This is a genomic window from Paenarthrobacter nicotinovorans, assembly GCF_007670255.1.
Taxonomy (GTDB): Bacteria; Actinomycetota; Actinomycetes; order Actinomycetales; family Micrococcaceae; genus Arthrobacter; species Arthrobacter nicotinovorans_B.
In genome coordinates, this window is record NZ_SZVS01000014.1 from 56,462 (window position 1) to 113,299 (window position 56,838).

At 63.4% G+C, this 56,838-nt stretch carries 55 protein-coding genes (2 of these 55 only partly in view); 41 read left to right on the forward strand and 14 right to left on the reverse strand.

Annotated features, from left to right (window positions below; genetic code table 11):
• Both dapB and FDP28_RS18345 read left to right on the forward strand, forming a co-directional pair.
• Positions 1-102, forward strand: partial view of a 4-hydroxy-tetrahydrodipicolinate reductase gene (gene dapB, locus FDP28_RS18340; RefSeq protein WP_144663035.1) — the 3' portion only. 657 nt of this gene lie to the left of the window's left edge; the window shows 102 of its 759 coding nt (coding positions 658-759); its start codon lies off the left edge, out of view; its stop codon occupies positions 100-102.
• A gap of 3 nt (positions 103-105) precedes the next feature.
• Entirely contained in the window at positions 106-594 is a 489-nt protein-coding gene (locus FDP28_RS18345) for a hypothetical protein (RefSeq protein WP_144663036.1), read from the forward strand.
• Here FDP28_RS18345 and FDP28_RS18350 read toward each other — a convergent pair.
• Entirely contained in the window at positions 570-1,805 is a 1,236-nt protein-coding gene (locus FDP28_RS18350; protein ID WP_144663037.1) for a heparan-alpha-glucosaminide N-acetyltransferase domain-containing protein, read from the reverse strand. The genes FDP28_RS18345 and FDP28_RS18350 overlap by 25 nt on opposite strands.
• A gap of 105 nt (positions 1,806-1,910) precedes the next feature.
• Between FDP28_RS18350 and FDP28_RS18355 the strand changes: the two genes are divergently transcribed.
• The 7 genes from FDP28_RS18355 (at position 1,911) to FDP28_RS18385 (ending at position 9,626) form a co-directional block, all read left to right on the forward strand.
• Positions 1,911-2,246, forward strand: coding sequence for a hypothetical protein (locus tag FDP28_RS18355; RefSeq protein WP_144663038.1), 336 nt, complete (start codon positions 1,911-1,913; stop codon positions 2,244-2,246).
• Positions 2,247-2,344: 98 nt separating this feature from the next.
• A complete protein-coding gene (dapA, locus tag FDP28_RS18360; RefSeq protein ID WP_144663039.1) occupies positions 2,345-3,277 on the forward strand; it encodes a 4-hydroxy-tetrahydrodipicolinate synthase in 933 nt (310 codons plus the stop codon).
• 6 nt (positions 3,278-3,283) lie between these two features.
• Entirely contained in the window at positions 3,284-4,975 is a 1,692-nt protein-coding gene (locus tag FDP28_RS18365; protein WP_144663040.1) for a ribonuclease J, read from the forward strand.
• 75 nt (positions 4,976-5,050) lie between these two features.
• On the forward strand, positions 5,051-7,912 hold the full coding sequence (locus tag FDP28_RS18370) for an FtsK/SpoIIIE family DNA translocase (protein ID WP_144663041.1): 2,862 nt from the start codon (positions 5,051-5,053) through the stop codon (positions 7,910-7,912).
• A 39-nt stretch (positions 7,913-7,951) separates the two neighbouring features.
• A complete protein-coding gene (gene pgsA / locus FDP28_RS18375; RefSeq protein WP_144663042.1) occupies positions 7,952-8,554 on the forward strand; it encodes a CDP-diacylglycerol--glycerol-3-phosphate 3-phosphatidyltransferase in 603 nt (200 codons plus the stop codon).
• Positions 8,551-9,054: a CinA family protein gene (locus FDP28_RS18380; protein WP_144663043.1), complete on the forward strand. Its 504-nt coding sequence runs from the start codon at positions 8,551-8,553 to the stop codon at positions 9,052-9,054. Before pgsA ends, FDP28_RS18380 begins: the two co-directional genes overlap by 4 nt.
• 137 nt (positions 9,055-9,191) lie before the next feature.
• On the forward strand, positions 9,192-9,626 hold the full coding sequence (locus tag FDP28_RS18385; protein WP_024820363.1) for a helix-turn-helix domain-containing protein: 435 nt from the start codon (positions 9,192-9,194) through the stop codon (positions 9,624-9,626).
• 119 nt (positions 9,627-9,745) lie between these two features.
• Here the strand turns inward: FDP28_RS18385 and FDP28_RS18390 are convergent, their stop codons facing one another.
• Positions 9,746-10,294, reverse strand: a complete 549-nt coding sequence (locus tag FDP28_RS18390; protein ID WP_186313711.1) for a MarR family winged helix-turn-helix transcriptional regulator — start codon at positions 10,292-10,294, stop codon at positions 9,746-9,748.
• A gap of 41 nt (positions 10,295-10,335) precedes the next feature.
• Here FDP28_RS18390 and FDP28_RS18395 point away from each other — a divergent pair, with 41 nt between their 5' ends.
• From FDP28_RS18395 to dapF, 6 genes are all read left to right on the forward strand, one after another.
• Positions 10,336-10,560, forward strand: coding sequence for a DUF3046 domain-containing protein (locus tag FDP28_RS18395; RefSeq protein ID WP_144663044.1), 225 nt, complete (start codon positions 10,336-10,338; stop codon positions 10,558-10,560).
• 255 nt (positions 10,561-10,815) lie between these two features.
• Entirely contained in the window at positions 10,816-11,856 is a 1,041-nt protein-coding gene (gene recA, locus FDP28_RS18400; protein ID WP_018779075.1) for a recombinase RecA, read from the forward strand.
• Complete coding sequence (locus FDP28_RS18405) at positions 11,846-12,388, forward strand: regulatory protein RecX (protein ID WP_144663045.1); 543 nt, start codon at positions 11,846-11,848, stop codon at positions 12,386-12,388. Before recA ends, FDP28_RS18405 begins: the two co-directional genes overlap by 11 nt.
• Positions 12,388-13,917, forward strand: a complete 1,530-nt coding sequence (miaB, locus tag FDP28_RS18410) for a tRNA (N6-isopentenyl adenosine(37)-C2)-methylthiotransferase MiaB (protein WP_144663046.1) — start codon at positions 12,388-12,390, stop codon at positions 13,915-13,917. Before FDP28_RS18405 ends, miaB begins: the two co-directional genes overlap by 1 nt.
• Positions 13,918-13,932: 15 nt before the next feature.
• Positions 13,933-14,868, forward strand: coding sequence for a tRNA (adenosine(37)-N6)-dimethylallyltransferase MiaA (gene miaA, locus FDP28_RS18415; RefSeq protein ID WP_144663047.1), 936 nt, complete (start codon positions 13,933-13,935; stop codon positions 14,866-14,868).
• 46 nt (positions 14,869-14,914) lie between these two features.
• A complete protein-coding gene (dapF, locus tag FDP28_RS18420; RefSeq protein ID WP_144663048.1) occupies positions 14,915-15,883 on the forward strand; it encodes a diaminopimelate epimerase in 969 nt (322 codons plus the stop codon).
• On the opposite strand, the gene FDP28_RS18425 is transcribed toward dapF, so the two are convergent.
• On the reverse strand, positions 15,864-16,478 hold the full coding sequence (locus FDP28_RS18425) for a class I SAM-dependent methyltransferase (protein WP_144663049.1): 615 nt from the start codon (positions 16,476-16,478) through the stop codon (positions 15,864-15,866). The genes dapF and FDP28_RS18425 overlap by 20 nt on opposite strands.
• 512 nt (positions 16,479-16,990) lie before the next feature.
• Between FDP28_RS18425 and hflX the strand changes: the two genes are divergently transcribed.
• Together hflX and FDP28_RS18435 are read left to right on the forward strand one after the other, a co-directional pair.
• Entirely contained in the window at positions 16,991-18,553 is a 1,563-nt protein-coding gene (gene hflX, locus FDP28_RS18430; protein WP_144663050.1) for a GTPase HflX, read from the forward strand.
• Positions 18,546-20,606 (forward strand): ATP-dependent DNA helicase, encoded by a 2,061-nt coding sequence (locus FDP28_RS18435; protein ID WP_144663051.1) that lies wholly within the window; start codon positions 18,546-18,548, stop codon positions 20,604-20,606. The genes hflX and FDP28_RS18435 overlap by 8 nt, the downstream gene beginning before the upstream one ends.
• A 4-nt stretch (positions 20,607-20,610) precedes the next feature.
• Here the strand turns inward: FDP28_RS18435 and lexA are convergent, their stop codons facing one another.
• Positions 20,611-21,354, reverse strand: a complete 744-nt coding sequence (lexA, locus tag FDP28_RS18440) for a transcriptional repressor LexA (RefSeq protein ID WP_144663052.1) — start codon at positions 21,352-21,354, stop codon at positions 20,611-20,613.
• Between the two features lie 342 nt (positions 21,355-21,696).
• Between lexA and FDP28_RS18445 the strand changes: the two genes are divergently transcribed.
• From FDP28_RS18445 to FDP28_RS18475, 8 genes are all read left to right on the forward strand, one after another.
• Positions 21,697-22,056 carry a LysM peptidoglycan-binding domain-containing protein gene (locus FDP28_RS18445; RefSeq protein WP_144663053.1) on the forward strand — a complete coding sequence of 120 codons (360 nt, stop codon included), beginning with the start codon at positions 21,697-21,699 and terminating at the stop codon, positions 22,054-22,056.
• A 79-nt stretch (positions 22,057-22,135) separates the two neighbouring features.
• Positions 22,136-23,254: a histidinol-phosphate transaminase gene (locus tag FDP28_RS18450; protein WP_144663054.1), complete on the forward strand. Its 1,119-nt coding sequence runs from the start codon at positions 22,136-22,138 to the stop codon at positions 23,252-23,254.
• A gap of 46 nt (positions 23,255-23,300) precedes the next feature.
• On the forward strand, positions 23,301-23,927 hold the full coding sequence (hisB, locus tag FDP28_RS18455; RefSeq protein ID WP_144663055.1) for an imidazoleglycerol-phosphate dehydratase HisB: 627 nt from the start codon (positions 23,301-23,303) through the stop codon (positions 23,925-23,927).
• The gene (gene hisH / locus FDP28_RS18460) at positions 23,924-24,667 is read left to right on the forward strand and encodes an imidazole glycerol phosphate synthase subunit HisH (protein ID WP_144663056.1); all 744 of its coding nucleotides are present in this window, start codon (positions 23,924-23,926) and stop codon (positions 24,665-24,667) included. The genes hisB and hisH overlap by 4 nt, the downstream gene beginning before the upstream one ends.
• Complete coding sequence (locus FDP28_RS20630) at positions 24,668-24,826, forward strand: hypothetical protein (protein ID WP_186313712.1); 159 nt, start codon at positions 24,668-24,670, stop codon at positions 24,824-24,826.
• A 46-nt stretch (positions 24,827-24,872) separates the two neighbouring features.
• The gene (gene priA / locus FDP28_RS18465; protein ID WP_144663057.1) at positions 24,873-25,616 is read left to right on the forward strand and encodes a bifunctional 1-(5-phosphoribosyl)-5-((5-phosphoribosylamino)methylideneamino)imidazole-4-carboxamide isomerase/phosphoribosylanthranilate isomerase PriA; all 744 of its coding nucleotides are present in this window, start codon (positions 24,873-24,875) and stop codon (positions 25,614-25,616) included.
• Positions 25,616-26,539 carry an SseB family protein gene (locus FDP28_RS18470; RefSeq protein ID WP_144663058.1) on the forward strand — a complete coding sequence of 308 codons (924 nt, stop codon included), beginning with the start codon at positions 25,616-25,618 and terminating at the stop codon, positions 26,537-26,539. Before priA ends, FDP28_RS18470 begins: the two co-directional genes overlap by 1 nt.
• 45 nt (positions 26,540-26,584) lie before the next feature.
• The gene (locus FDP28_RS18475) at positions 26,585-27,889 is read left to right on the forward strand and encodes an MFS transporter (RefSeq protein ID WP_144663059.1); all 1,305 of its coding nucleotides are present in this window, start codon (positions 26,585-26,587) and stop codon (positions 27,887-27,889) included.
• 83 nt (positions 27,890-27,972) lie between these two features.
• Here the strand turns inward: FDP28_RS18475 and FDP28_RS18480 are convergent, their stop codons facing one another.
• A complete protein-coding gene (locus tag FDP28_RS18480; protein ID WP_144663060.1) occupies positions 27,973-28,368 on the reverse strand; it encodes a DUF1844 domain-containing protein in 396 nt (131 codons plus the stop codon).
• A gap of 407 nt (positions 28,369-28,775) precedes the next feature.
• Between FDP28_RS18480 and infC the strand changes: the two genes are divergently transcribed.
• From infC to FDP28_RS18505, 5 genes are all read left to right on the forward strand, one after another.
• Positions 28,776-29,744, forward strand: a complete 969-nt coding sequence (gene infC / locus FDP28_RS18485; RefSeq protein ID WP_397321068.1) for a translation initiation factor IF-3 — start codon at positions 28,776-28,778, stop codon at positions 29,742-29,744.
• Between the two features lie 117 nt (positions 29,745-29,861).
• Positions 29,862-30,056 carry a 50S ribosomal protein L35 gene (rpmI, locus tag FDP28_RS18490; RefSeq protein WP_144663062.1) on the forward strand — a complete coding sequence of 65 codons (195 nt, stop codon included), beginning with the start codon at positions 29,862-29,864 and terminating at the stop codon, positions 30,054-30,056.
• Between the two features lie 119 nt (positions 30,057-30,175).
• Entirely contained in the window at positions 30,176-30,841 is a 666-nt protein-coding gene (gene rplT, locus FDP28_RS18495) for a 50S ribosomal protein L20, sunset domain variant (RefSeq protein ID WP_144663063.1), read from the forward strand.
• Between the two features lie 26 nt (positions 30,842-30,867).
• Positions 30,868-31,779 carry a TrmH family RNA methyltransferase gene (locus FDP28_RS18500; protein ID WP_144663064.1) on the forward strand — a complete coding sequence of 304 codons (912 nt, stop codon included), beginning with the start codon at positions 30,868-30,870 and terminating at the stop codon, positions 31,777-31,779.
• Positions 31,780-31,879: 100 nt separating this feature from the next.
• On the forward strand, positions 31,880-32,803 hold the full coding sequence (locus FDP28_RS18505; protein ID WP_144663065.1) for a cation diffusion facilitator family transporter: 924 nt from the start codon (positions 31,880-31,882) through the stop codon (positions 32,801-32,803).
• 70 nt (positions 32,804-32,873) lie between these two features.
• On the opposite strand, the gene FDP28_RS18510 is transcribed toward FDP28_RS18505, so the two are convergent.
• Entirely contained in the window at positions 32,874-34,082 is a 1,209-nt protein-coding gene (locus FDP28_RS18510; RefSeq protein WP_144663066.1) for an MFS transporter, read from the reverse strand.
• A 130-nt stretch (positions 34,083-34,212) separates the two neighbouring features.
• On the opposite strand from FDP28_RS18510, the gene FDP28_RS18515 reads away from it, so the two are divergent.
• Positions 34,213-34,647: a (deoxy)nucleoside triphosphate pyrophosphohydrolase gene (locus FDP28_RS18515; RefSeq protein ID WP_144663067.1), complete on the forward strand. Its 435-nt coding sequence runs from the start codon at positions 34,213-34,215 to the stop codon at positions 34,645-34,647.
• Positions 34,648-34,663: 16 nt separating this feature from the next.
• On the opposite strand, the gene FDP28_RS18520 is transcribed toward FDP28_RS18515, so the two are convergent.
• On the reverse strand, positions 34,664-35,758 hold the full coding sequence (locus FDP28_RS18520; RefSeq protein ID WP_144663068.1) for an Rv2578c family radical SAM protein: 1,095 nt from the start codon (positions 35,756-35,758) through the stop codon (positions 34,664-34,666).
• A gap of 87 nt (positions 35,759-35,845) precedes the next feature.
• On the opposite strand from FDP28_RS18520, the gene pcp reads away from it, so the two are divergent.
• Positions 35,846-36,487, forward strand: a complete 642-nt coding sequence (gene pcp, locus FDP28_RS18525; RefSeq protein WP_144663069.1) for a pyroglutamyl-peptidase I — start codon at positions 35,846-35,848, stop codon at positions 36,485-36,487.
• Here the strand turns inward: pcp and FDP28_RS18530 are convergent.
• Positions 36,484-37,113, reverse strand: coding sequence for an SIMPL domain-containing protein (locus FDP28_RS18530; RefSeq protein WP_144663070.1), 630 nt, complete (start codon positions 37,111-37,113; stop codon positions 36,484-36,486). The two genes, pcp and FDP28_RS18530, sit on opposite strands and share 4 nt — an antisense overlap.
• A gap of 2 nt (positions 37,114-37,115) precedes the next feature.
• Entirely contained in the window at positions 37,116-37,562 is a 447-nt protein-coding gene (locus FDP28_RS18535; protein ID WP_144663071.1) for a hypothetical protein, read from the reverse strand.
• Positions 37,563-37,661: 99 nt separating this feature from the next.
• Between FDP28_RS18535 and FDP28_RS18540 the strand changes: the two genes are divergently transcribed.
• The 4 genes from FDP28_RS18540 (at position 37,662) to FDP28_RS18555 (ending at position 43,426) form a co-directional block, all read left to right on the forward strand.
• Positions 37,662-38,606 carry an LppM family (lipo)protein gene (locus tag FDP28_RS18540; RefSeq protein WP_144663072.1) on the forward strand — a complete coding sequence of 315 codons (945 nt, stop codon included), beginning with the start codon at positions 37,662-37,664 and terminating at the stop codon, positions 38,604-38,606.
• A 169-nt stretch (positions 38,607-38,775) separates the two neighbouring features.
• The gene (gene pheS, locus FDP28_RS18545; protein WP_144663073.1) at positions 38,776-39,837 is read left to right on the forward strand and encodes a phenylalanine--tRNA ligase subunit alpha; all 1,062 of its coding nucleotides are present in this window, start codon (positions 38,776-38,778) and stop codon (positions 39,835-39,837) included.
• 2 nt (positions 39,838-39,839) lie between these two features.
• A complete protein-coding gene (pheT, locus tag FDP28_RS18550; protein WP_144663074.1) occupies positions 39,840-42,383 on the forward strand; it encodes a phenylalanine--tRNA ligase subunit beta in 2,544 nt (847 codons plus the stop codon).
• Between the two features lie 176 nt (positions 42,384-42,559).
• The gene (locus FDP28_RS18555; protein WP_144663075.1) at positions 42,560-43,426 is read left to right on the forward strand and encodes a trypsin-like serine peptidase; all 867 of its coding nucleotides are present in this window, start codon (positions 42,560-42,562) and stop codon (positions 43,424-43,426) included.
• A 66-nt stretch (positions 43,427-43,492) separates the two neighbouring features.
• Here the strand turns inward: FDP28_RS18555 and FDP28_RS20890 are convergent, their stop codons facing one another.
• Positions 43,493-44,425 carry a hypothetical protein gene (locus FDP28_RS20890; protein ID WP_260842534.1) on the reverse strand — a complete coding sequence of 311 codons (933 nt, stop codon included), beginning with the start codon at positions 44,423-44,425 and terminating at the stop codon, positions 43,493-43,495.
• 182 nt (positions 44,426-44,607) lie between these two features.
• On the opposite strand from FDP28_RS20890, the gene FDP28_RS18565 reads away from it, so the two are divergent.
• Positions 44,608-45,603, forward strand: a complete 996-nt coding sequence (locus tag FDP28_RS18565) for an Lrp/AsnC family transcriptional regulator (RefSeq protein ID WP_186313713.1) — start codon at positions 44,608-44,610, stop codon at positions 45,601-45,603.
• 52 nt (positions 45,604-45,655) lie between these two features.
• A complete protein-coding gene (locus FDP28_RS18570; RefSeq protein WP_144663077.1) occupies positions 45,656-46,306 on the forward strand; it encodes a 4'-phosphopantetheinyl transferase family protein in 651 nt (216 codons plus the stop codon).
• Here the strand turns inward: FDP28_RS18570 and FDP28_RS18575 are convergent.
• From FDP28_RS18575 to FDP28_RS18590, 4 genes are all read right to left on the reverse strand, one after another.
• Entirely contained in the window at positions 46,303-47,640 is a 1,338-nt protein-coding gene (locus FDP28_RS18575; RefSeq protein WP_144663078.1) for a M1 family metallopeptidase, read from the reverse strand. The genes FDP28_RS18570 and FDP28_RS18575 overlap by 4 nt on opposite strands.
• An 11-nt stretch (positions 47,641-47,651) precedes the next feature.
• A complete protein-coding gene (locus tag FDP28_RS18580) occupies positions 47,652-51,608 on the reverse strand; it encodes a Pls/PosA family non-ribosomal peptide synthetase (RefSeq protein WP_186313714.1) in 3,957 nt (1,318 codons plus the stop codon).
• A 119-nt stretch (positions 51,609-51,727) separates the two neighbouring features.
• Positions 51,728-52,693 carry a quinone oxidoreductase family protein gene (locus FDP28_RS18585; protein ID WP_144663079.1) on the reverse strand — a complete coding sequence of 322 codons (966 nt, stop codon included), beginning with the start codon at positions 52,691-52,693 and terminating at the stop codon, positions 51,728-51,730.
• Positions 52,694-52,778: 85 nt separating this feature from the next.
• A complete protein-coding gene (locus FDP28_RS18590; protein ID WP_144663080.1) occupies positions 52,779-53,867 on the reverse strand; it encodes a fatty acid desaturase family protein in 1,089 nt (362 codons plus the stop codon).
• A gap of 168 nt (positions 53,868-54,035) precedes the next feature.
• On the opposite strand from FDP28_RS18590, the gene argC reads away from it, so the two are divergent.
• The 3 genes in view from argC to argB are tightly spaced (at most 9 nt apart) and all read left to right on the forward strand, a layout consistent with a single transcriptional unit that may run on beyond the window.
• Positions 54,036-55,067 (forward strand): N-acetyl-gamma-glutamyl-phosphate reductase, encoded by a 1,032-nt coding sequence (gene argC / locus FDP28_RS18595; protein WP_144663081.1) that lies wholly within the window; start codon positions 54,036-54,038, stop codon positions 55,065-55,067.
• Entirely contained in the window at positions 55,064-56,230 is a 1,167-nt protein-coding gene (gene argJ, locus FDP28_RS18600; protein WP_144663082.1) for a bifunctional glutamate N-acetyltransferase/amino-acid acetyltransferase ArgJ, read from the forward strand. The genes argC and argJ overlap by 4 nt, the downstream gene beginning before the upstream one ends.
• A gap of 9 nt (positions 56,231-56,239) precedes the next feature.
• Positions 56,240-56,838: the 5' portion of an acetylglutamate kinase gene (gene argB / locus FDP28_RS18605; RefSeq protein WP_144663083.1), read on the forward strand. 343 nt of this gene lie beyond the right edge of the window; the window shows 599 of its 942 coding nt (coding positions 1-599); the start codon lies at positions 56,240-56,242; its stop codon lies off the right edge, out of view.

A 56,838-nucleotide genomic window follows, 5' to 3' on the forward strand; every position in this document is an offset into this window, starting at 1 on the left:
CGTGCCTCGTTCATGCCCGGTGTCCTGTTGGGACTGCGCAAGGTCGCAGCAAACCCTGGACTGACGGTCGGCCTGGACGGCTACCTGGACCTGGGGCTTTAGACCGTGGCGAATTTCCTGTCAGCCCTGAAGAAAAACCGCACCAAGATCTGGGTAGGAGCCATCACCCTGCTGCTGGTGTTGTACCTGGTGGTCTCAGTGCAGCGCTCGTTCCTCCTGCTCGGTGACCCCAATCTGGTAGCGAAGGGGATCGGAGCGGCCTATCTGGTGCTTCCGGTCATTGGTGCATGGGCATTGATCCGCGAACTTCTCTTCGGCGCCCGCACGGAGCAGATGGCCAAGGTCTTGGAGGCCGAAGGTGGACTGCCCGAAGACAACCTGCCCCGGACACCAGGTGGTCGGATCGTGCGTGCAGCAGCAGATGCCGAGTTTGAGAAGTACCGCGCTGAGGCTGAGGCGGCGCCCGACGATTGGCGTTCCTGGTTCCGGCTGAGCTGCGCCTATGACGCCTCTGGCGACCGCAAACGTGCCCGGGCGTCCATGCGGGACGCCGTGAAGCTCTTCCGCTCTCAGCCCACGGCAGCGGGGCGGTAACTGCCTAGCCTTGAGGCCAGGTGGGCCACCCATTCCAGTGGCCCGCGCCGCCCGAGAACGGCAAAGCAAACCCCGATGCTGATGGCGCACAGCGCTTGCGCCCAGTACATTCCCTCGTCGGTCCACCCAGCTGGCAGGGGTTGGTTGGTAAAGCTGGAAACCACCCATACATGTGCCGAATACAGGCTTAGGGTCATGGCGCCCGGACCACTGAGCAGTATCAGGACATTGACTCCGACGCGTTCGGACACCCTGCCCAGGAGCAGGAAGAAGCCCACACCAGCGGCAGCCACACCGCTGGTGTGCACCAGGTCCAGGGTGGTGCCCGCGTGGGGTGACGCCGTGGCCAGCCACCACCACGAATCCACTTGCTGCAGCCCTGTGAGATTGACCTGGAGCATGCTTTCCAGCGGGTACCCCCTGGTTCCGGGCAACACGGACAGGGCAGCGCGGCCACCCCACGCTTCCATGGCCAGGGTCCCCAGCACTTTTGCGACACTCGCCGCGACAATTCCGCACGTCAGCAGCATCAGCTGCACCTTCGCCGTCGTCAGGGCCAGCCGCCCGATCACCAGGCCGACCAGAAGGTAGGAGATCCACTGGCACACGGGGTAATAGCCAGTGAAGAACAGGTCTGCGAGGAGGCGACCGGGCGATTCCAGGTCCTCCCAACCAGGATTGTGCCCCAACTGCAGTGGCGGCTCCGCGTCCAACAGCATGGGGCGGATCAGGTACGCAAGGACCGGTGAGCCGACGATCCATCCCGCGGCCCAGAAACACAAGGCCTTCAGCTGCAAGCCGAGGAACGGCAGGATGCACAGGAACAACACCGCGTAGTGCACAAGGATCACCGCGACGTTGACGTCCAGGCCGCCGAGCGTCAGTCCGACGACGGCGATCACCAGGGCGCGCATGGCCACGCCGCCCCGAGCGGACCATAGCTCCGCACCGCTGCGTGGCTGCTGCTTACCGGTGGTCAGGGCCAAGCCGATTCCGGCCAGTACAGCAAACAGGGCAGCTGAACGGCCTGAGAACACCAAGCCAACCATCGTTGGCTCCCACTGGGGCGCGGGGCCGAACGTCGGCATCAAGTGGGTCGCCATCATGCCAAGCAGAGCCGCTCCCCGGGCAGCGTCGACGCCGATGAGCCGGGGAGTTGCCGTACCCTGACCTGGTGCTTTCCGCGGAGGCGCCGTCTCTTGCGAAGTCATGCAGCGATCGTCTCACAGCCAGCCTCCCTGCCTCGCGGATGGGACGGGATCACCGCAATGCCACCTGCCCTTGTGTTCGAATATATGTTCGAATACCATGGCGGCATGAATGAAGTTCCACTGCAGCCGGGCAGTCCGGGCGGTCCCATGAAAGCGATGAGCCCGGGAGTTGTCGACTTCCTTTTCAGGCAACTTGTGACCGGTGAACCTCCCGAGGACACGCAATGGCGCAGGGAGGGCACGGTGCTGGCTGAGCAGGCTCCCGGTGCCGAGTTGGCCCGTCGGTTGTCGGAGACCGATGTGGAGTCGCTGACCCCGCTGGAATTGTTCGAATATGTTCGGGCCTCCCAGCGGTTGGTCGCCTGGGCGGAGCAGCTTAAAGAGCGTGCCGTGGGCCAGTACTGCACGGGCCAACCGGCCAAGGCGCCGGGAGCCGCCTAGCCTTCGTGGCGTGCAGCCTGAGTGTTGGGGGAGTCAATGAGGACCGTCACGCGGTCTTCATTCTTCCAACATGGCCGTGACAAGGTAACGTTTTTCCTATGTCTGACGTTCGTACGCCCATTCCTGCCCTTGGTACCCTGCTGACCGCCATGGTCACCCCGTTCACCGAGGACGGCAAGGTTGACTACGACCAAGCCGCAGCACTGGCGGAAAAGCTTGTCCAGGACGGCTGCGACGGACTCGTGGTAACCGGCACCACGGGGGAGACCTCCACGCTTACGGACGATGAAAACCTGGGCATGTTCCGTGCGGTCAAGGAAGCGGTGGGTGGCAAGGCTGCCATCATCGCCGGTACCGGCACCAACGACACCGCCCACTCGGTACACCTGTCCCAGCGCGCAGCGGAGTTGGGCGTCGATGGTCTCCTGATCGTCACCCCGTACTACAACAAGCCGAGCCAGGCCGGCGTGCGCGCGCACTTCGAAACCATCGCATCGTCCACCGATTTGCCCGTCATGCTCTATGACATCCCGGGGCGTTCCTCCATCGCCATTGCGCCGGAGACCATGATCGAGCTGGCAAAGCACCAGAACATCGTGGCCGTCAAGGACGCCAAGGCTGATTTCGCCGCCGCGACGCGCGTCATGGCCGAGACCGATCTCCTCTTCTACTCGGGCGACGACGGCCTGACCCTGCAGTGGATGGCGCTCGGCGCCGTCGGCCTTGTGGGCGTCACCACCCACGTGGCCACGCGTCGCTTCCGCGAGCTGATCGACGCCGTCAACAACAACGACCTCGCCACGGCGCGGTCCATCAACTTTGAATTGGAACCCGTGGTCCGTGGAACCATGACGCGGGTCCAGGGCGCAGTAGCCGCCAAGCAGATTCTCAAGTGGCAGGGAGTCCTGCCCAACTCGGTTGTCCGTTTGCCCCTCGTGGAGCCGGACGCGGCCGAGATCGCAATCATCCGCGGGGACTTGGCGGAAGCTGGAATGGACTTCAGCGTCCAGGATGGTTCTGCCGGAAAGTAGCACAATATGACCCAAACCGCCCTTCCCGGACTGGTTACGCCGCCGAAACTGCCCAAAGGCACGCTGCGGATCGTTCCGCTCGGTGGACTGGGAGAGATCGGCCGCAACATGGCGGTCTTCGAAATCAACGGCAAGTTGCTCATTGTGGACTGCGGGGTGCTGTTCCCCGAGGAAACGCAGCCTGGCGTTGATCTGATCCTGCCCGATTTCTCGTACATCGAGAACCGGCTGGATGACGTCGTGGGCGTGGTCCTGACCCACGGACACGAAGACCACATCGGCGCGGTTCCCTACCTGCTGCGCCTCAAGGCCGACATTCCGCTGATCGGTTCACAGCTCACGCTTGCCCTGGTGGAAGCGAAGCTCCAGGAGCACCGGATCAAGCCCTACACGCTCACTGTCACCGAGGGGCAGGTGGAGCAGTTCGGTCCCTTCGAGTGCGAGTTCGTTGCAGTCAACCACTCCATCCCGGATGCCTTGGCGGTCTTCATCCGCACTGAGGGTGGCACTGTGCTGCACACCGGCGACTTCAAGATGGACCAGTTGCCGCTGGACGGCCGTATTACGGACCTCCGGCACTTCGCCCGCCTGGGTGAAGAAGGCGTGGACCTCTTCATGGCGGACTCCACCAACGCCGATGTCCCCGGGTTCACCACGGCCGAAAAGGAGATCGGGCCCACCCTGGACCGATTGTTCGGACAGGCGAAGAAGCGCATCATCGTTGCTTCCTTCTCTTCCCACGTCCACCGTGTCCAGCAGGTCCTCGATGCCGCGGCCAGGCATGGCCGCCAGGTGGCCTTCGTAGGCCGTTCCATGGTCCGGAACATGGCCATCGCGGCCAAGTTGGGGTACCTGGAGGTGCCGGACAACATCCTGGTTGACATCAAGAACATCGACAACCTGCCGGACGACCGTGTGGTCCTCATGTCCACCGGGTCCCAGGGTGAGCCCATGGCGGCGCTGTCGCGGATGGCCAACGGCGACCACCGGGTCATTGTCGGCAAGGGCGACACCGTCATCCTGGCGTCCAGCCTTATCCCGGGCAACGAGAATGCCGTGTTCCGCATCATCAACGGCCTTCTCAAGCTCGGCGCCGACGTCATTCACAAGGGCACGGCCAAAGTGCACGTCTCCGGGCACGCGGCAGCCGGGGAATTGCTCTACTGCTACAACATCCTTGAACCGCTCAACGCCATGCCTGTCCACGGTGAAACACGGCATCTGATCGCCAACGGCAACATCGCCCTGGAGTCGGGGGTGCCCTCTGACGGCATCATCCTCAGCGACAACGGCACTGTGATCGACCTCAAGGACCACGTGGCCAACATAGTGGGCCAGGTGGAAGTCGGATTCGTGTACGTCGATGGTTCCAGCGTTGGCGAGATTACCGACGCCGACCTGAAGGACCGCCGCGTTCTGGGAGACGAAGGCTTTATTTCCGTCATCACGGTCATCAACCGGGCCACCGGAAAGATCGTGTCCGGTCCTGAGATCCATGCCCGTGGCGTGGCCGAGGACGACTCCGTTTTCGACGAGATCATCCCCAAGATCAATACTGCCCTCGAAGAGGCTGTGCTCAATCACACAGACCACACCAACCACCAGCTTCAGCAAGTGGTGCGCAGGGTCATTGGTACCTGGGTGAACCGAAAGCTCCGCCGTCGTCCGATGATCATTCCGGTGGTCCTCGAGGCGTAGCCTGCCGGCAACATGAATACCCAAGGGGGTCTGAAATCCGCGGATTTCAGACCCCCTTGGGGTAGCGTGGCACCTATGGCGACCCGTACTACCTCCACGCCACGAGGCAGCTCAAGCAGTAAATCCGGCGGCAACGGCCGGAGCGGAGCCGCATCCAAATCCAGCGCCGCGGCCGGCAAAAGCGGCCGGGGCAGCACTGCCCGCACCAAGCAAGCGGCCTCCGTCGAGCCTCAAGCTCCGCTGCCGCTTCGCATGCTCTCCGGTGCCTGGCAGGGGATAGGGCACGTGGTGGGTGCCGGCGTCCGGCGCATCGGCCACGACGTCAGCGACCTCGACCCCGCGGACCGCAGGGACGGCGCGGCGCTGTTCAATCTGGTGCTGGGCGTCGCCATTGCCACCTTTGCCTGGTGGGGCCTTACAGGTTGGCTTCCCGACATCGTCTACAGCGTGGTCAACGGGACCTTTGGCTGGATGTCGTTGATCCTGCCTTTCATGCTTTTTGTGTGCGCCTTCCGCTTGTTCCGGAAGCCGCAGGACGGCCGTGGCAACAACCGTGTGGGCATCGGCTTCCTGATCATGACCCTGGCCGGTTCCGGACTGGCCCAGGTCATCGGCGGGCAACCCACCGTTGCCGACGGTTTTGACGGACTGCGCCGGGCGGGCGGCATGCTGGGCTTCCTCGCAGCGGCCCCGCTTGCAGCCATCCATGTGGCTGTTCCTGTCATCATCTACAGCCTCCTGGCCTTTGTTTCCCTGCTGATTGTCACTGCGACCCCGTTCGGCGCGATTCCGGCGCGGATCCGGGGCGCCTATGAACACCTCATGGGCGTCGATCTCATGGACGAGTTCGGCAAGGACGAGCACGACCGCAGTTATCTTTATGGCAACGACGCCTCAGCGCCCAAAAAGAAGAAGCGCATGCGCCTCTTCGGCAAGGACGAAGAACCCGACGCCGGTTTGGAAGGTTACGTCGGTGACGAGGCGTTCGAGCACGCAATTGTCGACGACGACGAACCTCCGGCTGCGTCCGCGCCCCGCGTCCCGCCCGGCGTGCGACGCCCGACGCAGGCTGAAATCGCGGTGGAGAAGATCAAGGCCGCCCAAGGCCTCGCTGGAGCGAACCCCGGCATCGACAACCCCACCGAAGCCATCCCCGTCCTGACGCCGGAAATGACCGCGCCCGTGGCGCCGCAGGTCCCGGCGCGCCCTGCGACCCCGCCGCCGCCCCCCACGCCGATTCCGCAGCGGACGGAGCAGTTGTCACTCGCCGGCGATGTCACGTACACGCTGCCGGCCTCGGACTACCTGACGCCGGGCTCTATTCCGAAGGAGCGCACGGAAGCCAATGACGCCGTCGTCGCCGCCCTGACGGACACCCTCACGCAGTTCAACGTCGACGCGCAGGTGACCGGCTTCAGCCGTGGTCCCACGGTGACCCGTTACGAGATCGAGCTTTCGCCAGGCACCAAGGTCGAACGCGTCACGGCGTTGTCGAAGAACATTTCCTACGCCGTGGCGTCCAGCGATGTCCGCATCCTCAGTCCCATCCCGGGCAAGTCCGCCATCGGTATCGAAATCCCCAACACCGACCGTGAGACCGTGTCCCTTGGCGATGTCCTCCGGAGCCAGAACGCGCGCCGCACGGACCACCCCATGGTCATGGGCGTGGGCAAGGACGTCGAGGGTGGCTACGTCGTGGCCAACCTTGCCAAGATGCCCCACCTCCTGGTTGCCGGTGCTACCGGTGCAGGTAAGTCGAGCTTTGTGAACTCGATGATCACCTCCATCCTCATGCGGGCCACCCCTGACGAAGTGCGCATGGTCATGGTGGACCCCAAACGTGTGGAACTGACGGCCTATGAGGGCGTTCCACACCTCATCACGCCCATCATCACCAACCCGAAGAAGGCCGCCGAGGCGCTGCAGTGGGTCGTCCGGGAGATGGACGCCCGCTACGACGACCTCGCCAACTACGGCTACAAACACATCGATGACTTCAACAAGGCCGTCCGGGCAGGGAAAGTAACGCCTCCGGTCGATTCGAAGCGCGTCATCAAGCCTTACCCGTACCTGCTGGTGATCGTGGACGAACTTGCCGACCTCATGATGGTGGCACCGCGCGACGTCGAAGACTCGATTGTCCGCATCACCCAGTTGGCCCGTGCCGCTGGTATCCACCTGGTCCTGGCTACCCAGCGACCGTCCGTGGACGTCGTCACCGGCCTCATCAAGGCGAACGTGCCCTCCCGCATGGCTTTTGCCACCTCGTCGGTTACGGACTCGCGGGTTGTGCTGGACCAGCCGGGCGCCGAGAAGCTCATCGGCCAGGGTGACGCATTGTTCCTGCCGATGGGTGCCTCCAAGGCCATGCGTGTCCAGGGCGCCTGGGTTTCGGAATCGGAAATCCACAAGGTCGTGGAGCACGTCAAGGGCCAGTTGCAGGCTGTGTACCGTGACGATGTCGCGGCCGAAGCGCCCAAGAAGCAGATTGACGACGACATTGGAGACGATCTCGAAGTCCTCCTGCAGGCCACCGAGCTCGTGGTCACCACGCAGTTCGGCTCGACCTCCATGCTGCAACGCAAGCTGCGCGTTGGCTTTGCCAAGGCTGGCCGCCTCATGGACCTGTTGGAATCCCGTGGTGTGGTGGGTCCGTCAGAGGGCTCCAAAGCACGTGACGTCCTGGTCAAGCCCGATGACCTTGCCGCCGTTCTCGCTGCGATGAAGGGCCAGGAGTCACCCGCTGCTCCTGACGCGCACACCGCGGCCTTGAGCGATAACGCGAACTCGAACATCGCCGTCGGCGGTTACGCAGAGGACCTGGTGCAGGCGGACCTGGACAACCGGACACAGGCCATTGACTACTACGACGGCGCAGACACGTCGGACGATGATGACGAGGGCGGCGAGGACGCGTGGTCGCTCACCGGGCGGTAGCCCCCCGGGAGCCTGACGCGGAGACGGTAGCCTAGAGGGGTGACTACAGCCGAGGGCGATAACGCTACTTCCAGCAGTTCCGATGTCTGGAACCTGCCCAACATCCTGACGATGCTGCGCATCGTCCTGGTGCCCTTCTTCGTCTGGTTCCTGGTGGCCGACAACGGCGGGTACGGGATCTGGCGCTGGGCCGCGGTGCTTGCTTTCGCGGTAGCAATCTACACGGACAAGCTCGACGGCGACATCGCCCGGGCGCGCGGCCTCATCACGAACTTCGGCAAGATCGCCGATCCGATCGCGGACAAGCTGCTCATCGGTTCAGCCTTGGTGCTGCTGTCCATCCTGGGGGAGCTGCCATGGTGGGTCACCATCCTCATCCTGGTTCGCGAATGGGGCATTACGGCACTGCGCTTTGTGGTCATCCGTTACGGCGTCATGCCCGCCTCCCGCGGCGGAAAACTCAAGACCGTCGTTCAAACCGTGGCGATCTTCCTTTATGTCCTCCCGCTGAAAGCCATCGCCCCGTGGCTGGGCGACGTTGCGTTCTGGGTGATGATGGTGGCCCTGGCCATCACGCTGTGGACCGGCGTCGAATACGTCATCCAAGCCATGCGGCTGCGTGCGGCGGGACGTCGCCGATGAAGTCCGGAGAGGCCGCAGCGGGCATTGCGACAACAGCCGTAGGGATCGCTGTCCGCAACCGTTTGACGGTTGCCACGGCAGAGTCATTGACCGCCGGGCTTGTCGCGGCGACGCTCGCCAACACTCCGGGTGCGTCCGCCATGTTGCAGGGCGGCGTCGTCGCCTACCAGAACTCCGTCAAGGCCGCAGTTCTGGGGGTTCCGGAAGCTCTTCTCGCGGAGGTTGGTTCTGTTGACGGCGGCGTCGCCGAGGCGATGGCCGACGGCGCGCGCCGGGCTTGCGCTGCCGACATTGGAATATCGACCACTGGCGTTGCCGGCCCCGAGCCGCACGATGGCAAGGCCGTCGGCACTGTGTTCGTGGGCGTCGCCTCGTCACGGGGTGCGGCGTCCTTTGAGTACAGCTTTGCCGGCGACCGGCAGTCCATCCGCGAACAGGCCTGCGAGGCTGCCCTGGCGCGTCTGCTTGCCGCGCTGGATGACGTTGGTTACCGTTCGTAAAGTAGTCGGGAACAAAAACTCATTGCCAATAGTTGTGTCATTGTGTCGCTTCGGAAGAGCCGAGGCGCCTAGGATGTAAAAACATACCCGGTCCGCCACCTGGCGAACCGGACCAACGAGGGAGCATGGCGATACAGATGGTAAAGCAGCCCGTATCCGTAAACGGCGTTGTCCGCTGGAAGGATGTGGGCTTGGCTGATCAGACACAGAGCGAACAGAAGGAGCGCAAAATGGTTGTACTACGCCACGAGATCGGTGATGTACTGCGCGATGTCCGCCAGCGTCAGGGCCGTACCCTCCGCGAGGTTTCGCACAGCGCCCGCGTCTCACTTGGTTACTTGAGTGAAGTGGAACGTGGCCAGAAGGAGGCTTCTTCCGAGCTCCTGTCGTCAATCTGCACAGCCTTGGACGTTCCGTTGTCCCACATGCTTCGCGAAGTCAGCGACCGCGTAGCGGTCGCAGAAGGTGTTGCCGTTCCGGACACCGTCCCCCAGGAATTCTCGCAGCGCTACGGCCGCGATCTGGACCTCACGGACGACTTCCCCCAAGGAATGCTCTCCGGAGCCCGGTAGGCGGCGCTTACAAGCAATGAAGAAGGTCCCCAGCCTCAGGCTGGGGACCTTCTTCATTGGCGCTGATTTAACTGGTGCTGATTTTCCGGGCGCTGGCCGCTTGGGCGGTTGATCGCAGGTCAGTCGCCGGCTGAAGTATCGGCGGTGTCGATTCCAGGTTCCTTGGGGCCAAGGTCCTTCAGGGCGCCGTCTCCGTAGATGGCATTGAGGCGTCCCATGTAATCGGCCAAGGTCTGGACATCCTCCAGGGGCCATTCGCCGAGCCGCTCCCGAAACACCTGGCGGCGCGCATCCTGGACCAGGTGCATCTTTTCCTCGCCCTTCTCCGTCAGGCGGATGGACTGTGCCCGGCCATCCTGGGGATCGGCTTCCTTGTAAACCAAGCCGATGCTCTCCAGGAAGGCGATCTGGCGGCTCACGGAGGGCTTGCCCACGCCGATGCAGGTGGCCAGGTCCGTCAGCCGGATCGGGCCTTCCCTGCGGATGACGGTCAAGAGACCATAGGCGGCCGGTTCCATGTCCGGATGAACCTGACGGGACAACTGATGGGAGATCGAACGGGCGCGGCGCCAGAGCAGGCTCAGCTGGTGTTCGACCTGCTGGAGGGCGTCGTCGACGTCGTCGCCTGGCACGGCCGAACCCGGCGTGCTCTGGAGAGGATTGCTCATGGCAACCATTCTAGAGTCCACTGCCATGAGAGACTCTATCCGTGAGGGCAAGTGACTTTTGGCGACTGATGGACGACGAGTTCGGGGCCGGCTACTCCCGTGTCCTGGCCAGTTCGTTGGTCCTGGCCGGCGTTGGAGGCCGCACGGCTGTTGAGGCTTTGGCTGCCGGATACCATCCCCGCGAGGTATGGCTGGCCGTGTGCGAGGTACAGGACGTGCCTCCCGAACGCAGGCTGGGCAGGGACATCAAGCCCGCTTCGAACTGAACAGCTACTGGCGCTGCCGCTGCGGGGCGTGGGGACACGCCGCAGTGTTGTTCGAATATCTGTTCGGATAGGGATATGCTCCTTTGAGAGGAAAATTGATTCCGTAGGACGCATTCCCCAGCTTCCGGCAGCCAGGTTATCCACATAGCCGTAGTCGGCAACTAATAATGTCAGGCCGCCGTAATAGCGTCTGAGATGACAGGAAAGCGGCCTATCGGGCCACTCCACAGCGAGAAAGCATCAGAGGTGTGAACCATGGCGGCAACCCCGGATCGTGAGAAGGCGCTCGAAGCAGCGCTTGCCCAGATTGACAAGCAGTTCGGCAAAGGCTCCATCATGCGCTTGGGTGACGATACCCGCGCGCCCATCGAAGTCATTCCCACCGGGTCCATTGCGCTGGACGTGGCCCTTGGCATTGGCGGCCTGCCCCGTGGCCGTGTCGTGGAAATCTACGGCCCGGAATCCTCGGGTAAGACCACCGTTGCCCTGCACGCCGTGGCCAACGCGCAGCGCGCGGGCGGCATCGCTGCCTTCATTGACGCCGAACACGCGCTTGACCCGGATTATGCCGCCAAGCTGGGCGTAGACACCGATGCCCTCCTTGTCTCCCAGCCGGATACCGGTGAGCAGGCCTTGGAAATCATGGACATGCTGGTGGGTTCCGGTTCGCTGGACATCATCGTCATCGACTCCGTGGCAGCCCTGGTTCCCCGCGCCGAAATCGAAGGCGAGATGGGCGACTCCCACGTTGGCCTTCAGGCCCGTCTCATGAGCCAGGCCCTGCGTAAGATCACGGGCCGCCTGAGCCAGACCAAGACCACCGCGATCTTCATCAACCAGCTGCGTGAGAAGATCGGCGTCTTCTTCGGATCGCCGGAAACCACCACCGGTGGTAAGGCCCTGAAGTTCTACGCATCGGTCCGCATCGACGTCCGCCGCATCCAGACCCTCAAGGAGGGCGCGGATTCCGTCGGTAACCGCACCAAGGCCAAGATCGTCAAGAACAAGATGGCTCCGCCCTTCAAGATCGCTGAGTTCGACATCATCTACGGTCAGGGCATCTCCCGCGAGGGCGGCATCATCGACATGGGCGTTGAGCACGGCATCATCAAGAAGTCGGGTTCATGGTTCACCTATGACGGCGATCAGCTTGGCCAAGGCATGGAAAACTCCCGGCGATTCCTGCGGGACAACCCTGAGCTTGCCCAAGAGCTGGAGCGCCTGATCAAGGAGAAGCTCGGCGTCGGCGTCAAGCCGGAGGAAGACTCCCCGAAGCTGAAGGCCGTTGACGGCTAGAACCGGGCCGGACCCGGAATCTGCCATAGCTGCAGATTCCGAGCCCGACCCCGAATCCGTGGCGCGCGCCATCGTCCTTCGGCAGTTGACGATGGCGCCACGGAGCCGGCTGCAGTTGTCCCGCAAACTTGCTGAGCGCAACGTTCCCGAAGAAGTCGCAGAAGCGGTGCTGGACCGCTTTGAGGAAGTTCAGCTCATTGATGACGCTGAGTTTGCCCGGATGTGGGTTCGAAGCCGCTCGCAGAGCAAGAAGCTGGCCAAGAGTGCGCTTCGTCGCGAATTGGCGGACAAGGGAATCGACCTCGAGTCGGCAGAAGATGCGCTCTCGCAGCTCAGCGACCAAGACGAAGAGTCGGCTGCCCGCGATCTCGTGGAGCGCAAGCTTCGCCCGGGCATGAACCTTTCGGATCGTGCTGAGCGGGACAAGCACACGCGCAGGTTGGCTTCCATGTTGGCCCGCAAGGGCTACGCCCCCTCATTGGCGTTCAGAATCGTCGGTGAGGTGCTTGCAGAAGCCGGTACCCTTGAGTAGTGAGTTTGACCATTCCTTCCCCAACAGCGCCCGCCAGTCCCTCTGCTGAGCCCAGGACCTACCAGGTCCGCACCTTCGGCTGCCAGATGAATGTCCATGATTCAGAGCGCATGGCGGGATTGCTGGAGGACGCCGGCTACGTGCCTGCCGAGGGCGATCTCGCCGACGTCGTGGTCTTCAATACCTGCGCCGTCCGCGAGAATGCGGACAACAAGCTCTACGGGAACCTTGGCCAACTGCGGCAGGTCAAAGAAGCCAACCCCGGAATGCAAATCGCTGTTGGGGGATGCCTGGCCCAGAAGGACCGCGAAACCATCGTCCGGAAGGCGCCATGGGTTGACGCTGTCTTTGGCACGCACAACGTTGGAGCGCTCCCGGCCCTCCTCAACCGCGCCCGTCACAACAATGAGGCCCAGCTCGAGATTTTGGAATCCCTGGACGTCTTCCCGTCCACGCTCCCGACCAAGCGCGAATCCGTGTATTCCGGGTGGGTTTCCATTTCGGTGGGATGCAACAACACCTGTACGTTCTGCATCGTGCCCTCCCTCCGCGGCAAGGAAAAGGACCGGCGTCCCGGCGAGATCCTCGCCGAGATCCAGGCCCTCGTTGACGACGGAGTAGTTGAAGTCACCCTTCTCGGTCAGAACGTCAATTCCTACGGCGTTGAATTCGGCGACCGTCAGGCGTTCTCCAAACTGCTGCGGGCCTGTGGCGACATCGAAGGCCTCGAGCGGGTGCGTTTCACCAGCCCCCACCCGGCGGCGTTCACGGACGATGTCATTGATGCCATGGCTGAAACCCCCAACGTGATGCCCCAGCTCCATATGCCCCTGCAGTCGGGATCGGACAAGGTACTCAAGGACATGCGTCGTTCGTACCGTTCCAGCCGTTTCCTGGGCATCCTCGACAAAGTGCGGGAGCGGATTCCGCACGCCGCGATTACAACAGACATCATTGTGGGCTTCCCAGGGGAGACCGAGGAAGACTTCCAGGCGACGTTGGATGTCGTCGGGAAGTCCAGGTTCTCCTCGGCCTTCACCTTCCAGTACTCCAAGCGTCCCGGAACACCGGCAGCTGAACTTCCGGACCAGCTGCCCAAAGCGGTGGTCCAAGACCGTTTCGAGCGGCTCACAGCTTTGCAGGACCGGATCGCTGCCGAAGAAAACGCAGCTCAGCTTGGACGCCAGGTCGAGGTGCTGGTGACGGCCCAGGCCGGCAGGAAAGCCGGGGAGACCCACCGTCTCTCCGGCCGGTCGAAAGACCAGAGGCTCGTCCACTTCTCCGTCCCGGAAGGGGCTGAAACTCCGCGTCCTGGTGACTTTGTCACCGTGACCATCACGGAGGCTGCTGCATTCCACCTGGTAGCCGACCCCGCAAGCAGCACCGACTACGTCCTGCGGCGTTCCCGCGCCGGAGATGCCTGGGACCGGTCGCAGGCCGACTCCTGCGGTGTCCCCGCTCCTGGCACTTCCAACGGCAAGACGGGCGTGTCCTTGGGCATGCCCGCGCTGCCCGTCCGTCGCGCGTAACCGAGCCTGGAATCCATGTCGCATTTCCGGGAAAGCCGGCACTCCAAGGACGCCCGGCAGGTCATCGCCGTCGTAGGCCCTACGGGTTCGGGCAAGTCGGATCTTGGCGTCAATCTTGCCCTGGCCCTCGACGGAGAAGTGATCAACGCCGATGCCCTGCAGTTCTACAGGGGCATGGACATCGGCACCGCGAAGATCAGCATGGAGGAGCGCAAGGGCATTCCCCATCATCTTCTGGACACCCTGGACGTAACTGAAGAAGCAAGTGTGGCTGACTTCCAGGTGGAATGCCGCGCGGCCATTGAGGGTGTCCACTCCCGCGGGAAGCGTGCCATCGTGGTGGGCGGATCGGGGCTCTATGTGCGCGCTGCACTGGATATCCTCGAATTTCCGGGCACAGATCCCGCCTTGAGGCAGAGCTTGGAGCAAGAGTACGAAGAAAAAGGACTTGCTCCATTGAGGGCCCGGCTGGAAAAAGCGGATCCCGTATCGGCCGCACGTCTGGGCGACGCCCGAAGGGTGATCCGTGCACTGGAGGTTTTCGAACTGACGGGCCGGCCATTCAGTTCCTTCATGCCCCAGCGCGAGTACTACCAGCCCGCCGTCCAGATCGGCTTGTCCGTGGACCGCGACGAACTCAGGGAACGGCTCGCCCACCGCGTGCACCGGATGGTGGAGGCCGGCCTGGGGGACGAGGTCCAGCGGCTCGAGGGCCACGGCTTGCGGCGGGGGAAAACAGCATCGCGGGCTTTGGGCTATGCCCAGTTCCTCAAGGTCCTGGACGGCGATATGGACGTGCCGGACGCAGTCGAGGAAACCATCGTCGCCACCAGGCAGTTTGCCCGCCGCCAGCTCACCTGGTTCCGCGCTGATCCGCGGATTTCCTGGCTGGACTGGAAGGACCCCGACATCGTGGCCAAGGCAGTCTCGCTGATTGGCGCGCAGGGATAGCTTGGCAATTTCTGGCCGAACACACGTGGAAGGTAGCCTTGATTCCATGGATGCAAACGCCGCAGTTCCCACGCGCCAGCCCTCCGCTGCCGACGCCACGAATGCCACCTCAAGCCTTGCCGGATTGGCGTTTTCCAAGGGGCACGGAACCGGCAACGACTTTGTCCTGATTGCGGATCCCGGGGACGCCCACGAGATCACCGCCGAGCAGGTTGCCCAATTGTGCAACCGCCACACAGGCATCGGCGGCGACGGTCTGATCCGTGCCGTTCCCTCCCGGTTCCTCCCGGAGGGCCGGGCACTGCTGGACGTGGATCCCGCAGCGGAGTGGTTCATGGACTACCGCAACGGCGATGGCTCCCTGTCCGAAATGTGCGGCAATGGCGTGCGCGTCTTTGTCCACTTCCTCAGCGAACAGGGCCTGGTCGATCTTGGACCGGGTGAGGTCCTCACGATCGGCACACGTGGAGGCGTCAAAAAGGTGGTGCGAACCGCCAACGGTTATGCCGTGGACATGGGTCCTTGGGAGTTTATTTTCCCTGAAGAGGCAACCAGCAAGGCCATGGACGCCCTGGTCAGCGCGGACGGCCTGGAAGTGGCCCGGCCCGGTCTCTCGGTCAGCATGGGCAACCCGCACACGGTTGTTGCCCTGGCCGAACTCAGCGAGCTCTCGGCCACCCAGTTGTTCAAAGCCCCTGTGGTCGACCCCAAGCCAGCCAATGGCACGAACGTCGAATTTGTCGTCCCCGCTGAACCGTTGGTGGAGGATGGAGTGGGAACCATCACCATGCGCGTGCACGAGCGGGGAGTGGGCGAGACCCAGTCCTGCGGCACCGGAGCTTGTGCAGCGGCGGTGGCGATCCGTCACTGGGCGGGCAGTACGGCACCCAACGATTGGCATGTGAAGGTTCCCGGCGGCGTCGTCGGCGTGAAATTCTTCCCGGGCGCGGGCGGCCGCGAGCACGTGGAGCTGAGCGGGCCTGCAGTCATTGTGGCTAGCGGGACGCTTTCCTGACGCGAAGGATCCTGAAGGACTTGGAGGTGCTTTCACGGGACACCGTGAATGACTCGTCCAGTTCAGCTGCCAGCCAGCGTTGCAGGGAGTCCGAACCCAGGTTCTTTTGGACCACAAGCCACGCGTTGCCACCGGGAGCGAGCCGGGGCAGCCAGGTGAGCAGCAGCGAGTGCAGTTCGTCCTTGCCGATGCGGATGGGGGGATTGGACCAGATGGTGTCGAATTCGACGGCGGGGTCCACCTCCTGCGGCAAGCTTGCCGTTACGTTGTCCAGGCCCAGTGCGGCCGCATTCTCATTGGTCAGCACCACGCAGCGTTCGTTGACATCCACGGCGTAGACACGGGCATTCGGTGCCTTCAACCCGAGGGTCAGGGCAATCGGGCCCCAACCGCAGCCGATGTCCAAAAGGTTGCCACGGGGCGACGGGGGCGGGACCTCGGATAGGAGGATCGCCGTACCCTTGTCGATGCCGTCGGGGCTGAAGATTCCCGAGGAGGTCTGCAGATGGCGCGTAGCCCCGGCGAGCTCCACCGTGAGCGGCTTGCGGGTGAACGGTCCAGCCGGTTGGGCAGTGAAATAGTGTGCAGACTCCATAATTTGCCAGATTAGTTGGCTATCGGCGCCTTGGGAAACTGCCTTCGACCAAGGCCCGGTTTGACAGGGCTGATAGTATTTAATCCATGTTCTTGGTCTTTGAGTAATTCGCCGAATCCACGCCTGGGCTTCCAGGCGTACGACGGCACCGCCCGCGATGCAGGCCCAGCTTGGCTCCAATGCCCGGCTTACGGCCTTTCCGCCCGGCAGGTCCCAACGGCAAACGTCCATCGCTGCGATTCCGTAGCGCCGGATGCTCAGAAGATCAATCCACGCCCCCGATCCCAGGTCGTGTCATCACAGGACCTATGGGGGCCAGCACCAGGACTTCCGACACGCCAAGGCCTTCCCGCGGATCCACCCCCAGATCACCGACGCCAGAGCCCAGCAGGCCACCGGCGTCCAACACACAGGAGGGCACTTTGGCCAAAGCCGGTCAGCCCAGCGCGAAGAGCGCCCCATCAAGCAACAAACAGCACTATTCTGGAATTGCCGAACAGTCTAAGGAGACCATGACCACCCAGAAGCACTCCGGATCCGATTCCGACGCCCAGGACATGAGTCCTGAACAAATCCAGGCCGTCATCGACCGGATTCTTTCCAAGGATGTCCCCGCGCAGGCACCTGAGGACACCGACGCCAATGGCGTGTTCGGCAAGGCGCAGGCCATCTCGACCCTGGACCAAGAGCACAGCATTTTCGACGGCGACCAGGAAGACCTCGCTGAACGCCGCGCCCTGCGCCGTACCGCAGGATTGTCCACCGAACTCGAAGACGTCACCGAAGTTGAATACCGCCAGCTGCGCCTTGAGCGCGTCGTTCTCGCCGGCCTGTGGACAGAAGGCACCTTGGCCGACGCAGAGAACTCCCTGCGTGAACTGGCGGCCCTGGCTGAAACCGCGGGCTCGGAAGTCCTTGATGGATTGGTCCAGCGGCGCACCAAGCCGGACCCTGGAACGTTCCTCGGCTCCGGCAAGGCGCAGGAACTCAAGGACATCGTCGCCGCCACCGGTGCGGATACCGTCGTCGTTGATACCGAGCTGGCCCCGTCCCAACGACGCGGGCTGGAGGACATTGTCAAGGTCAAGGTCGTCGACCGGACCACGCTCATCCTGGACATCTTCGCCCAGCACGCCAAGAGCCGCGAAGGCAAGGCCCAAGTGGAGCTCGCCCAGTTGGAATACCTGCTTCCACGCCTTCGTGGTTGGGGTGAATCCATGTCCCGCCAGGCCGGTGGCCAGGTCGGTGGTGCCGGCGCCGGCATGGGCTCACGTGGTCCCGGTGAAACGAAAATCGAACTGGACCGTCGCCGAATCCGTACGCGCATGGCCAAACTTCGGCGTGAAATCGCCGCGATGAAGCCGGCCCGCGAGACCAAACGTGCCAACCGCCGTCGTAATGCTGTTCCGTCCGTCGCGATCGCAGGGTACACCAACGCCGGTAAGTCGTCTCTGTTGAACCGCCTGACAGATGCCGGCGTCCTGGTGGAGAACGCGCTGTTCGCCACGTTGGATCCGACCGTCCGTAAAGCGCAAACCCCCGACGGCATCGGCTACACCCTGGCCGACACCGTGGGCTTCGTGCGTTCCCTGCCCACCCAACTGGTCGAGGCCTTCCGGTCGACACTGGAGGAAGTGGCTGACGCGGACCTCATCCTGCATGTCGTGGACGCCTCGCACCCGGACCCCGAGGGGCAGATCGCCGCAGTGCGGGCTGTCTTTTCCGAGGTGGATGCTCGTAAGGTTCCCGAAATCATCGTCCTGAACAAGGTTGATGTGGCAGACCCCTTCGTGGTGGAACGCCTTAAGCAGAAGGAACCCCGCCATGCTGTGGTTTCCACCCGTACGGGCCAGGGAATCGCTGAACTGCTGGAGGAGATCAGCCGGTCCATTCCGCGCCCGGGCGTGCGGCTGGAGCTCCTGATTCCGTACGATCGCGGCGAGCTGATCAGCAAGCTGCACAGCTCTGATTCGGAGATCCTCAGCATCGATCACGAGGAAAACGGCACACGCATAGTGGTCATGGTCCGTGAAGGACTGGCGGCCGAGCTGGAGTCATTCGTCAGCAATGGTTGAGAAGGTGGCGGCGGACGCCGTCAAGTCGGTGGGGGAAAAGGCCACTCTCGAATTGTTGGACCGGGCTGTGGCAGGCATGGGCGGCCAAAGCCGTGCCGGCCAGCACGAGATGGCCAAGCACGTCACCCGGGCCATCGAAAACGGAGAGCATCTGCTGGTCCAGGCGGGAACGGGAACAGGCAAGTCGTTGGCTTACCTGATCCCGTTGATCGCACATTCCATGGACAGCGACAAGCCGACGCTCGTGTCCACCGCCACCTTGGCACTCCAGACGCAGATTGTGGGCAGGGATCTGCCACGGCTCCTGGAGACGATTAATCCCGCACTCGAGCGGCCGGTCAACGTGGCGCTCGTGAAGGGCCGTGCCAATTACGTCTGCCTGCAGAAGCTGGAGGGCGGCTTCCCCAGCGAGGAGCCGTCGGAGGGCCAACTGTTCTCCTTGGGCGAGGACACCAGTGTTCCGCACTTCGCGGCGTCCATGGGAGGGCCGCAATCACAGCTTGGCAAGGAAGTCGTCCGTCTGCGTGAATGGGCTGAAAAGACTGCCACGGGAGACCGGGATGAACTGATGCCCGGCGTTACGGACCGGGCCTGGCGGCAGGTGTCCGTGACATCCATGGAGTGCTTGGGGGCCCAGAAATGCCCTCTCGCGGAGGAGTGCTTCAGCGAGTTGGCCCGGGCGCGGGCCGCTGAGGCCGACGTCGTTGTCACCAACCACGCGATGCTGGCTGTCAGCGCTTTCGAAGGACTGGCCGTCCTCCCTGAATACGACGTCGTGGTGGTTGACGAAGCCCACGAGTTGCAGGACCGCGTGACCGGGGCCGTCACCGGGCAGTTGTCCGTTGCCATGGTTCATGCCGCGGCATCGAGTGCACGTAAACACACCGCCATTACGGTCGATGCCCTCAACGCTGCCGCGGACCGCCTTGATATGGCCATTGCGGGGGTTCCCAACGGACTGCTGCCCAGTGGCCTGAATGATGAACAGCTTGACTGCCTCGACCAGCTGCGGGACGCCACCCGCGCCGCTTTGTCGGATTCGAAGACTGATGCATCCAACGCAGCCGACGGCGGCCGCCAACTGGCGCGCTCACGGCTCATGCTCATCCTTGAGCTGTGTGAGCGGATGCTTGCCGCCAAGGAGAACCGCGAAGTCGTCTGGTTCTCCCGTAACAGCACCTTTGATCCCCAGCAGGGCTACTCACAACCGGATGACACTGCTCCGGCGCTCATCAACATCGCGCCCCTGAGCGTGGCCGGACGCTTGCGCGAGGGTTTGTTTGCAGGACACACGGTGGTGTTGACGTCGGCGACACTGGCCATCGGTTCCGCTTTTGAGCCTGCCGCGGGAGGGCTCGGCCTGATTGGTGATGGCGCCCCGAGCTGGACGGGGATCGACGTCGGTTCGCCGTTCGACTACCCCAAGCAGGGGGTGCTGTACGTGGCAAAGCACCTGCCCAAGCCCGGCCGCGGCACTTCGCCGGAGGCCCTGGACGAATTGGAAGATTTGATACGGGCTTCGGGCGGGGGAGCGCTGTGCCTCTTCTCGTCACGGCGGGCAGCCGAAGAGGCGGCCGATGCCATGCGCCTCCGCTTGGATGTCGACATTCTCTGCCAGGGCGAGTCCACCATGGCTGCCTTGGTCAAGCAATTCGCCGATGAACCAGATACGTGCCTCTTCGGAACCATGTCCCTGTGGCAAGGTGTGGATGTTCCGGGTGGATCGTGCCGTCTCGTGGTCATTGACCGCATCCCGTTCCCGCGACCGGATGATCCGCTCATGACGGCCCGCTCCCGTGCGGTGGCGCAGTCCGGCGGCAATGGCTTCATGGCAGTTTCCGCCACCCACGCTGCCATCCGGCTGGCGCAGGGCGCAGGGCGCCTGATCCGTTCGACGGGGGACAAGGGCGTCGTGGCAGTTTTGGACTCACGACTCTCGACGGAACGCTACGGCGGTTTCCTGCGGGCCGCTCTGCCGCCCTTCTGGGCCACGACGGACCGCGCGGTGGTACGCGGGGTCCTGGAGCGTCTGGGATCCGCCCGGAAGGCCTGAGAGGCTAGATGGAGCGAAGTACGGACACGACCTTGCCCATGATGGTGGCTTGGTCGCCCAGGATGGGTTCGTACTGGGTGTTCTGGGGCAGCAGCCAGGTGTGGCCGTCACGTTGACGGAACGTTTTCACGGTGGCTTCATCATCGAGCAGCGCCGCCACGATGTCGCCGTTGATGGCGTCGTTCTGGCGGCGGACAACCACCCAGTCGCCGTCGCAGATGGCGGCGTCGATCATGGAGTCGCCGGCGACCTTGAGCATGAAGAGCTCACCGTGGCCCACGAGCTGCCTGGGCAGCGGCAGCACGTCCTCAACGGTCTGGTCGGCGAGGATGGGCCCACCTGCTGCAATGCGTCCGACCAGCGGAACCATGGCGGTGTCGCTGGCGCTTGCCAGTTCGGTGACGGCCATGCCCCCGGCGCTTCGCAACGTTGCCGGAGCTTCGACGCCCGGGATCGGACCCGAGTCGAGGGTCAGGGGCATCAGCACTTCCATGGCCCGGGGCCGCTTGGGATCCCTGCGGAGGTAGCCGAGTTTTTCCAGCTGGGACAGCTGGTGGGTGACGCTGGACAGGCTGGCCAGTCCTACGGTGTCGCCGATTTCGCGCATGCTGGGCGGATAGCCGTTGTCGTTGACTGAGCGCTGGATGGTCTCCAGGATCTTCTTCTGACGAACTGTCAGGCTCTTGGGAGTCTTTTGAGGCTGTTGGCTTCGCAGGGGTGCCCCGCCGCCTGTGGCTTTCGCTGCCATGTTCGCCAATGCCTTTCATTCCGCCCCGAGAGAGCCGGGGATGCAGGGTCCGGGAAAAATGTCAGACCCTCCTGTTCCACTGAAACAGTGCTGTTTCTTCACTCAAACGTAGGACAGGCACAGGCGTTTATCAAACATTTGTTCTAGCGAGTCTCGACACCGTTCGTTGATAAGTGCTAAAAATGTCATAGCAAGGTTCGAATATGTGTTCTATAAACCTCGCGCTGCTGGTGGATGTTCGAACAAAGCGTTCGAACATCCGGCGCCGGGAGGAACACAATGAATTGGCAGCGCTGCTCCGGAAGCCCCGGAGCAGCGCAATAGCTCAGAAGGGCTCAGCTCATGTCCGCAATCACTTCGTTCGCTGATTTCCGCACCACACAGGCTCCCGCACGCCTTCGTCTGACCCGCCGTGGCCGTATGGTCTTCTTCGGCATCCCGGCCATGCTGCTGGTGGCCGCCCTCCTCAGCCTGGCCGGAGTCGTCACTTCCCCCGCCAAGGCCTCCGACTCCCAGTCGCAGTTGCAGCCGCCGGTTGCGGTGTCCGTCACTGTCCAGCCGGGCCAGTCCCTGTGGGGTATCGCCGGTGCTGCGGCGCCGGAGCGGGACCCGCGTGAAGTCATTGCCGAAATCATCCAGCTGAACGACCTCCGCGGTGGCCGGATCCTTCCAGGGCAGCAGTTGTTCGTGCCTGCCCACTGACGGCAGGCGCTACGGGCCTGTTTCCTGCCCTGGACGTCACAGTTACTCGGCAGTCGCGGTGGCCCCTTAAACTGTTGTGGTGAGTGAGCAGCTTGAGCGACTTGACCGACTTCCCCTCCGGACCAACCTGCGTGGATTGAGCCCCTACGGCGCACCGCAGCTCGATGTCCCCGTATTGCTCAACGTCAACGAAAACACCCATGGCGTCCCTGCCGATGTGCAGGCGGCCATTACAGAGGCAGTGGCGGCAGCCGCCACAGGCTTGAACCGCTATCCGGACCGTGAATTTACCGACCTTCGGGTAGCCCTGGCTGAGTACCTTGGCCACGGCCTCTCTGCCGACAATATCTGGGCCGCCAATGGCTCCAATGAAGTCCTGCAACAGATTCTCCAGGCATTCGGCGGTCCGGGGCGCAAAGCGCTTGGTTTCCCTCCGACGTACTCCATGTACCCCTTGCTGGCCAGCGGAACGGACACCGAGTACATCCGTGGCGTTCGTGCCGACGACTACGGCCTCGATGCCCAATCGGCAGCCGAACAGGTCCGTGAGACCGGGGCCAACATCGTCTTTCTATGCTCGCCGAACAATCCAACGGGCACAGGTCTGACCCTGGATGTGGTTGAGGCTGTGTATGAAGCCGGCGAAGCAAGCCAGGCCATCGTGATTGTGGATGAGGCCTACCACGAGTTCGCCCACGACAACACTCCAAGTGCCCTGACCCTCCTGCCCGGGCGCGAGCGTTTGATCGTCTCCCGAACCATGAGCAAGGCGTTCGCCTTGGCCGGAGCGCGGCTTGGCTACATGGCTGCGGCCCCGGAGGTCACCGATGCCATCAGGCTGGTGCGCCTGCCGTACCACCTCTCAGCCATCACCCAGGCCACCGCCCTCGCGGCGTTGACGCACCGCGAGGCCCTCATGGCCGACGTCGAAGACATCAAGGTCCAGCGGGACCGCATTGTCACGGAACTTCTGCGCATGGGTCTCAAACCCGCGGCGTCGGACTCCAACTACGTGTTCTTCGGCGGACTGGAGGATCCCCACACGATCTGGCAGGGCCTGCTCGATGCCGGCGTGCTGATCCGCGATGTCGGCATCCCGGGGCACTTGCGCGTCACGGCTGGAACCGAGCCGGAAACCACAGCTTTCCTGGAGGCGCTGGAAGCCCTCCTGGACGGTGCTGTTTCCCAGCGCGCCTAAACTTGTCAATAGACCTACCCATCCTCCCTGTAGAAGGACGTCCCCAATGAGCGAAACCGGCGCTACGCCGTCCGCTGCCCGCACTGCCCGCATGGAGCGCAGCACCAGTGAGTCCTCCGTGCTGGTGGAGATCAACCTGGATGGCTCCGGAATTTCGGACATCAGCACTTCTGTTCCCTTCTACGACCACATGCTGACCGCCTTGTGCAAGCACTCGCTGATCGACATGACCGTCAAGGCTACCGGCGACACCCACATCGACGCCCACCACACTGTGGAAGACGTCGCCATCACTTTCGGTGAGGTCCTGCGTACGGCTTTGGGCAACAAAGCCGGCATCCGTCGTTTCGGCGAAGCCACCGTCCCGTTGGACGAAGCCCTGGCGCACGCCGTCGTGGATGTTTCCGGCCGTCCTTACTTGGTGCACGGCGGTGAACCCGCCGGACAGGAGTACCACCTCATCGGGGGGCACTTCACGGGTTCGTTGACCCGGCACGTTTTCGAAGCGATCACCTTGCACGCGGGAATTTGCCTCCACATGAACGTTCTCGCCGGCCGCGATCCGCACCACATTGTCGAAGCCCAGTTCAAGGCGTTCGCGCGAGCACTCCGCGCCGCCGTCGAGTCCGATCCCCGCGTTGAGGGAATCCCATCCACGAAGGGGGCGCTGTGAGCGGTCAAGTCTTGAAAAACGGAGCAGTGGCTGACCCCACGGCTTCAGTGAAGCCCGAGTCGCCTGAAGGCAAGCCCACGGTGACGGTTCTGGACTACGGATCCGGCAACGTCCGTTCCGCTGTTCGTGCCCTGGAGAGGGCGGGTGCCCACGTGCTGCTCAGCTCCAAGCCTGAGGACGTGCTCAACGCGGACGGGCTGGTTGTCCCCGGTGTCGGGGCCTACGAGACCGTGATGAAGGAACTTAAAGCTGTCGATGCCATCCGCATGATTGGACGTCGTGTCGCCGGTGGGCGCCCGGTCCTGGGTATCTGCGTGGGCCTGCAGGTTCTGTTCGAAGCCGGCGTCGAGCACGGCACTGAGTCCGAGGGCATGGCTGAATGGCCCGGCAAAGTCGAGCTTCTTCCGGCGCCCGTCGTGCCGCACATGGGATGGAACACGGTGGATGTCCCGGAAGGTTCCAAGCTCTTCGCAGGGGTCGAGCAGGAGCGCTTCTACTTTGTGCACTCGTACGGCGTGCAGGAATGGAACTTCGATGTTGTCCAGCCGCGCATGGAGCCCCCGAAGGTGACCTGGTCCGAGCACGGTGCACGGTTCATCGCCGCCGTCGAGAACGGCCCACTCTGTGCCACTCAGTTCCACCCCGAGAAATCAGGGGATGCCGGGGCCAGGCTCCTGCGCAACTGGGTGGATGGCCTGCGCAAGCCCGCTCCGGAAGCGTCCGGGAGCGGTGCTGCCTGAATGTGGTCTGTAGTCCTTATGGGCCTGGCGGGACTGCTGGTGGGTGGGGGAGTCTCCTTCCATCAACAGAAGAAACCCCGCTGGGTTTCCATCTCGTTTTACGTGCTGGCCGGGATGTCCCTGCTGGCCGCCTACCTCCTGACTCTTCCCGCCAAATGAATCGCGGCGTGGTACGCCGGCGAACCCTCACACTGCAAGGACCCTCATGACCACCTCTTCCCAGTCCGTCCTGGAACTCCTGCCTGCCGTCGATATTGTTGACGGCCAGGCGGTGCGCCTCCTGCAAGGAGAGGCAGGCTCGGAAACGAGCTACGGAACTCCGCTTGAAGCAGCCCTCAACTGGCAGAATGCCGGGGCGGAATGGGTTCACATGGTTGACCTGGACGCCGCTTTCGGCCGGGGAAACAACGCCGCGCTCATCAGCGAGGTCGTGTCGCAACTCAACGTCAAGGTGGAGCTGTCCGGGGGCCTGCGGGATGACGAGTCACTTGAGCGTGCGCTGGAATTGGGTGTTGCCCGGGTGAACCTTGGCACGGCTGCGTTGGAGAACCCGGACTGGACCAAGAAGGCCATCGACCGCTTTGGTGACCAGATCGCCGTCGGCCTCGATGTCCGGGGTACCACCCTTGCCGGCCGCGGTTGGACGAAGGAGGGCGGGGATCTCTGGGAGGTCCTGGCCCGTCTTGAAGACGCAGGCTGTGCCCGCTACGTGGTGACGGACGTGACCAAGGATGGCACCCTGCAGGGTCCCAACGTGGATTTGCTGCGCCAGATGGTGGAAAAGACCGGGAAGCCGGTGGTGGCTTCGGGTGGTATCTCCAGCCTGGAGGACCTCCGTGTCCTGCGCGAACTGGTGCCGCTCGGTGTTGAGGGCGCGATTGTGGGCAAGGCTCTGTACGCCGGCGCCTTCACCTTGCCCGAGGCCCTGGACGTGGCCGGCCGCCGCTGATGGGCCGCCACTCAGCCGGCTCGGAATCCAACGAGCCGGAGTCCAACCAGCAGCAGAGGCGTGAACTGCCGGGCCACATCGCGGCGGCCTTGGCGGGTGCGGGCGGGGCGACGGATTCTGCCGGCCAGCCGTGGGCCGGGAGAAGCCTGGCCGGTGACGACGCCAAGATCCACAACTTCGACGACGACGACGGAAGCGCGGACGCCGGTTACCTCGCTGCCATAGCGGGGCTGTTCAACGGCACCGGCGGCGAAGCCGACGTGGTGGCATCCTTGGCGACGGCCCGGGTTTTTGTCCCGGTCGTGGCCCAACTTGCCGAGGAAGCCGAAGGAGTCGACGGGCTGCATGCCGACAAGCAGGCCGATATGGCATTGGTCACACTCAAGGCTCCCGACGGCCGGACGGCAATGCCGGTCTTCACCTCTGCGGCCGCTTTGGAATTGTGGCACCCGCAGGCGCGCCCGGTAGCTGTTTACGCCGCGCGGGCGGCGCTCTCGGCAGTATCCGAAGGCGCCCAGTTGCTGGTTGTGGATCCCGGTTCCGAGTTCGCCTTCGTGGTCAGGCGTCCGGCACTGTGGGCCTTGGCCCAGCAGAAGGACTGGACGCCGTCATACCTGGATGATCAACTGGAGACTGCTCTCGTTTCGACTATTTCTGGCTTCGCCGCGGTCCGGCGCCTTGAGACGCAGGCTGGTGGTGGCGTCGCATCCCTCACGTCCGATGGACGTCAGGTGCAAGGTGGCGGCGCAGGTCCGGAACTGCGTGTGGTGCTTTTCCTTGAGGACGGGCTGGACGCCGCGGCGGTCCAGACGCTTGTCGGCCAGTTGAACGAAGCATGGGCAAGCATGGATTCCTTTGCCGAAGGCGTCGACTCCATGGAGATCAAACTGCAGCGTGCAGCACAGGAGCCCGCGCCGCACTAATGGCAGGTCCGGTTCCCCGGGGTTGCCCGGGGAAATGAGGATTGAGTGAACTTCGCTCTCTACAAAGAGATGCTGTCCATCCGGCCTGTCCGTCGTCTGCTGGTGGTGGGCATGATTGCCCGCATACCGCATTCCGCTGCCGGGGTGCTCCTGACCCTCCACATTGTCCAGACGCTGGGGCAAGGTTATGCCGCTGCGGGTGCCGCGGCCGCGGTCATGACCATCGGCATCGCTTTGGGGGCGCCATGGCGTGGCCGCCGGGTGGACATGGTGGGTCTGCGGAAGGCCTTGATCCCTTCGGTCATTTCCGAAGCCGTGATTTGGTCGGTTGTGCCGCATGTTTCCTATCAGTGGCTGCTTCCGCTGGTCTTTATCGGTGGCCTCTTCACCTTGCCGATCTTCAGTGTGGTCCGCCAGTCGTTGGGTGTGCTGGTGGACGGGGAACAGCGCCGTTCGGCGTTCGCCCTTGACTCCATTGCCACGGAGCTGGTTTTCATGATTGGTCCGGCCGTGGGGGCCGTGGTGGCCACGAGCGGTTTTTCGGCCGTCGGCCTCACCGCCGTAGGTGTCTCCGTCTCAGTGGCTGGACTTTTCCTCATGTGGTTCAACCCGCCGACCCGCAGCGACGTCCCGTGCACTCCGGAGGAATCCGCTGACCGCGAGTCTGCTGATTTGGCCGCGGCGGAAGCCGCGATGGTGGCATCGGCTCCTGCGCACGTCCAGGAAGCGGCCTCCGAAATGGCGTCCGCCACCTCGCGTACATCGGCGCTGAAGAACCGGGTGGCCAGGAACTTCACCTGGTTTACCGTCTCTGTTGCAGCGCTCTTCGCCGTCGCAGCCGGTTCGGGCATGGTGCTCAGCGGCTCCGACGTCAGCATCGTGGGGCTGCTGGAGCGTGGCGGGCATCAAAATGAAATCGGCATTGTGTTCTTCTTCTGGTGTGCCGCGTCGGTGATCGGCGGCCTGATCTACGGCTCAATGAAGCGGACAGTGTCGCCCATGGTCCTTCTGCTGGGCATGGCCGCGCTGACCATTCCGATGGGCTTCGCCCATGACACCTGGACCCTTGCGTTCCTCTCGCTCCTTCCGGGCCTTTTGTGCGCCCCGGTCCTGTCGGCATCCTCCGAGAAGGTGGCCGATCTGGTGGATGAGGAACGTCGCGGCGAGGCAATGGGCTGGTATGGCTCTGCCCTCACCGCAGGCGTGGCGCTGGGCGCACCCTTGGCCGGGGTCTTCATCGACACTGTCGGCCCGTCCGGGGGATTCGCGGCGGTCGGCATCGCCGGCGTCGCGCTGTGCGCTACGGGTTTGGTCCTGACGTCCATCCGTCGTCGTGCCGCCCGGGTCTAAGGCGCAACAGGGTCAGCAGACGACGACGGCGGGCCGACCAATGTGGTCGACCCGCCGTCGGTGGTTATTCCGGCAGTCCGCGGCTAGTTCACCGGACCGGTGAACTTCTCGCCCGGGCCCTTGCCGGGGGCATCGGGGATGATGGAGGCTTCGCGGAAGGCCAGCTGCAACGAGCGCAGGCCATCGCGCAACGGGCCGGCGTGCTGCGAACCGATTTCGGGAGCGGCGGCGGATACCAGGCCGGCAAGTGCGGTGATCAGCTTGCGGGCCTCGTCCAGGTCTTTGAGGTCTTCTGCGTTGGGGTCGTCCGCGAGCCCCACCTTGACGGCTGCCGCGCTCATCAGGTGAACGGCGCCGGTAGTGATGACTTCCACGGCCGGAACCTCGGCGATGTCACGGATCTGCTGGGAGACCCCGGCGTCGGCGGCGGGGGCGTCTCCGCCGAAGGTGTTGCGGGAATTGCTGTCTTCAGTGCTCATACTGGTAAGCTTGTCACAGACCGACTGGAAGTCGTTATTCACCATGGATATCCGCGGTGAAGATCTGTAGTCAACAGGCCCGCCAGCCACAATGTGCGCTTGGCGGGTTGTTTCTGTAGAATTGTCTTTCAGTTTGCAAGCGGAGTTCTCTCCCACCCGCGTCAGCCGTTTCCCTTCGGGGACAGGATTCCCTCACGGGACAAGAGGTTGCCGGGTACCTGGTCGGACACTCCGGGGTTTATCCCCGGCTGTGCGTACTTTCCCGTTGGGGAAGTGCAGCCGATCTTCGAGGCCTTCGATTGCGCCAGCAATTGGGGGCCTTCTCTTTTTGCCGGTGACACCACCACAACCACAGGAGCTTTAACATTAGCGAGCCAAGAATCAATGAGCGTATCCGCGTCCCCGAGGTGCGGTTGGTCGGTCCTGCCGGCGAACAGGTAGGAATTGTCCGCATCGAGGACGCACTGCGTCTGGCTGCCGAATCCGATCTCGATCTCGTTGAAGTTGCGCCGCAGGCCAAGCCTCCTGTTTGCAAGTTGATGGACTTCGGCAAGTACAAGTACGAAGCCGCAGTGAAGGCGCGCGAAGCCCGCAAGAACCAGACCAACACGGTTCTCAAGGAAATTCGTTTCCGCCTCAAGATCGACAAGCACGACTACGAAACCAAGCGTGGGCACGCTCTGCGCTTCCTCGGAGCCGGTGACAAGGTCAAGGCCATGATCCAGTTCCGCGGCCGTGAGCAGCAGCGTCCCGAAATGGGCATCCGCCTGCTGCAGCGTTTCGCTGAAGATGTGGCTGAAGTTGGCGTCATCGAGTCCAGCCCGCGCATCGATGGCCGCAACATGGTCATGGTGATCGGACCGCTGAAGAACAAGGCAGAAGCCAAGGCTGAAGCCCGCCGTGCCAGCCAGCGCGCAGAAGCCAAGGCGCAGAACGAAGCCAAGGCCGCAGCGCGCGTGGACACCACGGGGGAGCAGGCTCCGCTGACGCAGAGCATTGCTGACCTTCTGCCCGAAGGCTTCAAGGTGGCCGAAGCGGAAACCACGCAGGAAGCTCCGGCGCCCGCAGAAGCAACACCTGAAGCTCCCCCAGCTGAAGATGCCCAGGTTGTCGAAGAAGCTGCTCCGGCTGCAGAAGAGGCTCCTGCTGCTGAGGAAGTTTCGGTTGCGGAGGAAGCTCCCGTTGCTGAGGAGACCCCGGCTCCCAAGGCCGCTCCGGAAGCTACGGCTCCCAAGCCTGCTGTTCCGGCGGCGGCTCCGAAGCCTGCAGTTCCCTCGGCCCCCAAGCCTGTCGCCAAGCCGGCGGCTCCCAAGCCCGCAGCCCGGCCTGCAGCCCCCAAGGCCGCGCCGAAGCCTGCAGCACGCAAGACCACCTAGTTCAACGCCGCGGAGGCCTCGCCTCCACCGGCAAGCAACCAGCACGTCGGCCCCCGTTGGCCGGCTGCGCGATAGAATCGCGGACTTGTCCGTGGATACGTAAGGAGATCGGTTCCCATGCCGAAGATGAAGACCCACAGCGGTGCTAAGAAGCGCTTCAAGCTGACCGGTTCGGGCAAGCTGAAGCGTCAGCAGGCCAACCGCCGTCACTACCTGGAGCACAAGTCCTCCCGGCTGACCCGTCGCCTCGCCGGCGACAAGCTCGTCTTCAAGGGTGACGCCAAGGTCATCAAGAAGATGCTCGGCCTCTAAGTTCCAAGTTCTTTGGTTACTGCCATCCGGCAGGGACCGACTACACCAAAAGCCTTCTCAGGCCAGCCGGGATTCCGGCAGTAGCAGCTTGGGATAAAGATTTCTGAAGGAGTACGCACGTGGCACGTGTGAAGCGGGCGGTAAACGCCCACAAGAAGCGCCGGGTTGTCCTCGAACGCGCCAAGGGTTACCGCGGTCAGCGTTCGCGCCTGTACCGCAAGGCAAAAGAACAGCTGCTGCACTCATTTGTGTACAGCTACGGCGACCGCCGCAAGAAGAAGGGCGACTTCCGTCGCCTCTGGATCCAGCGTATCAACGCTGCATCCCGCGCCAACGGCCTCACCTACAACCGTCTCATCCAGGGCCTGAAGGCTGCTGAGGTTGAGGTTGACCGCCGCATGCTGGCCGAACTGGCTGTCTCCGACGCCAACGCTTTCGCCGCTCTGGTGAACGTTGCCAAGGGTGCACTCCCGGCCGACACCTCCGCTCCGGCTGCCAAGGCTGCCCCGAAGGCCAAGGTTGCTCCAGCCGTTGCTACGGCTCCGGCTGTCAAGGCTGTCGTTTCCGAGAAGCCGGCAATCGACGGCGCAGTTGCCGCCGACGGTGACGAGGCTCCGGAAGGCTACGCCATCAAGGGCAACGCCGAGTCCAAGAAGTACCACGTACCGGGTTCCACTTGGTACAACACCACCGCTGCTGAGTACTGGTTCTCCACGGTCGAAGCTGCAAAGGCTGCCGGTTTCGAGCCGGCCGGCGGCGAAGCCCGCCAGCAGATCAAGAACTAGTCGCAACTGCCACTAAAGTTCTATATATGAACGAAACCGGGCGCCCGCAAGACTTTCCGATGACCAACCCCCGAGCAGATCGGGTGAGGGACGTCGGCAAGCTTGCCGGGCGCCCGGCGCGTTTAAAGCGCGGACGCTTCCTTGCTGAAGGTCCGCAGGCGGTGCGTGAGGCGCTGACCCTCCACCGTGAGCGTACGGCGGCCGGTGGAGCCGCCGTCGTGCATGAAGTTTTTGCCAGCGAGGCGTGCCTTGACCGCCTGCCCGAGCTCGCCGACCTGGCGCAGGGTACGTTGCTCCGGTTGGCGAGCGATGACGTTCTGTCCGCCATGGCGGACACCGTCAATCCCCAGGGGATCGTGGCGGTCTGCAGTTTTGTGGACGTCAGCCTGGAATCAGTGCTCGACGCCGGTCCCCGGCTGCTCGCGGTCATGTGCCAGGTGCGTGACCCCGGCAATGCCGGTACTGTGCTTCGTGCCGCTGATGCGGCAGGGGCGGACGCCGTAGTCCTGACCGGCTCCAGCGTGGACATTTACAACCCGAAGGCTGTCCGCTCCACCGCCGGTTCGCTCTTTCATCTTCCAGTAGTCCTGGGCGTGGACGTCAAGGAACTGGCGGCCGAGTGCCGGGAGCGCGGGATCGGAATCCTTGCCGCTGACGGTTACGGAACCCTGAACCTGGACAAGCTCCAGGACGAAAATGCCGCCCGGCGGTTGGGCAATGACTCCGTGGCGTCCGACTATGCCCTGGAAGCCCCTACCGCGTGGCTCTTCGGCAATGAGGCGCAAGGCCTGTCAGACGATGAACTGGCACTGGCGGACCACCGGGTTGCCGTGCCTGTCTATGGAGCAGCAGAAAGCTTGAACCTGGGCACTGCGGCCACAGTGTGTCTTTACGCGAGTGCGCGTTCGCAGCAAGGCGCCAGAGTGGAGAATGTGTAAATACCGCCCTGCCGGGTACGGTAATGCTTGCAAGATCAGACGATGACGACTCTTCTTGGCCTTTCCCATTCTTTCCCATATCCGAAGAGGTGAAGCTTTCGTGGCTGCTGGTGGCGGTACCAAAGCGATTGTGGCGGCTCTGGCCGCCAATCTGACCATTGCTGTTTTGAAGTTCATTGCGTTTTTCCTGACGGCGTCATCGTCCATGCTCGCGGAGGCAATCCACTCGGTGGCCGATTCCGGTAACCAGGTTCTGCTGCTGGTTGGAGGCAAGCGTTCCAAGCGGGCCGCAAGCCCGGAGCATCCGTTCGGCTATGGCCGCGAACGCTACATCTACGCCTTCATTGTCTCCATTGTGCTGTTCAGCGTCGGTGGCCTGTTTGCTCTGTACGAGGCATGGGAGAAGTTCCAGCATCCGCACGGCATCGAGGGAGGCTTCTGGTGGGTTCCCTTGGCTGTCCTGGTAGGGGCGATCATCGCTGAAGGTTTCTCCTTCCGCACGGCAATCATCGAGTCGAACCACGTCCGCGGCAAGCAAAGCTGGGTCAAGTTTGTCCGCAACGCCAAGCAACCGGAACTGCCCGTCATTTTGCTCGAAGACTTCGGCGCACTGCTGGGCTTGGTCTTCGCACTCTTCGGCGTCAGCATGACCCTGGTTACCGGAGACGGAGTCTGGGACGCCCTCGGGACCGCGATGATCGGCTTGCTGCTGGTAGCCATCGCCGTCGTTTTGGCCATGGAAACCAAATCGCTGCTGTTGGGGGAGTCCGCCACGAAGGAAGACGTCCAGCGCATCTCCGAAGCCCTGCAGGCCGACGGGACCCGGATCATCCACCTCAAGACCATGCACCTCGGACCGGAAGAGTTGCTGGTGGCCGCCAAAATCTCCATGGGAGCCTCTGAGACAGGCGAAGAGATCGCCAAGGGAATTGACGACGCCGAGCAGCGGATCCGGGCAGCAGTTCCGATCGCCCGGGTCATCTACCTTGAACCCGACATTGAGCGGGTACAGGCCCAGGCCTAAGGGCATCACGCTGATTAACGACCAATGGCTCCGCCGAAGCGGAGCCATTGGTCGTTAATGCGACGGACGATCAGGCAGCCAGGGCGCTCCTGCGTTCCACCACGCCACTGATGACAGCAACACCCAGGCCCAGGAGGGCAAGAACCGCACCTACCAAGGCGGGGGCAACGTAACCCCAGCCCCAGGCAATGACCGTGCCACCCAGGAAAGCACCCAGGGCGTTGGCGATGTTGAGGGCTGAGTGGTTCAGCGAGGAAGCCAGCGAGGCAGCCCCAGGGGCTGAATCGAGGAGCCTGGTCTGCAGTGCCGGTGTCAGCATCGAACCGATGCCACCGACCACAAAGGCCATCAGGAAGGCAGACCAAGCCCAGTGGGCTGCGATGGCGTACACCACCAGGGCGGCGGCGATCCCGGGCATGACCCAGTAGATGGTACCCATCACGGACTTGTCCGCCAGCCGGCCGCCGATGATGTTTCCGACAACCATGCCGAGACCATATAGGGCAACGACGGCGGGAATGAGGTTTTCGGGGATACCCGCCACCGAGGTCATGGTGTGGGCGATGTAGGTGTACACGGCGAAGAAGCCACCGAAGCCGATGATGCCGATCAGGAGGGCCAGCCATACCTGGAGCCTCTTGAGTGCTCCAAGTTCCCGTCGGATGCTGGCGTCCGGGTGCGCGGCTTCGAAGGGGACAAACTTCCACATCATGGCAACCGTCAGCAGGCCGATGGCGCCGACGATGACAAAGAGCAGGCGCCAGCCAAAGGTCTGGCCCACCCAGGTGGCCAAGGGGACTCCGATGACATTCGAGACCGTCAGGCCGGCCATGACCATGGAGATCGCCCAGCCGCGCTTGGTGGGAGCCACGAGGCCCGCAGCGATGACGGCTGCCACCCCGAAGAACGCTCCATGCGGAAGGCCCGAAGCGAAGCGGGACAACAGCATCAAACCGTAGTCCGGAGCAATGAACGACGTCAGGTTGGCCACTGCAAGGAAAAGCATGAGGCCGAGCGCCAGATGCTTGCGGGGCAGCTTGGCTCCCAGGGCGGCAAAGACGGGGGCACCGATCACTACTCCCAGGGCGTACGCCGAGATAAGGCTGCCCGCTTGCGGGGTACTGATTCCCAGTCCCGTCTCAACCTCCTTCAACAGGCCCATCATGGCGAACTCTGTGGTGCCGATGGCAAACCCGCCCATGGCCAAAGCCAGGATGGCCAAGCCAAGGTGGCGTCCTGGCTTCTTGACGGCAACGGGTTGGGACACGGTGGTAGACATAAACCTGCTTCTGGGGGCGACGTTTGGGCTGGGAAAAATGGGAGAAAATCCGATAACAAGTCTAGTTCGCTGGCGGGACCGGGCGTTACCGCTGTGACCATGCCCATGGTCCGGCCCTTAGACTGTTGCGGTGACTGCAGTGATAAACGTCGTTGGTGCGGCTATTGTCGATTCTTTGGAAGCGCCGGAAAGATTGCTGGTTGCCCGACGTACGGCCCCACCACAGTTCGCGGGCATGTGGGAATTCCCTGGTGGCAAGGTCGAGTCCGGTGAGACCCCGGAGGACGCTTTGCATCGTGAGCTCGCGGAGGAGTTGGGAATCGAAGTTCAGCTCGGCCTCGAGCTGGAATCGGGCAACGCCGCCGGGTGGGCGCTCAATCAGCGGGCCTCCATGCGCGTGTGGTTCGCTGAAGTGACAGCGGGTCAGCCTGCAGCACTGGAAGACCACGACGAACTCCGCTGGGTCCCGCTGGCCGATCAGGGGGAGGCACTGGCCCTGCCTTGGATACCAGCTGACCTCCCGATTGTTCAGGCACTCCTGGAGCGGGTGTCCACGCCCGCCTGACGCGGGCGGGTGGAAGCTAGAACAGTGACTGTTGTCCCGGCAGGGGAGCGGCTGCTGCCCCGGCCGGTGACGCTGCCTGCGCCGCTGTGTACCGCGCATTGCGGTGACTGAATCCGGAACTGCCCGTGAAACCGTATTTGGCCTTGAAGTGATTGGTCCTGCCCGACAACCACGCACGGTACTCCTTGGAGGCGTATGAGCCATTGCCATAGAGGCGCCGGTACTTGCCCACCAGCTCGGGGTGTTCTGCGGCAAGCCACTTCATGTACCACTCGCGGGTGCCAGGCTTGAGGTAGAGGGCACCGGCGGAGACACCCGTGGCTCCGGCCCGGGCCAATTCCGAGAACAGCGAATCGAGGGCTTCGTCGGAATCAGTGAGCCACGGAAGGATGGGCATCGCCATGACGCCGCAGCCCAGACCTGTATCCCGAAGGCGGGCAATGAGCTTCAACCGTGCCTTGGGAGAGGGCGTTCCCGGTTCGATGAGGGCAGCGAGGTCCTGGTTGGTCATGGCCAGCGAGATCCCAAGATCCACCGGAACCTGGGTGGCGGCGTGCTTCAGCAGGGGAATGTCACGGGCCAGCAGGGTGCCTTTGGTCAAGATGGAGAACGGTGTGCCCGAATCGGCGAGGGCCCGGATGATGCCAGGCATCAAGGCGTAGCGGCCTTCAGCCCTTTGGTATGGGTCCGTGTTGGTGCCGAGGGCTACCTGGTGGCGTCCCCAGGAAGGTTTGGCCAGTTCCTTGCGGAGTACCTCGGCTGCGTTGATCTTGACGACCACCTGGGAGTCGAAGTCGCGGCCGGCATCGAATTCCAAATAGGTGTGGGTCTTGCGTGCGAAGCAGTAGACACAGGCATGGCTGCACCCGCGGTAGGGGTTGACCGTCCATTCGAACGGCATATTGGAACCCGAAGGCACCTTGTTGAGCACTGACTTGGCGGTGACCTCATGGAAGGTGACTCCGGAGAATTCGGGTGTAGAGACGGAACGCACAAGCCCGGCCAAGGGCAGCAGGGCGTCCATTGCCGGGGCAGGGCCTGGAGCCGGGCTGCCGGCCGTTTCCGGTGCCGGTTCACGCGTCGGTGAAAGTGCTTGTGCGTCCCATCTCATGAACTCTATTCGAAGGTATGTTCGAATGAATGTCAAGGCTTCGAACTCCCATGCCGGTGGGGGACCAGGCGTTGCTATGGTTGGCCCATGATTCTCCTTACGGGCTTCGAACCTTTCGGTCAGGAAACCCTCAACCCCTCCTGGCTTGCTGTCCAACGTGCCAGGCAGTTGCTGCAAGCGGAGGGCCTCGCTGTGGAAGCCATCGAGCTGCCGTGCGTTTTTGGCGAATCGGTGACGGTTCTCGACGACGCCGTGTCACGCCTCGAGCCGGAAATCGTTGTGGCCGTGGGCTTGGCGGGAGGCCGGGACCGGATATCGCTGGAACGTGTTGCCATCAACTGCGACGACGCGAGGATTCCGGATAACAAAGGCCAGCGGCCCATTGACGAGGAAGTTGTCCCAGGAGCCCCGGCAGCCTACTTCTCCGGCCTGCCCATCAAAGCCGCTTTGAGAAGCCTCCAGATTGCAGGTATCAGGGGTGAAATCTCCCAATCGGCCGGTACCTACGTCTGCAACCACCTCTTTTTTGGCCTCATGCATTCGCTGGCGGCCCGGCCGGGCGTCCGGGGTGGCTTCATTCACGTTCCCTATGCTCCGGAGCAGGTACCCCCTGGTGGCTCGGCCCCTTCAATGCCGCTTGACGTCACCGCCCAAGGGATTGCGGTGGTTGTCAGGACTTCACTTAACACACAGGTCGATTCCAAGCTGGGGGCAGGGGCCATCCACTAGATCAATTCCCATTGCACGATGACACTGGCCGAAACGGCGGACTCACCCGCCTCGACCGGCAAGGCCTCAGCGGCGAAGGAGGCGCGGACCAGTCCACCCACGGGGATGGGGCTACTTTGTGCCGGTTGATGGGAGATCGTGATCACCGATCCAAGACTGGCCGACGCAAGGCCTGCGTACTGTTCGGCGCGGGCCACTGCGTCCCGCCACGCCGCTTCCTGCGCTTGTGCCGTGACAGCCGAGGGGTCGGCCATGCCCTGTTCCAGGCCGTTGATGCGGATGTCGTCACCTCCGGCGGCTACCGCCGCGGCGATGGCGGCGGGCGCGTCAGCGTGGGAACGTATCCCGACGTGCAGCGTCGTGGAGGCCACGTAGGCCGTCACCTTCTGGCCCTGCCCTTCGACCCACACGAGGTCGGCGCGCAGGTTCAATCCGCTCGTTCGAAGCTCGGCGTCCGCGACCCCGGCAGTGCGCAAAGCGGCGGCGACCGCGGCCGCCGACCTGCCGGCGTCGTCATATGCTTTCGCTGCGGTCTCCCGACGGGTTTCGACGCCGAGAGTCAATGTCACCAGGTCCGGAACCGCCGTTGCGGTTCCGGTTCCGGTCACTGTGATGGTTCGTTCCATGCCTAAGCCTCCATTCGATGGTCGGTCTGCCGATGCTGCCCGCGGTTGGGCGACTCAAGGTAGCCGCCTGCCTCCAGCCCGGCCTGGCGCTCGAAGAAGTTCGCCCTTCCAGGGTTCCCGGTGCGGACCATGGACCAGCAGGCCGCTGCTCCATAGAGGGCGAAGAAGGGCAGGCCCAGGCAGTACGCGTACTGGGTGCTGTGGCGTTCTTCGTGTCCCAGGAGCACTGGGTCGCTTCCCGCAATACCATGCGGTGCCCGGTACAGGATGACGTTCCCCACGGTAAAAGCGCCGGCGAAAGGAAGCTTCCAGCTGTACCCGGCTGCTATCAGGAGGCCTCGCGGTCCCTTCGAGAGCGTGGAGCGGGACGCGAGGGCCACCGCCAGGCCCAGAGGTGTGGACAGATTCAGCACGTTGGCTGCCTGCCGCAGGCGTTGACCGGGTGTCATGAAGCCATGCTAGCCCCGTTGCGTGTGGCGGGGGCCGGCAGGCGGGGATACGCTGTTGCAGCACTCACTCGTGCAGGTGATGAATGGGGGAAAGAAGAAATGAACGTCAAACGCGCCATGGGCGTGATCGGTGTGCTGATAGCCGTGATGGTGGCCTTGACCGGATGCGTCAAGCTCAACATGTCGGTGAAGGTCAACAACGAAAAAAGTGTCGACTACGAGGTCGTCTACGCGATCCAGAAGTCCGTTCTGGGCGATAAGTCCTTCGACGAATTCATGAAGTCCAACGGCAGCGGCAGCCAGGAAATGGATATTCCTGAGGGTGCCACCGTTGTGGACTACGAAGACGAAAAGTACAAGGGCAAACGGATCACGGCAGTGAACCTCGACCCGGCCAAGCTGGCCGAGTCGTCCAGCTCGGAGAACCCTTTTGACCTGAAAAGGGACGGCGACTTCTACATCATGTCGATGGGAAGCGTCACAGGCACCGATGCCAGTGATCCCCAGGCCTCCAGCATGGCCAAGTCAATGTTCGACGAAGCCTCCGTCAAGTTCACCTTCCCCGGGAAGGTAGTGGAGGCCAAGGGCGCAGTTGTCGACGGCAACACGGCGACTTTTGACATGCTCTCGATCAACGAAACGGCAGTGCAGGTGAAGGCCGAGGCCAACCCCGGCATTCCCATGTGGATCATCTGGACCCTGGTGGCTGTCCTGGTGGTCGCCGCGGCGTTGGTCCTGCTGTTCGTGCTGTTGCGGAGGAATTCCTCCCGCAAGTCGCCGGCGCTCGCAGGGGCCGCACCCAACGGCCCGGTCTGGAACGGCCAGCCCCAGCAGGGCTACGCAGGCCAGCCGGCTTACCCTGCCCAGCAGCAGGGTTACGCCACGCCCCAGCCGCCGGTCGGGCCTTCAGCCCAACCGCCGCAGCAGGACTGGGCAGGCCAGGGCTACAGGCCAGGAACACAGCAGGCGCCCCAGGCAGGCGCTGCGCACGACGACGGCCAGGTACCTCCGCCGCCCACCGCGCCACCGGCGTCGGGGGCCTAGGAGCGCAGGCGGCTTGCCGCCGTCGAACTGTTGACATCCGGCGGTTAAACCACGCCGGTGCGCTTCAACTAGACTGAAGGGTAGTGCCCGCCGTCCGCGGTGAGCACTACCCTTTCGTTTTGCAGGCCTGCCTTGCCGGCCGCTCCCAACTCGTAGCTAAGAACAGTAGATGACTGACACTTTGCCAGGCGCCGCCATCCCGAATCCGCTGGATGAGGCCGCCATCAACGCCGCCGTCGAGGACGCCATCGCCGCTATTGGGGCAGCTTCCTCCCTTGATGAACTCAAGGCTGTCCGCCTTGCCCACACGGGCGAGAAGTCGCCCCTGAGCCTTGCCAACCGCGAAATCGGTGGCCTGGCCAAGGAGCACAAGGCGGCCGCCGGTAAGCTCATGGGCTCCTCGCGCGGCAGGGTTAACCAGGCGCTCGCCGCCAGGACCCAGGTGCTTGAAGCAGAGAATGACGCCCGCATCCTGATCGAGGAAACGGTTGATGTCACCGCGGCCCCGCGTCGGCGTCGTGCCGGTGCGCGCCACCCGCTGTCCACCCTGCAGGACCGGGTGTCGGACATCTTCGTCGGCATGGGCTGGGAAATCGCCGAGGGCCCGGAAGTCGAATCCGAGTGGTTCAACTTCGATGCCTTGAACTTCAAGCCGGACCACCCGGCACGTGAAATGCAGGACACGTTCTTCGTGGAGCCTCCTGAAGCACACCTGCTCATGCGCACCCACACTTCTCCAGTGCAGGTCCGTTCGATGCTGGAGCGCGAGGTGCCCATCTACGTGCTGTGCCCGGGCAAGGTGTTCCGCACCGATGAGCTCGACGCCACGCACACGCCCGTCTTCCACCAGTTCGAGGGCCTGGCCATCGACAAGAACCTCAGCATGGCGGACCTCCGCGGCACCTTGGAGCACTTCGCGCGCCAGATGTTCGGAGATGAGGCTTCCATCCGCTTGCGCCCCAACTACTTCCCGTTCACGGAGCCGTCTGCGGAACTGGACATCTGGCACCCCGGCGCCAAGGGTGGCCCGCGGTGGATCGAATGGGGTGGCTGCGGCATGGTCAATCCCAACGTCCTCCGGGCGGCCGGTATTGACCCGGACGTCTATTCAGGTTTTGCCTTCGGCATGGGCATTGAGCGCACGCTCATGTTCCGCAACGAAGTCGGCGACATGCGCGACATGATCGAAGGCGATGTACGTTTCAGCGAGCACTTCGGGATGGAGATCTAACAGTGCGTATCCCACTTTCCTGGCTGCGTGAATTCGCGCAGGTTCCGGCCGACGCAACGGCCGAAGACGTCATGGCGGACCTGGTCAAGGTCGGCTTCGAAGAAGAAGACGTACACCGTCCCACGGACGAGCTCAAGGGGCCGATCGTTGTTGGCCAGGTCCTGAGCCTGGTCAAGGAACCGCAGACCAACGGCAAGACCATCAACTGGTGCCAGGTCCGCGTCGTTCCGGAAGGACAGGAGCAGACCCTCAACGGCAAGGGCATCGACCCCTCGGGTGTGCAGGGAATTATTTGCGGTGCCCATAACTTTGTTGAAGGCGACAAGGTGGTAGTCACCCTGCCTGGCGCTGTCCTGCCTGGCAACTTCCAGATCTCCGCCCGCAAAACCTACGGACACCTGTCTGCGGGAATGATCGCTTCTGTCCGCGAGCTCGGCATCGGTGATGACCACGACGGCATCCTCGTCCTCTCCCGCATTGGACTTGACCCGGAAATCGGTACCGACGCGATGGAACTGCTGGGTCTCTATGACCAGGCAGCCGAAATCAACGTCACGCCCGACCGTGGTTACGCGTTCTCCATCCGTGGCGTTGCCCGGGAATACGCCCACGCCACTGGAACGTCTTTCGTGGACCCCGCGTCCAAGGTCAACGCGCCTGCCTCCCTGCAGGGTGGCTACGGCGTGAAGCTTAACGATGACGCGCCCATTTACGGCAAGCCTGGCTGTGACCGCTTTGTTGCCCGCACCGTGCGGGGCGTGGATGCTTCCCGTCCGACCCCGCCGTGGATGTCCTCGCGCCTCCGCCTCGCGGGCGTGCGGAGCATCTCGCTGCCCGTGGATATCTCCAACTACGTCATGCTGGAGCTGGGTCAACCCAACCACTGCTACGACCTCGACAAGCTGGCGGGCGACATCGTTGTCCGCCGCGCTGTCGCAGGGGAGAAGATCACTACCCTCGACGACAAGGAACGTACGCTCGACGTCGAGGACCTGCTGATCACAGATGACTCCGGTGCCATCGGCATTGCCGGTGTCATGGGCGGTGCGCACACGGAGGTGTCAGATTCCACCACGAACATCCTGGTGGAGGCGGCGCACTTTGATGAAGTGTCCATCGCCCGCTCCCGCCGCCGACACAAGCTGCCGTCCGAAGCGTCCAAGCGATTCGAGCGTGGCGTTGACTGGCACGTTGCCAACATTGCCGCGCAGCGCGTGGTCGATCTCCTGGTGGAGCTCGCCGGTGGAACAGCGGATCAGGCCGGTACCGACGTCGGGACCGCGCCTGACGCCGTCGTGATCGACCTGCCTGCAGGTTTCGCCTCAGCGCGGATCGGTATCGACTTCACTGAAGAGCAGATCACCACCTCCCTGGAGGACCTGGGGGCCGTCGTGGAGAAGACCGCTACCGGATACCGCGTCACTGCCCCCAGCTGGCGCAACGACCTTGAAACCAAGGAAGACCTCTCCGAGGAAATCGCGCGCCTCGTCGGCTATGACAACATTCCGGCGACCTTGCCGGTGGCGCCTCCGGGGCGGGGCTTGAGCCGCACGCAGCAGCAGAAGCGTCGCGTAGTGCAGGCGCTGGCTGATGCCGGCCTGACCGAGGTGCTGTCCTACCCGTTCGTCACCAAGGCTGCCAATGACACGTTCGGCGTGGCGGAGGAAGGTGCGCCGCGCCCGGCACTGAAGCTTGCCAACCCGATCAGCGAGGAACACGGTTACCTCCGTACCTCCATCCTGCCGGGCCTTATCGAGGTCGCCCGCCGGAACCACTCGCGCGGATTCCGCGATCTTGCGCTCTATGAGGCCGGCTCGGTCTTCCTCCCGGGTGACAAGCTCGGAACCGAATCCATCCCGCCGCTGGGCGCCAAGCCCAGCGATGAGGTTCTGGATGCGCTGTACGACGGCGTCCCTCACCAGCCGCTGCACATCGGCGCTGTCCTCACCGGCCACGATTCTCCGGCCGCTGCAACGCACAAGCCGCGTGCCTGGGATTGGGCGGACGCCGTTGATGTCGCGAGGCTGATCGCCGACGTCCTTGGTGTCGAACTGGTTGTCAGCCAGGGCAGCCACCAGGCGTTCCACCCTGGGCGTGCCGCCCAGCTCGCGCTGCGCAACGGCGATGTCGTTGGTTACGCCGGGGAACTCCACCCCAAGCTCCTGGCTTCGCACGACATGCCGGCCCGTTCCGTGGCTGTCGAGGTTAACGTTGAGGCGTTGTTCGACGCTGCTGCCGACGTCATTGTCGCCAAGCACATCTCCGGGTTCCCGGTGGCGACACAGGACGTTGCCTTGGTGGTTCCGCAGGACGTGCCCGCTGACCAGGTTCTGTCTGCGCTCCGGGAAGGCGCCGGGGAGCTGCTCGAGGACGTTGCGTTGTTCGACGTCTACGTTGGTCCGGGAATTGAGGACGGTAAGAAGTCCTTGGCCTTCGGCCTGCGGTTCAGGGCAAACGACCGCACGCTGACGGCGGACGAGGCATCCGAAGCCCGCGCCGCGGCCGTGGCCGTTGCGGCTGACCGCTTCGGCGCCGTCCAGCGCTAGTTTCCTACCTGTAAAACCCCGGGACTTCGGTCCCGGGGTTTTCTTTTACCGAGATTCGACTCCCAACATCTTGACAGAATATTCACGCATGTATGACAGTTTTGTCATACACATGTGAAACATGTGTATCACATCCCTCGCGCGGCTCCACGAGAGCTGCTCTTTGAAAGGTACCCATGAAAAAGCAGAAGCTTGCTGTGCTTGTCGGAGCTGCGGTTGTGGCACTGACATCCTCGCTGACCGGAGCAGCCGTAGCGTCAGAGCCGACGCCTGCGGTCGCCAACTCCGGTTTCCAACCGGTATCGCACGCCGTGGACAAGACGCAGACCTCCGGCTCCGCGGCCTCCCCGTTGGCCGACAGGTACAGCCTTGCAATGCCCTCCAAGAACGGCGGCGCTTCCACCGACTCAGTCATCGGCGCTGATGGCAGGGTTCGGATCACCGACACTACGGCTGCACCAAACCGCTCCATCGTGCAGATCGAATTCAATGGCGGATACATCTGCTCCGGGGCACTTATCTCCGCTGACACGGTGTTGACCGCTGGCCATTGCGTGCATGAAGGCGGCACCGGCTCGACCGCGGACTACTCCTGGGGCGTCAAGGTCGCGCCCGGACGCAACGGGGCAACAGACCCCTACGGCAGCTGTGGGGCCAGCAAGATCTACACCGACCAGCGCTGGATCGATTCGGCCAACACCAACGCGGACTGGGGCGTCATCAAACTCGATTGCACTGTAGGCAACACCACCGGTTGGTTGAACTATGCAGGCACCACCGCCAGCCTGAACGGAACCAGCGCTACGGTCAGGGGCTATCCCGGCGATAAGGCTTTCGGCACCATGTGGTCCATGACCGGAACCATCGACAGCACCCAGACTGAGAAGGTCTTCTACAAAATGGATACGTACGGTGGCCAAAGCGGTGCACCGGTCTACAACAGCAGCCACACCATCGTGGCCATCCACACCAACGGCGGCAGCTCAAATTCGGGAACCCGCATCACACCGACCCTGGCGAACTACCTGACGTCAGTGAAGTAACCCGGCTGGGTTAATTTGGGCAGGCAGTGTTCCCCGCAACCCAACATGCTGCGGGGAACACTGGCCCTACGATGGCCATCTGCGCAGTGTGCTGTTGACGAGGCCGATGAGCACCGCAGTCCACCAGCAGGCCTGTGAGATCCCCGCCGTCACCATGAGCCGGATCTTCAGCCGCCTGCCGAGGTCCACATATCTCGTTCCCGGGGCCTGGGTGAACAGTTGGCGGAGCACGGGGTGCATGAACACGCCATTGAGCATCAGGACAAGGACGCACACAAGCTTGACCCAGGTGAGCGGGCTGCCGGGATCGGGCCTGATCAATGCCCCGGATAACAGCAACAGTGCCAGTCCTCCCCAGATCAGGGGTTTGGCCGCCGACTCCAGTGTGGCCACCGCCTGCAGCGGGGTTTTTCCGAGGAGCCAAAGGAGACCAAGCCAGTCGACTACCAGGATGGCTCCGAAGGCCACCACCAGCGACAGAATATGCACGGCGAGACCAATGCGCTGAATATCGGGACCGAGATCAAAGGTGTAGCCAACCAGTAGGGAGTCGATCCAGGCCAAGGAGCATAGGATTGCAGGCAACAAGGGGTTGAACGCTGGTTGCCGCCGGTACCGTACCTCCGATGCAGCCGCCACTTCAGCTTGGTTTTCGCGCCAGTTCAGGAAGCCGGTAGGGCCGATCGTGGGTTCAAGTTGTACGGTGTGGTCGTACTTCCGCTGGGAGTCGGCCACAAAGAAGGCATCTGTAGTCACGCGTACGGTCCTAATGATCTTGTTCTCTTTGAAGAAGACAAACAAAGCCGGTGAGGTCGTATGGACTTCCCGGTTTTCCGGTGCCTGACCGAAGGCTTGCTCTATTGCGTCGTCAGTTCCAGTCCCGGTGACAAAGCCCACGTGGTCCCACGCGAAATCCGTGATGTCACTGAGCCTTAATGTGGTCCCGGTGTTGGCAGCTTCAAGAACAACCGCGTTCAGTAGCCTGTCTGTTTCGAGCAATTCGCATGCCTTCTGTTCAACCAAGTGGAGCGTCAACCAAGTGGTGCGCAGAACGCACACCATCTATACATGTGTGCCAGTTCCACGTTCGTGACGCGTGATGGCCGACCGAAAGGGTTTGGGGCCCAAACGGGGGAGAGTCATAATTGGTGTGCCCCACTACTACGGGGAAGCTGAGGCAGGTGGGGCAACCCTTGCGGGACTTCGAATTCGATGAGCGCGATCTGCGGTTGCTGCACGCCCTGCAGATACGGCCGCGCGCCCCATGGGCTGCCTTGTCCTCAATTGTCGGGGCGGATGCCGTCACACTGGCTCGACGATGGGCCGTTCTTCAGGACACTGGTTTGGCGTGGATGACGTCGTATCGGGGCGAGGGGGCCAGATCCGCAGGGGCGGTGGTGGAAATCAGCTGCATCCCCTCGACGTTGGCGGGAATTGTCAACGACTTGGCCCGGGAGCGGGTGGTCATCACCATCGATCAGACGGCCGGAAGCCAGGACCTGGTGCTGTGCGTGCTGTGTGCCTCGGAAGCCGAGCTGACAGCGTTTCTCCTGGAAAGACTGCCCACCTTTGCAGGTATCACCAGCACCCGGACCCACAGGATCATCCGGATCCTCAGTGATGCGCAGCATTGGCGGTTAAAGTCCCTTCGCGACGATGAGGTCAGCGCGCTCGAACGGTCTGTACCCCAGCCGCAGCCAAGCAAGTCCGTGGTGACCGACTCCGTGGAGGACGAACTGACGCGAATTCTCCTCATCGAGGGAAGGGCTTCAGTCTCCGACCTGGCGCAGTGGCTACGTTTCAGCCCGGCCCGGGCCAAGTCTGCGCTGTCGAACATCCTGGGAGCCCAGCGGGTAGTGGTGCGGCTGGACATTGCGCGGACTTTTTCGCCGTGGCCGGTCAGCGTCTGGTATTTCCTGCGGGTGCCACCGGCCAAGGTTGACGGGGTCGCTGCGGGCCTGGCAAGGCTGGATGTCGCACGGCTCGTCGCCACGACCGGAGGTCAATACTCCTTGGTGTTGTCGGTCTGGCTCCGGCGCGTTGAGGACATGGCCGCCCTGGAGCGGCAGCTGGGCGAACGATTGCCGTATGTGGAGATCGAGGACCGTTCCATTGTTCTCCGAACGCCCAAGCACATGGGCAAGCGCCTGTACCCGGACGGCAGGAGGATAGTCTGAAGACGGCCCAGTCAAGGCGTCTGGCCTGTAGGGGAGCTGCGAAAGGAGATCCGTGGAAATCCTGGTGCTGGAGCTGCGCAGGCTCAGCGACGTGCACCTTCAGGCGAACCTGCCCGCGCAACTGGGGGACCCCGCGCACCAGCGGGCCCTCCGCTTCGCCAACCCGGTGGACCGTGCGGAATTCGTCGCGGGTCGGCTGGCCCTTTCGAACTTTGCCGCCTCGCTCCTCGACGTCGACCCCAACCGGATCAGGCCCGATTACCGCTGTCCGCAGTGTGGCCCTGGCCAGGACCACGGCCGGCCGGGATTCATGCTCGACGGCGGCCCCGCACCTGTGGTGGTCAGCGCCTCCCGGGCGTCGGGCTGGGTGCTGCTGGCCGGCGTCGTGCATCCAACGGATGGCTTCCGGCTGGGAGTGGACCTTGAAGCGATAGGCAAAGTCGGATTCGACGGCTTCGATGACCTGGCGCTGACAGGCAGCGAGAAGCGTTTCCTGGCATCAATGCCGGCAAGACATCAAGCTCTGCACCGAACGCGCTTATGGGCGCGTAAGGAAGCTTGGCTGAAGATGACCGGCGAAGGCCTGCGCCGAAACCCCGCCGAGGTGGACGTACTGGACCGGCCTGGCCTGCGGGATGTCACCGAAAGGGAACTGCCTGCCGGGCAACCGGAAGGACTGGTGGCCGCGCTGGCCCACGGCTAACCCGCTGGAGGCAGCGCCGGCAGTGCGGTCTCGTAGAGCCACGGCCGCAGGATCGATGCCGTATCGAAGCCCGGCATGAAGGCGTCCGCTGCTGTAATGAAGGACTCCGTGGATACTGATCCGTGCCGGTTCCCAGCGGTCCAGTGCTGAAGGAAAGCGAAGAAAGCCTCGTCCCCGGCCGCCACCCGCAGCGCATGAACGGCCAAGGCCCCGCGCTTGTAGACCCTGTCATCGAACATGAGCTCCGGACCGGGGTCACCGACCAGCAGGTCCTGCGGCCCGGCGTCGAGCTTTTTCCACGCGGCAGTTGCACGAGCGGCAACGGTCATGGTTCCGGACTCTTCGGACCACAGCCATTCGGCGTAGCAGGCGAATCCCTCGTGCAGCCAAATGTCTTTCCAGTTGCTGACTGTCAGCGAATTCCCGAACCACTGATGGGAAAGCTCATGGGCGATCAGCCGCTGCGATTCCCAGGCCTCCTTCATGTGGTTCCGCCCGAAGATGGAGACTGTCTGGGCTTCCAGTGGAATTTCCAGCTCGTCCTCCGTCACCACCGACGTGTAGTCGGTGAACGGGTACGGACCGAAGCAATCCTCGAAGGTCTTCATCATGTCCGGCTGGCGTCGCAGGCCTTCCAAGGCATCCCCGGCCATCTCGGCTGTGACAGCGACGAACTGGGGAACCCGGTGATGGGTACCTTCAGCCCGGAGCGGAACCTTGATGTACCGGCCGATTTGAACAGTGGCAAGGTATGTTGCCATGGGCTCGACTTGCTCGTACACCCAGGTCTCCCGGCTGGACTTGCGGGAGTGGGAGACGAGCTTGCCGTTGCAGACCGGCCGGTAGTTGTCGTCGGTAGTCACGGAGATCAGGAAGGTGGACTTGTAGCGCGGGTGGTCATTGCAGGGGAACCAGGATGCGGCGCCGTTCGGCTGGCCTGCGACCAGCACGCCGTCGTTCAGTTCTTCCCACCCCACATCTCCCCACAGTCCGCGGCGCGGTTGCGGATTGCCGTCATAGCGGATCTCCAGCGTGAACTGTCGTCCGGGTTTGATCGAGGACGCCGGGGTGAGTACCAAATGTTCGGCCCTGTGGCTGAATTTCTGCAGTTTCCTGCCGTCCAGCTGGATTTTGGATGCCCGCAAGCCCACGAGGTCCAGCACCACCTGGGTGGTCGCCTCAAGCGCCGTGCAGTGCAGGACAGCCCTGCCGATCAGCTTGTTGCTGCCCAGCCTGACGTCGAGGTCCAATTCGTATCTATCCACCCGGTAACTCGTGCTGCCGTGATCCAGGGTGTAGGGGTCGGGACTGGGGATGCTGATGGGTGCAGTCATTAGCTCCCAATCTACTTCAGGCGTGGCGCTTCTGTGGTCGGACCCACCCACGGGCTCACCGGGTTGCCCATCCAGTACGTTCCTGCGGGGACAGTCTCACCGCGCATGACCAACGACGCCGGTCCAACAGTTCCGCCGTCACCGATACTGGCCGCGGGAAGGATGACGCCGTGGGGACCCATCGTGGCACCGTTACCGAGTGTCACCGTGTCCAGGCTCATGACGCGGTCATGGAACAGGTGCGTTTGGACTACGCAACCCCGGTTGACGGTGGAGTTCTCGCCGAGAGTCACGAGGTCGGCTTCAGGGAGCCAGTAACTCTCGCACCACGTCCCGCGGCCGATCCTGGCGCCAAGCCCGCGGAGCCACCACACCAGGGCCGGGGTTCCGGCGGCCGAGCGGGCAAACCAGGGGGCGCTCACCATTTCAATGAACGTGTCCACCACCTCATTGCGCCAAATGAAGGAACTCCATAGGGGGTGTTCGCCGGATCGGATGGTCCCCACCAGGGTCCATTTGGCGATCACCGAACTGAGCGCGGCCACAGCCCCGGCCGCCAGCATGACGACGCCGCCAAGCAGTGCCGCGACCCAGTAGCCCCAACCACGTGCGATCCAGTCCAGGACCACCATGACGGCAACGGCTATGGCCACCGTAAGGATGACCGGGACCAAACGGCACAGCTCCCACAGGGCACGGGCCAGCTTCAGTTTGAAGGGTGGTTCGAAAGTGCGGCTCTGATCGGCGTCGACGGCGGTGCGGCGCAACCGGACCGGCGGACTGCCGAGCCACGAGGTTCCGGATTTTGCCTTGGCCGGCGTGGCAGAGAGCACCGCCACGAGGGAGTTTTTGGGAACGTTGCGTCCTGCGGCAGTCATGCCGGAGTTGCCAAGGAACGAGCGTTTGCCGATCTTGGCAGGAGCGATCTTCATCCAGCCGCCGCCAAGTTCGTAGGAGGCCACCATGGTGTCGTCGGCAAGGAAGGCGCCATCTCCAATCGTGGTCATTGCGGGTACCAGGAGAACAGTTGAGGCTTCCACGTTCTTGCCCACCTTGGCACCCAGCAAACGGAGCCAAAGGGGCGTGAACAGGCTGGCGTAAATCGGAAAGAGGAGGTCACGGGCCATATCCAGCAACCGCTCGGTAGCCCAGACCTGCCAGCCGACCCTGCTGCGGACCCGGTAGTACCCTTCCCTGAGGCCCAAGCCCAGGAGCCGCGTCACTAAAAGGACCAGGAGGAGGTTGCCCAGGAACCAGACCAGCGCTGCCAAAGGCACGGACAGGGCAATCCGGGGGAGGGCAGTTTCCAGGGAATCGTGCCCTCGAATGAAGGACAGGATCACCAGGGCCCCCGCGAAGGCTGAGAGGTAGGGGATCAGGGACAGCAAGGCCGAGGCGGCCGCAAAGGCGAAAAGCCACAGTCGATCAACTGCGGAACGGCGAACTGCTGCCTCAGGCCAGTCGTGCTTTGCCTTTCCCCGCCTTTGAGCTGGTGAGCCTGCCACCAGATGACCGGCTTTCACCTTGCCAAAAACTGCGGAGCCGGGCTCGACATGGGCGCCGGCGCCAATGGTTGCACCGGGCATGAGAGTGCTTCGCGATCCCACCACCGCGCCTGCTCCGACGTGAACTTGGCCGATGTGGACCGAATCACCGTCCACCCACCAACCGGAAAGGTCGACTTCCGGTTCAATGTTGGCCCCGTTTCCCAGGGACAGGAGCCCTGTGACCGGCGGCAACGAGTGCAGGTGCACGTCCCTTCCAATCCTGGCTCCCAAAGCCCGGGCGTAGTAGGGAACGAACGGGGCGCTGGCCAGGCCGATGGCACCGGAAAGGTCCTGGATTTGTTCGGCGAGCCACAGCCGCAGGTGTGTTTTGCCGGAACGGGGGTAGGTACCCGGTTGGATTCTTCCGAGCAGGATCCTGGCTGCCAGCACCGAGATTGCCATTCGGCCCAAGGGGCTGACGAAGACCAGCCAGGACAGCCCGACCCACCACCAGGACACCACGGGAGCGGCGTCAAATCCGGCAAAGGTGGCCAGCAGGTTGTTGGCAGCCATGAGGTAGGTGAGCCATCGCATTCCCACCAGAATGTGCAACGGTGCTCCCATAAGTATCTGGAAGATCTGCGACTTCAGGGCAGTGGGACGGACGGTGCGCTCCGCAGCGTGACCCGGCGTGCCGCCGTCGGGCAATGACTGCCGGGCGGCGTCGATCAGGGCGCCGACGCGCGGTGTCGCGTAGATGTCTGCCACCGTGATCGTCGGGTAGCGGAGACGAAGAGCCGACACGAGCTGGGCAGCGGCGAGGGAGCCGCCGCCATGGTCGAAGAAGTCGGCGTCGAGGGACCCGGCGGGGCTGCCCAGGACAGCCTCCCACTGGTCAATGATCCAGCGGGCGTCCTCGGGAAGGTTCAGCGGAGCATTGCCGGTCTCGGCGGGTCCTGCTCCCGCCAGCGGCCAGGGGAGTGCGTGGCGGTCAACTTTGCCACTTGTCTTGGTGGGCAACGAATCCACCACGGTCAACAGGGGAATCAGGGCCGCAGGCAGGTTGTCGGAGAGCAGCGTTCGAGCAGCATCCAGGTTGAGTTCCACACCCTCTGCGGGGGCCAAGTAGCCCACCAGGATCTGGTTGCCGGCAGCCGTGGTCTGAACGGCAGCGGCAGCGCCCGCTACGCCGGGCAAGGACTGCAATGCTGCATCAACCTCGCCCAGTTCAATTCGGCGTCCTCCGAGCTTGACCTGCTCGTCGGCCCGGCCCATGAAGATCAGGCCCTCGGGTTCGAACCGGACCAGGTCCCCGGAGCGGTAGGCGCGGTCCCAGGCCAGCGTCGGCATGGGAGCGTACTTCTCGGCGTCCTTGGCCGGATCCAGGTAGCGGGCGAGGCCGACGCCGCCGATGATCAGTTCGCCGATTTCGCCTTCTTCCACCGGAACGCCGTCGGAATCAACGACGGCGAGGTCCCAGCCATCAAGCGGCAGACCGATCCGGACGGGGCCGGGTCCGCCCAGGGGAGCGGCACAAGCCACAACGGTGGCTTCTGTTGGTCCGTAGGTGTTCCACACTTCGCGACCATCGACGGCGAGCCGCTCGGCCAGCTCGGGTGGGCAGGCTTCCCCGCCGAAGATGAGCAGACGGACGTTTTCCAACGCCTCGGCCGGCCACAGGGCCGCAAGGGTGGGCACAGTGGACACCACGGTAATCCCGTGGTTGATGAGCCACGGTCCCAGGTCCATGCCGGTGCGGACCAGCGCGCGGGGAGCCGGTACAAGGCACGCGCCGTGGCGCCAGGCGAGCCACATTTCTTCGCAGGAGGCGTCAAAAGCCACTGACAGGCCCGCGAGCACCCGGTCCTGGGGGCCAATCGGTTCGGCCTGCAGGAAGATCCGGGCTTCTGCATCGACGAAGGCGGCAGAGGAACGATGCTTCACGGCCACGCCCTTCGGCGTGCCGGTGGAGCCCGAGGTGAAGATGATCCACGAATCGTCGTCCAGTCCGGGCTTGCCGGGCACGGCAACAGGTTCGCGCGCAGCTTGGGCAAGCTGGACGTCCAGTCCTGCACCAATAACCGCGGCCACCTTCGCTTCGCCAAAGACCAGACGGGCCCGTTCGTCGGGATCGTCGGCATCCACCGGAACGTAGGCGGCTCCTGCCATGAGGATGCCCAGGATGGCTATGTAGAGCTCGTTGGTTCCTGACGGGATGCGGACGCCGATTTTCGCGCCGCATCCCAGTCCGGCCGCGTTCAGGGTGCGCGCGAAGGACTTCACCGAGGCAAGCAACTCGGTGTAGCTCAGTGACTTGTGCCCGTCGTCCAAGGCTGAGGATTCCGGGAAGGACGCCGCAGTGGCTTCCAGGATGTCCACGAGGGTACGTTCGGCAGGTGCTGCGGTGCCGCCGGGCAACTGGGGGCGATAGGTAGTCAGGGCAGGCCGCTGCCCGGCCCCCACGGGTTGATCTGTGCTCACAGGGTCAGCTTTTCCCAGGAAGGTGAACAAAAGGTGTCGGTGGTTTCTTTCCCGTCATGTTCCCTTGTTCTGCTGTTGGGCTAAGAGTCACCAAGAGTTTGGGGAGCCGGGCGCTGATCTTAGGGCACCAGCAGGACTTTGCCGGTGGTCCGCCGGCCCTCCAGGTCACGGTGGGCTTGGGCAGCCTCAGCCAAGGGGTACGTGGCGCCGACCCTGACTGAAAGGGTGCCGTTGGCGGCGGCGTCGAAAATTTCTGCGGAGCGCCACCGGCGTTCCTGGGCGTTCTGAACGAAGTGCGCCATGGTCGGCCGGGTCAGGGTCAACGATCCGGCGGCGTTCAGCCGCTGCGGGTCAAAGGGTGGTACGGGTCCTGAGGCTGCGCCGAAAAGCACCATGGCGCCACGGATCCGCAGGCTCTTCAGGGACTCGTCAAAGGTGTCCTTGCCAACGCCGTCGTAGACCACGTTGACGCCCTCGCCGTCTGTGAGTTCGCGGACCTTGTCGGCGAAACCCTCATAGCGGAGGACCTCATCGGCGCCTGCCAGGGTGGACAGATCAGCCTTCTCATCACTGGAGACGGTGGTGATGACGCGGGCTCCGCGTGCCTTCAGCAGCTGCGTCAACAGCAGGCCCACGCCGCCGGCCCCTGCGTGCAGCAGGACAGTGTGGCCGGGCTCCACCCGGAAAGACGAGTTCATCAAGTAGTGGGCCGTGATGCCCTGCAGTGGCAGGGCGGCTGCTGTGTGGTCGTCGACGCCGGCAGGTACCGGAAGCGCTTTGGCCGCCTCCACGAGGGCGTACTCCGCGTACGTCCTGTTCCCTTCGGCCGTGGCAACGCGGTCTCCCACGCCGAATTCTTCAACACCTTCACCGACGGCCTCAACGACCCCTGCTGCTTCGGCGCCGGGAGTGAAGGGGTAGTCCACTTTGTAGGTGCCGTTGCGTTGGTAGGTTTCGATGAAGTTGACTCCGGTGGCTGCGACTTTGATCAGCAGCTGTCCGGGGCCCGGTGCCGGTACTTCGACGGAAGCGTACTCAAGGACCTCGGGTCCTCCCGCGTGCTGTGCAACGATGGCGTGCGTCATGGTGGCTCCTAACTCCGGGGCGGTCCTTCCGGTGCCCGGTTCCAGAATCCATCCTAGGGAGGTTGGGACCTTCCTTGTCGAACGCCTAGAAGCGTCCGTGCGTCGAAGCTACGGGGCAGTCGAAGCCGCGGCCGGCTGCCAGGCCCACGTCATTGAGGTACCGGACCACGATGCCGTAAGACTGCACCAGGGTTGTTTCGGTGTACGGGACGGAATGCTTGGCGCAGAATTCGCGCACAATCGCTGATGCTTTGTGGAGCTGGGGCCGCGCCATATCCGGGAACAAGTGGTGCTCCACCTGGCGGTTGAGGCCACCAAGAAGGAAGTCCATGAAGCGTCCGCCGGAAATGTTGCGTGAAGTCAGGATCTGACGGTTGAGGAAATCCACGCGGCTGTCTTTCGGAAGGACGGGCATGCCCTTGTGGTTGGGCGCGAACGAGGCCCCCATGTAGAAGCCATAGACCATGATTTGGACGCCAAGGAAGGCAAAGGCCATTCCTATGGGCAGGAAAGTGAAGGCCAGGACAGGGAGGGCGCTTAGCCGCGCCACGAGGATGGGAGTCTCAACCCAGCGGTGGCGGACGTTTTGCTTCCCGAAGACAAAGCGCAAGGAGTCGAACTGGAGGCTCAGCCCAAGCAGTGTCAGGAGCGGGAAGAAGAACCAGCCCTGCCTCCTGGTCAGGAACGCCAGGCGCCCCTTTCGTTCAGCCGCGGCATCTTCGTGGAAGACCAGTGCGTTGTTCCGTATGTCCGGGTCCTTGGAGATGACATTGGGATGGTTGTGGTGTGCGCCGTGCTTCTGTTCCCACCAGGAGTAACTGATGCCGGCCACTCCAGTGGCAAGGAGGCGGGCCGACCAATCGTTTGCCCGGCGCGAGGCGAAGATCTGCTTGTGCCCGGCCTCATGGGCCAAAAAGCTCAACTGCGTGCACAGGATGCCGACGGCGGCCGCGATGAGCAGTTGGTACCAGGACTCGCCAATCAAGGCGAAGCCAAGCCATGTTCCGGCCATGAGAAGCATGAGGGCCACGAAGACCCAGATGTAGAAGCCGCTGCGACGTTCAAGAAGCCCTGCTGCTTTGACGGACTTGAGGAGCTCCGAGTAGCTCTGGACAACGGGATTTGGCTGAATTGCGCGTGCTTTGGGGCGCTCAGCGGTGGACGTGGGTGCCATAGGTGTGCCCCGTATCGCTAACGGGCAACGCTGCAGCCGACGTTCGGACTGCACGGTTTGGATCACCCTTCAATAAGCATACGCGCAATGTCCTGACAAATGTGACAGCGCACACTAGGCATGCATAAATATCGGGCAGCATGAATAATCTTGCTGTACAGTGGTGTTATGACTATTTCTGTTGCCGTCTCCGGTGCCAGCGGCTACGCCGGGGGAGAAGTGCTGCGCCTGCTGGCGAACCATCCCAACGTCACCATCGGCGCGATCACCGCGCACAGCAACGCCGGTTCCAGACTAGGGGAGTTGCAGCCGCATCTCCATGGTTTGGCCAGCCGGATCCTGGAAGAGACCACGGTGGAAAACCTGTCCGGTCACGATGTCGTGTTCCTGGCCCTGCCACACGGAACCTCGGCCGGGATCGCAGCGCAGTTGCCGGAGGGAACTGTAGTCATCGACGCCGGAGCGGACCACCGCTTGCAGGATGCTTCGGCCTGGGAGAAGTTCTACGGCTCCGAGCACGCCGGCACCTGGCCTTACGGGCTGCCGGAACTGCCCGGCCAGCGTGAGGCGCTCAAAGGCGCCAAGCGGATCGCCGTACCCGGCTGCTACCCGACGTCGGCCCTGCTCGCCTTGACGCCCGGGTTCGCCAACAGCCTCCTCTTGACGGACGACGTCGTCATTGTTTCCGCCTCCGGAACCTCGGGTGCGGGCAAGGCGGCCAAGGTCAACCTGATCGGGTCGGAGGTCATGGGTTCCATGAGCCCCTACGGCGTGGGTGGCGGTCATCGCCACACGCCGGAGATCGAACAAGGGCTCAGCAACGTCGCCGGCGAAGCTGTGACGGTGTCCTTCACCCCGACTCTCGCCCCCATGAGCCGGGGCATCCTTACGACGGCGACTGCCAAGGTTGGGCACGGCGTCACCGAAGCCGAGCTTCGCCAGGCGTGGGCGGATGCTTACGACGACGAGCCTTTCGTCCACTTGCTGCCCGAAGGCCAGTGGCCCACCACCAAGTCGGTGCAGGGGTCCAACCACGCGGTCATGCAGCTTGCGTTCGATGCCCACGCGGGCCGTGTGATTGTCACTTGCGCCATCGACAACCTGACCAAAGGGACCGGCGGCGGAGCCGTGCAGTCCATGAACATTGCCCTCGGCCTGGATGAAACAGCCGGCCTGAACCTGCAGGGAGTTGCACCGTGACCATTACCGCCCCCAAGGGATTCCGTGCCGCTGGCATCAAGGCCGGCATCAAGGCCTCCGGCAAACCCGATCTGGCACTCGTCATCAACGATGGCCCCTCCAAGGCCGCCGCCGCAGTCTTCACCTCCAACCGGGTGGCAGCAGCGCCCGTGCACTGGTCCCGCCAAGTGGTCAGCGACGGCCGTGTGGACGCCGTTGTGCTGAACTCCGGTGGAGCCAATGCCTGCACAGGCCCGCAGGGCTTCCAGAACACCCATGCCACGGCCGAGAAAGTGGCAGAAGTGCTGGGAGTCTCAGCTTCCGACGTCGTCGTGTGCTCAACCGGGCTGATCGGCGAGCAGCTGCCCATGGACAAGATCCTTCCGGGCGTCGAGGCAGCCGCCAAGGAGCTCAGCGAGGACGGCGGCAGCGCTGCGGCCACTGCGATCATGACCACCGACAGCGTCTCCAAGGAAGCCGTCTTCACCGGCAAGGACGCTGAGGGCAAACCGTACACAGTAGGCGGGATCGCCAAGGGAGCGGGCATGCTCGCCCCGGGGCTGGCCACCATGCTGGTGGTGCTGACGACGGACGCCGAAGTACCGGCCAATGAGCTCGATGTTGTGCTTCGCGACGCCACACGCGTCACGTTCGACCGGGCCGATTCGGACGGCTGCATGTCCACGAACGACACGGTGGTGCTGTTGGCCTCCGGCGCCTCCGAAGCACTGCCGTCGGCAGAGCAGTTGACCGAAGCGGTGACCGCCGTGTGCGCCGAACTGGCCCGCAAGCTCATTGGCGACGCCGAAGGTGCCAGCCACGACATCGCCATCCGGACCTTCAACGCTGCCAGCGAACGGGACGCGGAAATCGTGGGCCGCTCGGTGGCCCGCTCCAACCTCTTCAAGGCCGCAATTTTTGGCAAGGACCCCAACTGGGGCCGGGTGTTGTCCGCCGTCGGAACCACGGATGCCATCTTCGAAGCAGACCAGCTCAACGTTGCCATGAACGGCATCCAGATCTGCCGCAACGGGGCCATCGGCGATGACCGCAACCTGGTGGATCTGGAACCACGCGAAGTGCTTGTCGAGATCGACTTGCAGGCCGGAGACGCCGAAGCGACCATCTGGACCAACGACCTCACGCACGACTACGTGCATGAGAACAGCGCGTACTCGAGCTAAGGGATGACGATGACTGCGCATACCCGCGAGAACACGTCCATGAGTGCGGCCCAGGACAAAGCGGCAACACTGATCGAGGCCTTGCCATGGATCCAGCGCTTCGCCGGAACCACCATGGTGATCAAGTACGGTGGCAACGCGATGGTGAACGATGACCTCCGCCGCGCCTTTGCCGAAGACATTGTGTTCCTCCACCACGTCGGCATCCACCCGGTGGTTGTCCACGGTGGCGGTCCGCAGATCAACTCCATGCTCGGCAGGCTCGGTATCGAGTCCGAGTTCAAGGGCGGCCTGCGGGTCACTACCCCCGAAGCCATGGATGTTGTCCGCATGGTCCTCACGGGCCAGGTGGGACGCGAACTCGTTGGCCTCATCAACTCCCATGGCCCGTACGCCGTCGGCATGTCCGGCGAAGACGGCGGGCTCCTGCGTGCCGTGCGCACAGGCACCGTGGTGGACGGCGAGGAAGTGGACCTTGGGCTGGTGGGCGAAGTCGTGGGAGTGGATCCCGCAGGGATCAAGGACATCCTCGACGCCGGCCGCATCCCGGTGATCTCCACCGTCGCCCCGGAAATCACTGAGGACGGCAACGGCTTCCAGACCACCGG

Bases quoted from the DNA above. Each gene is read 5' to 3' on its own strand.
- FDP28_RS18350 (WP_144663037.1), bottom strand. From the start codon at position 1,805: ATGACTTCGCAAGAGACGGCGCCTCCGCGGAAAGCACCAGGTCAGGGT.
- FDP28_RS18355 (WP_144663038.1), top strand. From the start codon at position 1,911: ATGAATGAAGTTCCACTGCAGCCGGGCAGTCCGGGCGGTCCCATGAAA.
- dapA (WP_144663039.1), top strand. From the start codon at position 2,345: ATGTCTGACGTTCGTACGCCCATTCCTGCCCTTGGTACCCTGCTGACC.
- FDP28_RS18365 (WP_144663040.1), top strand. From the start codon at position 3,284: ATGACCCAAACCGCCCTTCCCGGACTGGTTACGCCGCCGAAACTGCCC.
- FDP28_RS18370 (WP_144663041.1), top strand. From the start codon at position 5,051: ATGGCGACCCGTACTACCTCCACGCCACGAGGCAGCTCAAGCAGTAAA.
- FDP28_RS18380 (WP_144663043.1), top strand. From the start codon at position 8,551: ATGAAGTCCGGAGAGGCCGCAGCGGGCATTGCGACAACAGCCGTAGGG.
- FDP28_RS18385 (WP_024820363.1), top strand. From the start codon at position 9,192: ATGGTAAAGCAGCCCGTATCCGTAAACGGCGTTGTCCGCTGGAAGGAT.
- FDP28_RS18390 (WP_186313711.1), bottom strand. From the start codon at position 10,294: ATGAGCAATCCTCTCCAGAGCACGCCGGGTTCGGCCGTGCCAGGCGAC.
- recA (WP_018779075.1), top strand. From the start codon at position 10,816: ATGGCGGCAACCCCGGATCGTGAGAAGGCGCTCGAAGCAGCGCTTGCC.
- miaA (WP_144663047.1), top strand. From the start codon at position 13,933: ATGTCGCATTTCCGGGAAAGCCGGCACTCCAAGGACGCCCGGCAGGTC.
- dapF (WP_144663048.1), top strand. From the start codon at position 14,915: ATGGATGCAAACGCCGCAGTTCCCACGCGCCAGCCCTCCGCTGCCGAC.
- FDP28_RS18425 (WP_144663049.1), bottom strand. From the start codon at position 16,478: ATGGAGTCTGCACACTATTTCACTGCCCAACCGGCTGGACCGTTCACC.
- hflX (WP_144663050.1), top strand. From the start codon at position 16,991: ATGACCACCCAGAAGCACTCCGGATCCGATTCCGACGCCCAGGACATG.
- FDP28_RS18435 (WP_144663051.1), top strand. From the start codon at position 18,546: ATGGTTGAGAAGGTGGCGGCGGACGCCGTCAAGTCGGTGGGGGAAAAG.
- lexA (WP_144663052.1), bottom strand. From the start codon at position 21,354: ATGGCAGCGAAAGCCACAGGCGGCGGGGCACCCCTGCGAAGCCAACAG.
- FDP28_RS18445 (WP_144663053.1), top strand. From the start codon at position 21,697: ATGTCCGCAATCACTTCGTTCGCTGATTTCCGCACCACACAGGCTCCC.
- hisB (WP_144663055.1), top strand. From the start codon at position 23,301: ATGAGCGAAACCGGCGCTACGCCGTCCGCTGCCCGCACTGCCCGCATG.
- FDP28_RS20630 (WP_186313712.1), top strand. From the start codon at position 24,668: ATGTGGTCTGTAGTCCTTATGGGCCTGGCGGGACTGCTGGTGGGTGGG.
- priA (WP_144663057.1), top strand. From the start codon at position 24,873: ATGACCACCTCTTCCCAGTCCGTCCTGGAACTCCTGCCTGCCGTCGAT.
- FDP28_RS18470 (WP_144663058.1), top strand. From the start codon at position 25,616: ATGGGCCGCCACTCAGCCGGCTCGGAATCCAACGAGCCGGAGTCCAAC.
- FDP28_RS18480 (WP_144663060.1), bottom strand. From the start codon at position 28,368: ATGAGCACTGAAGACAGCAATTCCCGCAACACCTTCGGCGGAGACGCC.
- rpmI (WP_144663062.1), top strand. From the start codon at position 29,862: ATGCCGAAGATGAAGACCCACAGCGGTGCTAAGAAGCGCTTCAAGCTG.
- FDP28_RS18500 (WP_144663064.1), top strand. From the start codon at position 30,868: ATGAACGAAACCGGGCGCCCGCAAGACTTTCCGATGACCAACCCCCGA.
- FDP28_RS18510 (WP_144663066.1), bottom strand. From the start codon at position 34,082: ATGTCTACCACCGTGTCCCAACCCGTTGCCGTCAAGAAGCCAGGACGC.
- FDP28_RS18520 (WP_144663068.1), bottom strand. From the start codon at position 35,758: ATGAGATGGGACGCACAAGCACTTTCACCGACGCGTGAACCGGCACCG.
- pcp (WP_144663069.1), top strand. From the start codon at position 35,846: ATGATTCTCCTTACGGGCTTCGAACCTTTCGGTCAGGAAACCCTCAAC.
- FDP28_RS18530 (WP_144663070.1), bottom strand. From the start codon at position 37,113: ATGGAACGAACCATCACAGTGACCGGAACCGGAACCGCAACGGCGGTT.
- FDP28_RS18535 (WP_144663071.1), bottom strand. From the start codon at position 37,562: ATGACACCCGGTCAACGCCTGCGGCAGGCAGCCAACGTGCTGAATCTG.
- FDP28_RS18540 (WP_144663072.1), top strand. From the start codon at position 37,662: ATGAACGTCAAACGCGCCATGGGCGTGATCGGTGTGCTGATAGCCGTG.
- pheS (WP_144663073.1), top strand. From the start codon at position 38,776: ATGACTGACACTTTGCCAGGCGCCGCCATCCCGAATCCGCTGGATGAG.
- FDP28_RS18555 (WP_144663075.1), top strand. From the start codon at position 42,560: ATGAAAAAGCAGAAGCTTGCTGTGCTTGTCGGAGCTGCGGTTGTGGCA.
- FDP28_RS18575 (WP_144663078.1), bottom strand. From the start codon at position 47,640: ATGACTGCACCCATCAGCATCCCCAGTCCCGACCCCTACACCCTGGAT.
- FDP28_RS18585 (WP_144663079.1), bottom strand. From the start codon at position 52,693: ATGACGCACGCCATCGTTGCACAGCACGCGGGAGGACCCGAGGTCCTT.
- FDP28_RS18590 (WP_144663080.1), bottom strand. From the start codon at position 53,867: ATGGCACCCACGTCCACCGCTGAGCGCCCCAAAGCACGCGCAATTCAG.
- argC (WP_144663081.1), top strand. From the start codon at position 54,036: ATGACTATTTCTGTTGCCGTCTCCGGTGCCAGCGGCTACGCCGGGGGA.